Genomic DNA, 47240 nt, shown 5'->3' with positions numbered 1-47240 from the left:
GAGATTAACTTTATCAAGGAAGAAAGCGGCAAAATGCTGCTTAGCAACGCCGTTGAGATCGGAGGTTGTCTGACGGAAGCCAAAGAGCTGGTACCCCATGGGGAGTGGCTCAAATGGCTGACTGAATCAGTGAGTTACTCCCGAAGCACAGCCAGCAGACTGATGAAAACCTTCCGGGAGTACGGGCCTATCCTCTCCTCCCCCGACGGGGGAGAGAGCTCAAATGGTGCACCGGTGCAACATTTGAACTACACCCAAGGGCTCCTACTGTAGTATAATGTGGTTAATATGGAAATGTTTCCCTGTAAGTAATAAAGCCTGCTTATCTTCTAGAGCTTTTTTACTAACCTCAAGTTCTAAATTCGATTGTGCCAATAACAACATAAGCCGTTTGTTATCTACTAAATTAACTATTTGTCTGATGCTTATTAAAACTTGCATGCTGAGGAGACAAAAGCTATGGTAGAAATTTTCCGGAAAATAGTTGACATAAATCAAAAAATTATATATATTAAAATATAATATGATATTTTAGTATTCAAAGGAAAAGATCAAAGAAATACAATTTAACAAATTCTTTGTCGACCGTAGCGGTACTTGTCCAAGGGGGATAGTGCACGCAGTATTAATACGACGGTCTTTTTTGTTGTTATATCTGGTAAGTTTGCTGGTCCAAAAACTGATAGAGGAGCCTTCTTTAAACAGAATGAAACTTAGCTTCACCCATGCAAATTACCGTGAATTTTCATCTGGTCTGCGCATTGGCAAAGCTTGAGGGGCGAACTTATAAGACGCTACATGGGGCAAACATTTAGATTACAGAGCTGTCTGCAACAAGAACAGATACATCCTGAGTAAAGTTAATCACACCTTGTCCCGTTGAACTCAGATTTTAAGACCGATTCAGATGCCGTTGTGGCCCCTCATGAAAATACTTATATTGGGTCGTAAGGTGAGGTGACGATATATTCAACATTTATACCATGCTTGGGAAGATTTTGTTATAAAGGGGATTACTAATAGTACGATAGCCCAGGTAAATCCTATAATCAAGTTGTCTTGGCAACGTTGCCTGGCGAGAAATTTAAACCCGGAAATGGTTCAAACCGCACGAATTTCCGAACACGGGATAGAGATTCGGAGAAAATATAATCGAAAGCTTATTGAAGTGGCTAAACCTTTTTTGGAGAGACTCTATCAGTTGGTAAAAGGCTCGGGCTTCGTTGTTATTTTACTTGACCATGAGGCCTGTATACTTGAGCTTTTAGGGGACCAATATATCTTAGATCAAAACAGTAATTTTCAAATTGGTGAATTCTGGGACGAAGAGAACAAAGGAACGAATGCTATGGGCCTAGTAAAAATTGAGGAAAAACCACTTCAAGTTTTTGCGACAGAGCATTTTTCCCGAATGAACCATGGGATTACTTGTTCGGGGGCGCCTATCAGGGGAGAAAACGGCGAAATGATAGGAATTCTAGATGTTTCTGGAGATTATCATCATGCTCACGCTCATACATTAGGGATGGTCGTCGCAGCAGCCGAAGCAATCGAGAATTTACTGCGCTTGGAGTCTGCGAATGCGGAAATCGTTCGCGCTTATAATAATGTTAATGCTATCTTGCAGTCTATGTCAGAGGGGCTTATCTCTTTTGATGAAGCAGGAAGGATTACCAGGTTGAATCCGGTTGCGTATAAAATTTTGCATATTAACTCTGAGAGCTACAAAGGTCAATTGATTGGCGATCTTCTAAAAAACTCATATATTTCGACTGTAATGCTTAATGAAGGGCGTACGATTATTGACCGCGAGATTTCCCTCGACACAGGGTACGGGCAGGTGCGCTTTTTGTTTTCAGGGCAACCTATTATTGACAAAAACCTAGAAGTCTGTGGTGGTGTGGCAATCCTTCGGGAAATAAAAAATGTACACCGCTTAGTTAATAGAATAGTTGGGGCAAGAGCACATTTTACGTTCGAAGACATTATTGGACAAAGCGCGTCACTGCTAAAAAGTATCCAAGTGGCTAAGGCTGTTGCAGATAGCATGTCCTCAATCTACTTACAGGGCGAAAGCGGCACGGGTAAAGAAATGTTTGCCCAAGCTTTACACAATGCCAGCCCGGTCAGTCGTGGTCCATTTGTTGCCATTAACTGTGCAGCCATCCCGCGGGAGCTTATGGAGAGTGAACTTTTCGGATATGAAGAAGGTGCATTTACCGGGGCAAAGCGCGGGGGCCGGCCAGGTAAATTTGAGTTGGCCAACGGAGGCACGATTTTTTTGGATGAAGTCGGGGACATGCCATTAGAGACGCAAGTATCTTTATTGCGAGTACTTCAAGAGAAACAAGTTGTTCGTATTGGGGGATTTAAGCCTATTGCGGTTACCATTAGAGTGATTGCGGCAACCAATAGGGATCTGAAGGAAGAAGTTCGGAGGGGTAATTTTCGGGAAGATCTGTACTACCGCCTAAACGTTATTAATATTTCGGTGCCTCCTTTACGTCACCGAAAAGGAGACATCCTACTGTTGGTAGATTATTATATTCATAAATTTTCGCAGCTGCTCCACTTACCACTAAGTGAGCTTGACAGAAAAACTGCTCAAGCGTTAGAGAACTATTTCTGGCCGGGAAATGTGCGCGAACTTTCTAATGCCATTGAACGTGCTGTGAACTTAGCAAAGGGACGAATCATTACGACCGAACATTTACCGGAGTCATTACAAGGCTTAAGCGAACCACCTGCGCAAGCCAAAAGCAATGTCTCCTCCATGGGGGAACTGGAGAAGACGCTAATCATTGAGGCCCTGGACATGGCAGGCTGGAATATTACCCATTGCGCTTCAGCGTTAGGCATCGCCCGTAATACACTTTACCGAAAACTAAGAAAGTACCATATTTCCATCCCAAACGCTTAAATGGGTGTCAGGGCAATGGACAAAATTTGGTAGTTAAAAATACTGACCTTTTAGTCAAAAAGGGCTCTTTCGAAGTCGATCGAAGAGCTCTTTTTTGATTTGTCTGTTAAAACAATGTAACGTTCCAATTTTGAACAATGTATCAATTTTGAGCAATGTTTTATGTGCTCTAATACTCGTACAAGCACAGATCCGTTAATTAAAAACGTATTTTATACTAAATTGCGATAATTAAGATGAATTATAATATTCTAAAGGCAAATTGAGGGCTTGGCATGTTAGTTGCTATATAGGTATATGGGTACAATACAAGGGTACCCAAATAAAAAAATGGGGGGTTTTAAGTTCATGTCAAAAGGACTGTATACCAAAATGATCACGGAAGCCTTAGCAGCTCAAAAAGCAGATTTGAGCGTGATTAAGGCAAAAAGAGGTGGAGCGTTTAAAATTACTGACGCCAAACCGTATGTCGACGCCGTCAACGCGATGACCGTTGGAGAAGGACAAAGTCCTGAAGTGATTCGTCTTCATGTTGATTCTGTGAATGCCCATTATGAAACATTGTTACAACTCACAGATACGGTTCGTCCTGAAGACGATCCCTTCGTCGAGCATTACCAAACTCCACCTATCCTCGAAATCCTTTACGAAGTGGATCCGGCGTTCAGGGGTGCAGTAGAACAGTTCATCGAGGCGATTGCGTCAAATGAGGCTTTGATTGGCAAGGAGTCTTTACGACGCTATGGTGGTTTCTACGGTCCTACATGCGTGGTAGATTTTGCTTTCGTTCCAGGATCAACCAGTAACGTTGTGAACACTATTTTAACCGGCATGAATATGGAGACAAAATATAAGCAAGCCATTTTATCTTCAAAATCCTGGGGAATGAATACCTCTTATGGAATTGGTGCGGCTTTCGCAGCTGCGATCAATGCCGGATCGACGACAGCAAAGGCAGTCGAAGAAGAAATTGCCATGCTGCAACTAGTTTATGATCGCCCGATTGAAGCCCAAACAAAGTTAATGACAGATTTTGGACATTCCTCATTTGACGTCAAGAAATATATGGAAATCTATAAAGAAAGAATGCGCCCGGCGGTTGCAGCCGCGGTTAAGGCGGGAGTACATTACGGTAACATTGTCACCGTACCGGCGTATTGCGTAGGCGATGTAGCCCATCACATTTCGCAATCCATGTTTAACATGTGCAAAGATGACATGACTATGGCTATTATTGAAGCGACAACAGATGTCATGGAGCAAACCTTAAAGTTAGGCTTAGATCAAGGCTACAAGAGTCCTTATGATATTTTGAGCGTTGCAACAGGATCAACGGCTGCTGCCACAACTTACATCCTTGAAAAAGACGCTTTCACCGTACCGATGGTTGTTGATCTTCTTGCTAAACGTTACACAAACTTTGTCCAAAAATTTCCAGATCGCGGGCCTGCGGCTGAACTTCACAATGTAGACTTTATGGACATGATTAACCGTGGTAGTAAAATCTTGAAAACTGGAAAAGTAAAAGGAGTTCAGGTTCAACTAAGTGCTGTTGATGCCAATGAGGTGGTTGCCAATCCTCAGCGCTATACTTACCCTGCGTGCGGAATAACGGTACATTTCTCCTCGCTGATGCGTCTGGCAGATTTCCCTTGTCTTCTGACTAGCGAACCAGTGACAGCAACGTTAATGACCAACATTATCGCCTTAGATCCGACAAAAGCGGGTTCACCTGCAAGAGTTTGCAAAGACTGCGCTGTAGTCAGTTTAGTACAGCGGTGTAACTACTGTAACTGGAACAGTGCTGTTTAACAGCAAAACCGAATGCTCAGAGTAAATGGTAAGGAGAGTTGGAGGCGGCGCCAAAGCTGCCTCCTCTCGTCCCTGAATATTCGTAGCCCTATTGATCATAATCAAAAAAGGGGTGGTTAGAATGGCTTCATTGACTAAGAAATTCATTTCTGAATTAATTGGAACTTGGATGCTTGTTACGGTTGGTGCAGGATCTGCGGCAGTGACCCTGATGTTGGCTGAAGGGGAAAAAAAAGCTTCCACTTTTAATATCGGTATTGGTGCTTTAGGGGGTCTGGGAGATTGGTTAGCCATCGGTTTGGCTTTTGGAATTGTAATCGCGGCCGCCATTTACATCTTCGGACCGGTATCGGGAGCTCACATGAATCCGGCGGTTACAATTGCTCTCTGGATTAGTAAACGGTTTCCTACTGGAGAACTGATTCCCTATCTGGTGGCTCAATTTGTTGGTGCTTCTCTCGGTGCGGTCACAATATTGGCTATGCTCGGCAGCAAAGGGGCAACAGTCGGCGGTTTGGGTGCTCCCGGGCCTTTTCCGGGAATGAGCCTTACCGGCGTCTTCATTGCAGAACTGGTCGGAACGTTTATTCTGATGTTAACCATTATGGGGATTGCGGTCGATAAAAGAGCCCCTCAGGGTTGGGCTGGTTTGATCATCGGACTTATTGTTGCGGGCTTGATTACCACGATGGGAAACATTTCCGGACAAGGAATAAACCCTGCTCGTACTTTTGGACCGGTTTTTGTTGATAGCTTGGTGGGTGGTCCCAACGGTTGGTCAGTTTACTGGATTTATCTTGTAGCTCCCATTATCGGTGCGATCTTGGCGGTCTGGCTTTATGATGGTGTAGTGAAGGAAGATTGAGGGAAAATTGGCTAAATTTGAAAAATGGTTTCTTAGAAGGCAGGCTCCGTCTTTGGGGCTTGCCTTTTAAGAAAGAAGGCTATCGGTAGAAAAATACAGTTAACCGCAACAACAGTTTCCTACTTTGCCAGGGAAAGGTGATGAATGTATGCCGAAATTCTGGGTGAAAACAGGCGCCCGTTTACACCTCGGACAATTGGACTTAAATGGCTCGTTGGGTCGTCTTTATGGAGGTTTGGGCTTAGCTATTGATCAACCCCAGTTGGAGTTAACAGCGGAGAAGAAAAACGGACTTTGCATTGACAGTCCGGATTCTGAGAGAAGCAGGGTTAGGCTCATTGCTCAACAGTATCTCGAACATTATTCCTTACCTGGCGCTAAAATCAACATCATTCAGTCCCTGCCAAGTCACAGTGGTTTGGGTTCCGGGACTCAGCTCGCTTTGGCACTGGGTTTTGCTCTTACCCGTCTATACGGGTTGCAGCCGTCCCTGCTGGAACTGGCAGGGGTGACAGACCGGGAGGGAAGCCGCTCCGGAATCGGGGTAGCGGGATTTGAACAGGGAGGGTTTCTGGTTGACGGGGGAAAACCGACCACGGCCAGGGACAAAATGAATTTAACGGAGACAAAATTTCACGTTCCTCCGCTGCTCACCCGCCTCCCATTTCCTGAGGAATGGGCTGTCATTATAGCTATTCCTAATAAGGAAGAGAAAATGTTTGGTAGTAAGGAAGAAAAGGTCTTTAAGGGTATGTTGCCGATGGAGGAGCATATATCCGGTAAAATTAGCCGGCTTCTTCTTCTGAAGTTGCTGCCCGCATTAATAGAAAAGGACTTGGAACACTTTGGGCAGGCTGTGACTGAAATTCAGGAGTATTTAGGCGACTATTTTACCCCGGTGCAAGGGGGACGGTTTGCTACGGCCCAAGGTGCTCTAGTGGCGGACTACATGTTATCTCAAGGGGCTGCCGGAGTAGGCCAAAGCTCTTGGGGGCCAACGGTATACGGGTTTACGGATCAGAAGAATTTAGCTGCCTTAGTAGAAGGCACTCGCAATTTTATGGATAACCATGGTCAAGTGTGGGTGGCGCGGGCGGTAAATCGTGGCGCAGATTGGGGTTGGCGTTAGTTGTACTAACGGAGTTATTTTTAGATTAGGGGAATCAGGAGAGGAGTATAGGGGCACGATGACTGAACAGGGGAAAAGGATTGAATCAAGGATAGCCTGGGGGATAACAGGAGCCGGACATTTTTTGTCCTCGTGTTTCGATATTCTGCTCGCCATAAAACAGGCCGATGTATTTCTTTCCAAAGCAGCCAGAGAAGTTCTCCCCGACTACGGCTTATTTGAAAAGCTAAAACAGTCCCAATATCGTATCTTTTTAGATACAAGCGCCGGTTCCCGGCCGATTACAAAACTGTATACGGGAGAGTACAAGCTGGTTGTCATCGCCCCGGTGACTTCAAATTCTATTGCCAAGATGGCGAGTGGAATAGCAGATAATTTAATTACGAATCTATTTGCCCATGCCGGTAAGTGTCAAATCCCGACGATATTGCTGCCTTGTGATTCCAAACCGGAAATTAATTCGTTAACACCGCGGGGAGATCAGGTTATGGTCCATGCACGAAAGATCGACCTAGAAAATATAAACCGTTTAGCGGGCTGGCCCGGTGTGACACTGGTTGCCGACCCGGAACAATTAAAATCCCATTTGCATACTTTTCTTGTTTAAACAGAAAATATTATAGACAGCATATGTGCAGCTAAGGCTTCTGCCTGCGCCTAACAGCTGTCTAATCTCTTCCGGAAAAAGGTGTTGTTTCTATGGAGAAATATTTATTGATTACCGGAACTATTGCTTATCGGGCTCTTATAAAATTAATCGAAAAAACAAATCTTGAGATGCTGTTTGAGGTCAAAGCCCTTAAATGCACGGTGGCAGCGCTGATGACGACGGACTTCATCGCGCGCAAGCTTGGCGAGGAGCTTCTTTTAAGCGGAGAGGAAATTATCGTAATTCCTGGTTTGAGTCAAGGTTCCCTGGAACCTATCGTTCAAGCTACGGGCTGCCAAGTCCGGAGAGGCCCGGCTGATTTAAAGGATCTGCCTCCTTTTCTAAAAGGAGAGCAGTACCCGAACCGTTCCACTCCGGAACCCGAACAAGATCAGATGACTTCACCTATCCAGATTCTCGCTGAAATTGTCAATGCCCCTAGGATGAGCCTATCCCAAATTGTAGAAAGAGCTTACTACTACCGGGAGAGCGGAGCCGAGATCATCGATATCGGAGGGGATGTCGATCAGCCCTTTCCCCATCTGCGGGATGTTATCCGAACCCTTAAAGCGGAAGGCTTTAAGGTAAGTATTGACAGCCTCCAAGAAGAAGATATTCTGGCAGCGAATCGGGCCGGAGTGGATTTAGTGCTCAGCTTGAACTCGAACAATCTGGAGCTGGCTAAAATTCTGGATTGTCCGGTGGTGCTAATTCCTGATGATGGGGAAGACTTAAGTTCTCTGTACCGTAACCTGGAGACATTGACCAAGTGGAATACGCCCTGTATTCTCGACCCTATTCTACCTCCTTTGACGATGGGTTTGGTCGAAGGCATCAGCCGGTACCGCAAGCTCAGACGAGATTTTCCGGAATGCCCTTTGCTTATGGGTTTGGGAAATGTGACAGAACTCATTGATGCAGACAGCACGGGAATTAATGCTCTGATGGTTGGTATGGCCACCGAGCTTAACGTGAATTACATCCTTACGACGGAAGTAAGCCACCGGGCCCGGGGCGCAGTTAGGGAAACAAGTCTGGCCCGAAAGTTGATGTATCGTGCCATCACGGAGGGAAGGATACCCAAGCATCTGGATTATAGCTTATTAACCATTAAAGATCCTTTTGGCAATTCGTATGAGGCAGCAGAATTAAGGGAGATGCAGGCGGAGATTAAGGATAAAAATTATCGTATTTTTGTGGATGACCGCTTTATTTACATTTTTAACGCTTTTATTTTCTTTCAGGGGACTTCTGCGCAAGAACTTTTTTCCCGGCTCAGTATTCAAGATTCCAATCATGCCTTCTATCTTGGCCGAGAGTTAGGGAAAGCGGAGATGGCTTTGCGTTTAGGCAAAAAATATGTGCAGGATGATCCGCTGCGTTGGGGGTTATATCAGTGAAGGGAAAGGCAACGGATGCAGGTGAATTATTATGATTCTTGAAACTATCCTTTCGTCTATCAGTCATGATGGTATTGTGAATTTTGCTCCGATGGGCTTGCACATTTCCGATACAGATCTCGAACGCTCTCCAGTCAAACGGATCGTTTTCCGCCTTTATCCAGGTTCACAAACTTACGAGAATCTGAAAGCGACAGGACAGGGCGTTATCAACTTCACGGACGATGTTTTGGTTTTTGTGGAAACAGCTCTTTACTCTGGCTGCCCGCCATCTGTGCCTTCCCAAAAAGTTCGACCACCGAGTATGGCGCATGCGAGTACAATCTGGGAATTTACGGTTACCCGTTTTGATCCATCCACCGAACCGGCTTTCCTAGAGGGAAAGATTGAGCATCGTGAGCAAAGGGGAGGATTTGCCGGATTCTGCAGGGCTCAAGGGGCCGTTTTGGAAGCGGCTATCGCAGCGACCCGCTGGCAATGGCTGCCAATGGGGAAAATAATCGATCCTTGGCCCGTGTGGTTGGAATTGGTTCAGAAAACGGGCGGAAACCGGGAACGGGAGGCATTTAACAAAGTAGGCAGCTTTTTGGTCGGTAAGGGAATTCAGGTGCCGATAGTTTCCGGGGACGGAAGAAAAGCAAGCTTGTGATGAAGCCAAGGGTTAGGGATAGGCGGCAGTTAGGCGCCAGATATATTTAACAGGGAGGGTTTAGTATGAAAAAAATCTTAATTCATCTCGAATCAGATTCTAAAGCGAGTGTCTTTGATCAGATTACGGCCTACGATGCCGGAGCGGATCAGGTGTTGGCCTATGGAGGGGTTCAGCTGGAGGAAGTTGCGAATCTTGTGTACGGGGCAATCTTTACCCGGGGCGGAGAAGGATTGCGCAATACGGCCGTATTTATAGGCGGCACCCAGGTGCCGACGGCGGAAAAGCTGATGAGAAAAGTCCTTGACACGTTTTTTGCGGATTTCCGGGTCTCGGTGATGTTTGATGCCAATGGCTGTAATACGACGGCGGCCGCTTTAGTGCATAAAATTGCTCGGGGGCGGGATCTTAAGGGCAAGAAAGCTCTGATCCTGGCCGGTACGGGTCCGGTGGGGATCCGGGCGGCTACGCTGCTGGCGCAGGAGGGATGTGAGGTATTCCTTTCTTCGCGTCAACTTGCGCGTTCTCAGGAAGTTTGCAAGCACATGGAGGAAAATAACGGTGTAAAAGTAAAACCTGTAGAAGCAGCCAGTCCTGAGGATGTGGAAAAAATCTTAGCCCAAGGAATTAACATTGTGGCCAGTTGCGGTGCCGCGGGTGTGCAACTGCTGGAGCAGGCGGCGTGGGCTTCTGCCCGTTCGCTGGAAATCATTGCGGACATTAATGCGGTAGAACCGTTAGGCGTGGAAGGAATGAAAGTTACGGACAATGGCAAGGAACGGGAAGGGAAAATTCTGTACGGTGCGATTGCGATCGGCAACTTGAAAATGAAAGTGCACCGCGCTGCCGTTCAGGCTTTGTTTGAGCGCAATGACCAGGTTTTAGATTTTTCACTTATTTATGCCTTGGCTAAGAAAATGGAGGCCTAAAAATGTTCCTTCTTGTCGGGGCAAGCATCAGAGCACTGATGGAGTCCGCTGTGGAGTCAGGCTACCCGGTCAGGGGGATTGATTTCTTTGGAGATTTAGACACCCGGCGGTGTGGAAAAACCGTGGGCATCGTGAATGACCTTGGTTTGGCTCCGACCGTGAAAAATTTGCTGCAGGTTGCCCGAGGCTTGACTTGTCAAGGACTGGTCTATGTTTCCGGACCGGAAAACCACCCCGAGGAATTAACTTTCTGGGAGGAGCGTGGCTTGTTGTGCGGGAACGGGGTTTCTGCATTACAGCAGGTGCGGGATCCGTGGCAACTCAGGCAGGCCCTTTCTGAAATTGGGATCGCGATGCCCGAATTTTATCGCGTGGAACAGTGGAGCCCGGATGAGATAGGGAAAAAATGGCTTCTGAAACCCCTGAACAGGGGCGGGGGACACGGGATTGTCGAATTGCCCCAGGAAAAGGTGGATGCTCGGGCGCGGATCTCCGGCTTAGGGGATCCGTCCCGGTATATTGTCCAGGAATATATTTCCGGTATTCCGGCTTCAGTCACCTTCTTGGCGGACGGACGACAGGCGGTTGTGTTGGGGACCAGCCGTCAGTTGACTGGAATACAGGGGTCTCAGCCTTTTATCTATGCCGGAAATATTGTGCCATTCGATAGCTCATTCCTACCGGGGCTGAGGACTTTTGAAGAGGATTTGATCCGCATCAGTCAACACCTTGCCTCAGCTTTTGGCTTAAGAGGGGTTAACACCCTGGATTTTATAGTTAACTCGAGCGGGATTTGGGTTCTGGAATTGAATCCTCGTTGGTCAGCTTCAGTGGAACTGATTGAGAAGTGGAGGGGAGAACGTTTGTTTTCCCCTCATATTGCCGCTTGTAAAGCAAAGGGACAGAATTCGTTCCCCCCCAGCGGAGACAACCGTAAGCCAGTTCACAAGCAGGGCTGGCAAGGTTTTTGGGGAAAAAGTATCGTCTATGCCCAATCCTCTTTCCAAGTCACGGCAGATTTGGATATCCAGTCTCTATACGAGCAGGGAGTGCGCGATATTCCGCCCGCCGGAACCAGGCTGGAGAGCGGCCAGCCCATCTGTACCGTTTTAAGCGGCGCTGCGAGTGATGCCGCTTGTTGGCAAAGCTTGCAAGTAAAGTCAGAATGGGCCCGCCAGGTTTTTGGTGATATCAAGTCATCCGCTGCCCGCTAAACCGCATAAGCAGCAAGTTAGTTTGGACAACTATTGATTAAAGGAGGGGTGCGTCATGGGCATTATTTCCGGTTTACTAATTACCGTGCGAACCGGCCGGCAAGGTGCCACGATGGAGAACGGGAAATTAACCCCGGAATACCTCGAAGAAACCTCGACGCTGGCGATTAATCCCGAGGATTTCGCTGCCCTGGGAATGGCTCCGGGCCAAAGAGCTCGGTTAAAAAGCCCTGATGGTGAAGTCATCGTCACCTGCCGGCCCACGGAAGGGCCGCGCGGATTATTCTTTCTGCCGCTGGGCCCGACAGCTAGTCAATTAATCAGTGGAGAAACACATGGAACAGGAGTTCCGGATTTTAAGGGATTACTCGTAACGTTAGAACCAGAACTTGAATTTTCTCAGCAGACTAATCTAGGGGGTGAGATACGTAAATGAGTATCTATCAGGATGTCGTATGTACTTTCTGCGGGAGTCTTTGTGACGACCTTGAAGTCGAAGTGGCAAACAACAAAATTGTAAAAGTGAAACGGGCTTGCCTAATTGGTCGAAACAAACTTATGCACGCCCAATCAGATTTGGCTTCGGTCCGTATCAACGGTCAACCCGCTACCCTGGATGGAGCATTGAATGAAGCGGCACGGATATTATCAAAAGCCAAATCCCCGCTTGTCTACGGTTTATGTAGTACGACAACCGAAGCGCAGCGTGAGGCTGTCGTCTTGACCGAACTGATCGGGGGAATCGTGGATAACCCTTCGTCCTACTGACACGGTCCGGGCGTTGTTGCCCGCCAGTCAGTTGGACTGGCTTCATGTACGTTAGGCGAAGTAAAGAATCGGGCAGACCTCTTAATTTACTGGGGTTGCAATCCTATGGAAGCCCATATGCGCCATCTTAGCCGCTATTCTGCGTTATCAAAAGGGCTTTTCGTTCCGGAAGGCCGCAAAGGTCGGAAAGTGGTCGTGATTGATGTACGACCGACAGCAACATCAAAACAGGCCGATATATTTTTACAGGTCACTCCTGGACAAGACTTTGAGATTGCCACAGTCTTACGCGCCTTAATCAAAGGTTTACCTTTAGAGGGGCTTAGTGAATCCAGTACCGTCGCTGGTGTACCTTTGTCCAAGTGGCGGGAATTGGTTGCCTTAATGAAGGAGTGCCATTACGGGGTTGTCATGTTTGGAATTGGTCTTACGCAGAGCCGGGGGAAAGAGTTAAATTTGGAACAAATTAATACACTGGTCGGGGAAATGAATGAGTTCACTCGCTTCTATGCTATTCCAATGCGTGGTCACGGTAATGTCAATGGCAGCAATCAGGTTTTGACCTGGCAAACTGGGTATCCCTTTGCTGTGAATTTGAGCCGTGGGTATCCGCGTTACAATCCGGGAGAATTCAGTGTTATGGATCTGTTGGTTCGACGGGAGGTAGATGCCGCCCTAATCATTGCTACAGACCCTGGGGCTCATCTTCCTAAAGCTGCAGTTGAGCATCTTAAAAATATTCCCATCATTGTCTTGGAACCCCATGAAAATTGGACTACCTCATGGGCCAACGTAGTGATCCCTGTAGCACCTGCAGGGGTAGGGGCTGCAGGTACGTTTTACCGGATGGATAGCGTGGCTTTGCATGTTAAGAAGTTGGTGGATTTCCCGTTTCCTTCCGATCTAGAGGTGGTAAAATCCATAAAGGAGAGAATAACGGATGTTAAAGATTATCAACGGGCAAGTTTATGATCCAGCAAACGGGGTCAGAGGAGAGCTAAAAGACATCTGCATTGAGGGCGGTAAAATTATCGCAGAGCCTCACTTTCCTCAAAACCACAAGGGCGATATTGAGGTGATCGATGCCGCTGGATGTGCCGTGATGCCGGGTGGCGTCGAGATTCATAGCCACTTAGCGGGCCCGAAGGTAAATACCGCACGCATGATGTGTCCGGAAGACCACTATGATCATGTTCATTCCAAGACGCTCGCCACGCGCTCGGGAACGGGATACACAATTCCAAGTACATTTTTAACGGGCCAGTTATACTCGAGGCTTGGTTATACGACAGTCTTCGAAGCGGCTGTTCCGGCCTTGCTGGCCCGTCATGCGCACGAAGAACTTCAAGATACACCCTTACTTGACGCGGGTTTTTTTACGCTCATGGGCAATAACTACATGATGATGAAAGTCCTTGGTGAACCTGAGTCTGAGAAACGAAAAGAGCGACTAAGGGATCTTGTAGCTTGGCTTTTACGGAGCAGCAAAGGATATGCTGTGAAAATTGTGAACCCGGGTGGCATCGAAAGCTGGAAATGGAGCCAGGGTTCGGTCAATCTCGATACCCCCGTTCCTCCGTTTGGCGTGACGCCGCGACGGATGCTCTTGGAATTGGTTGACGTGGTGGAGGAGTTGCATCTGCCCCACCCCATACACCTTCATTCCAATCACCTCGGCGAAGCCGGAAATGTGCAGACGACGTTGGAAACCATGCGTACGCTTGAAGGCCGCCGCGTACATTTGACCCATATGCAGTTTCACTCGTATGGCGCAACAAAAAAAGGGGGCATTGCATCAGGAGCGCCCCAGATAGCGGAGTACCTAAACCAACACCCTGAATTTACGTGTGACGCTGGGCAGATTGTTTTCGGTCCAGTGACCACGATGACTGCGGATTCTCCCATGCAATTCCACCTTCACCAGTTAACCGGCAACAAGTGGGCGAATGCAGACGTTGAGATGGAGTCGGGGGCAGGCATCGTTCCCTTAATCTATCGCCCGAGCAATCTGGTAAATGCCATCCAATGGTCCATTGGCTTAGAACTTCTCCTGTTGGTCAAGAATCCGTGGCAGATTTTCCTGACGACTGATCATCCCAATGCGGGACCGTTTACAGCTTATCCACAAATCATCCGCTTACTTATGGATGCAGACTATCGCAGGGCACGGATGGCAGAACTAAACCCGAAAGCTGTTCGTTATACTTGCTTGGCGGAATTAGACCGAGAATACACGCTCGATGAAATCGCCATCATTACCCGTGCCGGTCCGGCAAAAGCTCTGGGACTTTACCGTAAAGGGCACTTGGGGGTTGACGCTGATGCGGACGTGGCCATTTATCGGCTTCAACAAGATAAGGAAGCGATGTTTTCTCGCCCAGCCTATGTCTTAAAAGATGGAGAGGTTATCGTTCGCGAGGGACAGGTGATCAAGAATGTTAGGGGCCGGACACTATTTGTCCAGCCTGAGGGCTCACAGAAATTGCCTCCAGATCTGGCTGATGATTTTGCGAAATTCTACTCGATTGCGCTCTCGAATTTCGCCGTCGAAGAAGAGTATGTTGAGCGCCCGGAGGTGATCCCATGTATTTAAATGGTGTAGAAATCGAAGAAACGTTCGCCGAGGCGTTTACGATGCGTGGCACAAGAGTGACAGTTACTGCGGTAAACGAACGATGGGCTCGCTACGCCGCCTTGGCAGCCACCGGCTTTGCGACGTCAGTTATCGGATGTGGGGTCGAAGCTGGGATTGAGGGACCTACAGCGAGTACGCCGGATGGCCGGTTCGGCTTGGATTGCCTCTTTTTTGCCTTCTCGAAAGAAGACATGGAAAAACACCTTATCAAACGTATCGGTCAGGCGATTATGACCACCCCGACTTCAGCCTGCTTCGACGGAGAATTACCGGAATTTCAGGGGCAAGGGGATACCTTGAACAAAGTCAATATCGGAGGAAAGCTGCGTTTTTTTGGAGATAGTTATCAAGCGAGTAAAGTTATTGGAAATCAGCGCTATTGGCGGATTCCAGTTATGGATGGCGAATTTTTAGTCCAAGAGGAGTTCACCGTAGCCAAAGCGATTGGCGGCGGGAATTTCCTTATCTTGGCTGAAAGCGCGGAGGCAGCCCTTCTGGCCGCGGAAGCTGCGGTAGAGGAGATGCGTACCATTCGTGGTGTTATCCTTCCCTTCCCGGGCGGTGTGGTCCGCAGTGGGAGTCAGGTTGGGTCAAACTACAAATTTCTTTCCGCCTCGACGAATACAGCCTATTGTCCAACGATTCGAGGACGCCTTGATAGCCTGCTTCCCGATGGAGTCAATGCCGTGCTGGAGATTGTCATCGATGGACTTACCTTCGAGGCTGTGAGCCGGGCGATGCAGGTGGGGATCAACGCAGCGACTCAAGTGCCGGGCGTCCAGAGGATTACCGCAGGCAATTACGGAGGACGTTTGGGTAAACATCATTTTCATCTCCAAGAGATCTTGATTTAAGAGTTAAAAGGGATAGGGGGTAAGGCATGAAAACGCAAGTGACACTGGTTCTGAAAAAAATCCCCTCTGTGCCGGTGGAAGCAGAAAGTATCAACCCCGAGAATGTCACCGAAAAAGGAATTCAGGAGATCGAAAGTATGCTCCTGTGGTGTGGAAATCGCCAAGCAAGGGTCGGCGACTACTTTGATGTCGAGATTGCATCGCTCGAAGAGACTAAGAACGGTGTTGCTGATCCTGTGTTTAATTCGTCTAACAAAGGCCAAAAGAATTTGGCAAAGCTTGTGTTACAGGGAGACCTTTCCAAATTCAAGCGGCTTGGGCAAGGCATGGCCGCAGGGGAAATGGTGATTCAGGGGTCGGTGGGTTTCCACGCCGGAGCGCTTATGCGTGGAGGAACCCTTGTGATTCAGGAAAATGCCGCTGATTGGCTGGGTGCCCATATGGAAGGCGGGCACATTCGGGTGAAAGGTTCAGTGGGTCATTTTGTCGGATCCGCTTATCGAGGTAAAACGAAAGGAATGACAGGTGGCACGATTCTGATTGGGGGTAATGCTGGGCAAATGCTTGGAGCGCGCATGGCCCGAGGGCTCATCGCGGTCGAAGGAGATTGCGGAGACGTGCCGGGATTTGGCATGATGGCGGGCACGATTCTCATTCAAGGAACTCCAGGGATTCGGGTCGGTGCGAAAATGCACCGCGGCACCGTGATTCTTTTTCAGCCGAAAGTTCTTCTGCCCACGTTTTATTACAATTGTACCTATAAGGTTCCCTTTTGGAGTTTATTGTATAATCAACTTATCCGGGAAGGCTTCTCGCTGCCAGCTTCATCTCAAGACGTGTCCTTTCGCCGCTACAGTGGTGACGCTAATGAAGGGGGAAAGGGGGAAATTTTAATATGTCTTTGTCATTAAAAACAGTGCCTGAACTTAGCCCCAATCAACAAGCGCTTCCGATCGTCCAAGACCTCATCGCTCGCCGTGAACAGCTTCAGGTGGCAGTCCACCTAGTCAGTGGGACCACGGTGATTGACTGCGGGATCAATGCTCCAGGGGGGTGGGAAGCAGGGGTCGCCTTCGCTTCGATATGCCTGGGGGGCCTCGCACAGGTGAAGATGCACTGGGCAGATTTTGGCGGGTTGCGCTGGCCTGCGGTCGAAGTAGTAACCGATCATCCCATCCGTGCTTGCCTGGCCTCCCAATATGCCGGCTGGTTTATTAAAAAAGACAAGTTTTCGGCTATGGGATCCGGGCCTGGGCGAGCTGTGGCTCATACAGAAGAGCTGTTTGCCAAGTTAGGCTATGAAGATCCCTCCCCGGTTGCCATCCTTTGCTTAGAAAACCGCAAACTTCCTACTGAAGCGGCTGTGGAGATGATCGTTGAGAAGTGCGGGTGCGAACCGTCTAATCTCTATATTTTAGTCGCGCCTACAGCGTCGCCGGTTGGTTCGGTCCAAATCGCGGCTCGTGCGGTGGAAACCGGTTTGCATAAGCTCATGGCGCTGGGGTATGACCTGGGAGCTATTGAAAGCGGATGGGGCATTTGCCCGATTCCGCCGGTTGCTGCCGATGATCTCAAAGCTTTGGGTCGAACAAACGATGCCGTGCTTTATGGCGCTACCGTTCATTATCATCTGCGCGATGACGACGAGAAGCTGGCCTCTCTAATTGGGCAGATCCCGTCACTGGCCTCGCGTGATTACGGCGAACTGTTTGGGAAACTGTTCGAGCGGTATGGCTCGTTCTATGACATCGATCCGCTCTTATTTAGTCCGGCGGAAGTGTGGTTGAGTAATCTGCAAAGCGGTCGTTCCTTCCATGCCGGTTCTGTCCGTTCAGACCTGCTAACCTCGTCTTTTGGGCTTGAAGCGCAGGACAAAGATAGTTAAAGCAAGAGGGGACAAAAATATGCGTCAAAGAGTGCGGATGGGGATCATGGGAACAGCAAAAGGACCTCACATACAAGCTTTAGCCACAGCCCTGCAAAACAGAGGTGCAGAAGTTAGCTTCGTTTCCCCTCAGCGCCTGACATCGTTTATCCCGGAGCCCGCAACCATCATCACGGGCTCGGATGGGTCTCGAAAAAACCTCGGGGATCTGGATGCCTTGCTTGTCCGTTCGCTGCCTGGCGGATCCCTGGAACAAGTGATTTACCGGGTCGATGTACTGCATCGGTTGGAAAAACTCGGCTTAAAAGTCATTAATCGGGCTGCAGTCTTGGAAAAAACAGTTGACAAGTTCTATACGTCTGCTTTGTTAGCCGATGCGGGCTTGCCGGTACCCAAAACCGTCGTGACCGAAAGCTTCGATCAGGGGATGGAAGCTGTGAGGAAGATGGGGGCAGTGGTTGTGAAACCCCTTTTTGGCTCCCTCGGAACAGGCATGGTCATGGTCGAGGATCCGGAGGTGGCTTACCGCGTTTTTCGAGCCCTGGAGATGGGGCGCTATGTATATTATTTACAAGAATTTCTACCGCATAATAATGAAGATTACCGACTCTTTGTTGTCGGTGGGGAAGTAATCAGTGCGATGCGTCGCCGTGGAGAAAATTGGAAGACTAATATCGCCTGCGGTGCGATTGCGGAATACGTAGAACCGGATCCCGTCCTGAGCCAGTTAGCCCTTAAAACGGCAGAGCTTTTAGGAGCAGATTACGTTGGTGTAGATATACTAATCAGTCACGGGCAACCCTATATTATTGAAGCCAATGGGATTCCAGGCTGGACTGGCCTGCAATCGGTGACTAATGTCGACATTGCCGGGGTTCTGGCAGAGTATGCCATTCGTCAGGTGCAATTGGTGATTAATAAAGATTAGAAGGCGAGAAAGAATGCCAAAGGATGATTTTTGTTGGGATATTGCTTGGGCTGCGCAAGCGGCCTGCATCTTAGAAGCCAATGCGCCTAAAGTGGGGAATGTAAACCGTTTGAATGATTTTGCGGACTGTTCCCTGGAAGATTTCCAGATGAGTGCGGTGGCTATTGCCGAGCCGTTGGGTCGGGTTAAAGCGCTTGGGGTTGGACAAACCATCCGAGCGGCGATCCAGGCAACGCGCCAGGCGGTTCCGACGAATACAAATTTAGGGATGGTCTTACTTCTGGTTCCTTTGGCGATGGCCTGGAGCCTGATGGAACAAAGTTGCGAGGAAAAGAATGGCGCTGGGGAGAAAAAAGAGCCGCAGCGTGAGGGCTGGGCGAAGGAGATAGCCAATGTCCTCACGGGGCTTACGGCGGAAGATACCCGCTGCGTCTATGAAGCCATTCGCCTAGCTACCCCTTCAGGCATGGGGCACTCGGAAAGCCAGGATGTTTACCAGGAAAATTCCCCGGATATTACATTATTGGAAGCCATGCGTTTAGCTGCTGGCTGGGACATGGTTGCCCTAGAATATGTGAACCAGTTTCATACGGTCTTAGAGGTGGGGCTTCCGGCCTTGGAACGGGCTCTGAACGCCGGTCTATCTTTACCCCATGCGACTGCCCATACACACCTCTTCCTTTTGAGCCAATTCCCGGATACACTAATTGCCCGCAAAGTGGGTTTAAGCTTAAGTGAGACAGTTCAAGCGAGGGCTCAAATGATTTGGGAAGAAGGAGGGTGGCGGACAGATGCCGGACGGGCGCAGGCCGCAGAGTTTGATGCCTGGTTAAGAGAAGATGGGCATCACCTGAATCCTGGCTCGACAGCGGACCTAATTGCAGCCATCCTTTTTGTTTTATTTCTAGAAAATGGGCTCGGGCTTTGGAAGAAAAACCGCCGGGGCAAGGTGAACTTGCAAACGAGTGAATAAATAACAAGGAGTGGGTTCCTATGGGCATATTTTTAGACTCTCCTTTTTTGGCATCGGCCCCTTTGCTCTTGGTCAGTGTGGTTAATCTGGCGGAGGCGAAGGTTGCGTTCGAGGGAGGTACGGATGTCCTTGATATCAAGAATCCGGCAGAAGGAGCTTTGGGTGCTCCACGTCCCGGGGTTATTGCAGACATATGTCGAGTATACAAAGGTAAAAAGCCAATTAGTGTAGCCCTAGGCGAATTTCCGGGAAAACCCAGTGCAGCGGCTTTGGTCGCTATGGGAGCCGCCCAGTTCCAACCGGATTACCTGAAAATAGCATTTCTCGCTGATGCAACGCGCGCGGAGATCGTTACAACCCTTCAGGAAATAAGGCTGGGGGTGGCGTATGTTCAGCCGGAAGAGATACCCGTGGTTGCCGTGGCTTATGCGGACACCCTGCCTTCCGCGTCTTGGACTTTAGAGGAATTTACTACTTTCGCTCAAGATGGCGGTGCTCAGGGCTGTCTTGTGGATACCTGGGAGAAAAACGGAACGTCTCTGCCGAATTTTTTATCCAGGCAACAAAGCGCAGAATTTATCGCTAACTGTCACGATCGCCAGCTTTTCTGCGGTTTGGCCGGATCTTTAAAGCCTGAAGAAATAGGTTCTTTGCTCACCTTAGGTCCGGATATTATTGGGGTGCGTTCGGCTGCGTGTGGAGGAGATCGCTTGCGGGGGGAGGTTACTTCTCAACGGGTGACTGGACTAAAGGCACTTTTTTCCCAAAAGAAGTAGGGGTCTTTGGCCCCAGATAGACGCCCTGCGTGTGACCGGTCTCTAAAAGTTCAGCAAGTCGTTCCGGATAAAGACCATTCAGAAACCAAACCGGAAGATTGGGCGAGAGAGCTTCATGAAAATAAGCGTCGACGTCCGGTTCTTTGACCTCTGGATCAATATCAACGCTCTTTAACAAGACGAGGAGCGCAGCATCCAGCCGTTTGGCAAGATAGGCCGCGATGGAATCTGAGGTGACGCTCCATGACCGGGGTAGGTCCTCCGGTGGTACGAGGCTTATGTAACGGGAGCACAGGAGGATCTGGGGGCTAGAGGGGAAGCTCGATTGCTGAAAAGACACTGGAGCGGCGAGGTCAGTTAATCTGCTGCCGGGAATAAACGACTGAAGGAGGTAAGCAAACTGATCCATGGCTAACAAGGCCATAAAATGACAGGTCGGCTCACTGAGGTTTAATCGTTCTCCATAGTCGCGGACACTGTCTGCAAAGGGTCCTCCGCCGGGTACGATGAGCAAAGGGTGTTTTGCGGAAAAACATTGCAGGATGTTTCCGAGTGGCTTGAGGGCTTGGCCGTCTTCCTGGTAAACCAAACTTCCCCCCAGTTTGATGATGATGGGTTTTTGCAATAAAATCATCCTCCTGTCATTTTTTTTAAGAGATGCGTTATTATTAAATATGTTTAAATCTTTTACTTATTGTAAAGGAATTCGTGTGTTTTGCCAAAGCCAAGAGTTTTTGAGGAGGTAGGGATTTTTGCGAGTCTTAATCTATGAGTTTTTTTCTGCTGGTGCAATGGACGATAACGAAGATTTGTTTTTATTGGGATTTTCTATGCTCAATGCGGTTCTGAGCGATTTTATTGAGCTCCCTGGCTTGGAAATTTCCACGGTCCTTCAGTCTCGCGTCAAGGATCTCATGGTCCAAGTCCCTTATGCCAGTCGGATACACATTTCTTGGACTGGGGAGGGGACTGGAACATGGCTTGATCAATATGAGGAAATGTTGGAATGGTGTGATATTGTTTTAGTGATTGCTCCTGAGACCGACGGGCTTTTGGCCAGGCTCATCGGTGCAGCCGAAAGGAAAGGAAAGAAGGTGCTGGGTTCAACCGCCAAAGCGGTGGCCCTGGTCAGTGATAAAGCGGAAACCATAAAATTATTGGCAAGCCAGGGCTTACCCGTTCCGTACACTGAGAGGTTGACATGGCCTTTGCCTTCTCACTGGCAGGCCAGGATTGTCGAACGTTTTCCCATGCCGATCGTGCTTAAACCAGTGACCGGGGCCGGAGGGCAGGGGGTTATGGTTATCAAAGATCCTGTTCGCCTAGACCGAGCCGTGAAACAATTTGAAGGGGTATCAGGCCCCACACCTTTTCTGGTACAAGAGTATATCTCAGGAGAGGCGGTGAGCGTCAGTTGCTTCGTCACGGCCGGCCAGGTGCTGCCATTAAGCTTGAATCGTCAACACATAGCTCAGGATGAAGAGCTTTATTTCCAAGGGATTACGATTCCCTATCAGCATCCACAGGCCCAGGATGCCCTTGACATTGCCAAGCGTGCCTGCGAGGCGGTAGATGGACTTGCGGGATTTGTTGGGGTTGACCTTGTCCTCGGCGTAACGGGGCCTGTGATCATGGAGATCAATTCCCGAATTTCTGTGGCCTATGTCGCGTTGAGAGAAGTTGTTAAACGGAATTTAGCCCAGGATCTTTGGCTTACCTGTCTGGAGCAGCGCTTACCGGCTCCACCTGAGCTAAGCGGAACATTTACATATCGAGTGGGTTCATAAGGCGAAACGTACGCAAATCTGAAAACCCATTGTGAAGGTGAGGGGTAAAGAGTGTCTATTTTTATGGGTTTGGACATTGGCGGAGCCAATACCAAGGTGTGTTGGTTGGAGATGGAGAGTGGTCGGGTTGTGCGAGCCAAAGGCGATTCTGTTTACCATGAGGTGTGGAGAGACCCAGAAGGATTGCGAGGCGTATTAGAGGACTTCAAGTACAACTGGAAAATGGGAGATGGCCAGACGCTTCAGGGCGTTGCTCTAACTATGACGGCAGAACTGTGTGATATTTTCAAGTCCAAAGCGGAAGGCGTTATCACAATTCTTCGTTTGGTTGAGCAAGTTTTTACCGATGTACCCATCTACGTTTGGACAACACGCGGGGTTTTTGTTAGCCCGTCTCAAACGAGAGAGAAACCACTGGAGGTGGCGGCAGCGAATTGGCTGGCCAGTGCAACCGCCTTGGCCCGAAGCCCACTGGTCAACGATGAAGCTACGTTACTTGTCGATATGGGCAGCACGACGACAGATATTCTGCCGCTGGTTCGAGGGGAGGTTGTGGCCAAAGGGCGTACAGATCTCGAACGTTTATTATATGGGGAACTGGTCTACACAGGGGTGCTGCGAACCCAAGTCCAAGCGATCGTTGATTATGTACATGTAAATGGCATGCCATGCAAAGTGACTAGTGAATATTTTTCGATTACCGCGGATGTGTATCGATTGTTGGGCTTGATTAGGGAGGAGGATTATGATGTCGCTACCCCAGATGGCGGGGGACGGGATCTTACAGCCTGTGCCCAACGTCTTGCGCGTGTGGTTGCTGCCGACCCCGAGGAATTCGGTCGAAATGGCGTTTATGCGCTGGCTCGATTTATTCAAGAAAAACAGATCCAGCAAGTGCTGGATGGGATCTGGCAACTCCTTTCACGAATGGAGCAACCATGGCCAAAACGGTTAATCATGGCCAGTCAGGGCGCATTTCTTCTGAAAGAAGTAGCCAGACGTTTAGAGTGGGAAGCGATTCCCTGGTGGGAGTGTATCCCGGGTGCACAGGAAAGCTATGCGTTGACAGCCTTTGCGGTGGCTCGGCTATTGGCTACCCAACTGGCAGCTTAATTCAAAAAAAGGATGTTGAATATGAATAAAAAGCCATTCCGAATCATTCCCGCTTTGGACCTCAAGGCTGGAGTGGTTGTGCACGGGGTTCGGGGCGAGCGGGAAAAATATCAACCAATAGAGAGTGTTTTGAGCAGATCGTCGGAGTTCTCTCCCCTTGTGGACGCATTTGTTCAGCAGTTGGGGCTTCGAGAGTTTTACGTTGCAGATCTTGACGCAATCATGTCTTCCCTGAAGAAGGATCATTTGCATTTTGTGGCGCGGAAAAATGCTGAAAGGGTAAATCCTCTCGAACAGCTTTCGTTTATGGTGGATGCGGGAGTTTATGACGTTGACGGGGTTGGAAAAGTATTAGAAGCCGGAGTTGACTATGTCATTATTGGCACGGAGACTTTGCCTTCGCTTGAGATATTACATGAGATCATTAACCGCTATGGAGCAGAGCGACTTGTGGTTAGCCTGGATATTAAGGATACCAAAATTATGAGTGCTGCCTTGGAAATTACCCGTCTTACCCCTCCACAAGCTTTAAGGGAACTTAGGGAGTTAGGCATTCAAAATTTTATATTATTAGAACTAAGTAAGGTGGGCACGGGTACGGGGCTAAACAAAAGGCTAATTAAAGAATGCTTAACCGTCTTGGGTGCACAGCCCCATAAAACGATAGGTTCTTTAATCCTGGGCGGAGGAGTTTCCGGATCTGAGGATTTGCGCTGGTTAGCACAGGTGGGCGTTGCGGGAGCGATTGTGGCGACCGCTCTGCATGATGGCCGACTTACAAGAGAAAAACTAAACCAACTAATTAATTAATTGTAAACATAACCCAAAAGTATTAATGAAACTGTCCGGGTTTAAAGGGGAAACAACGATGATATTTTTGCTGGACAATCATGATTCTTTTACCTATAACCTCTACCAATACTTCGGGGAACTTGGAGAGGATATCATTGTCAAACGCCAAGACGCAATTACGATAACAAATATCGAAGCTATGCATCCTGATTTGATTGTGATCTCGCCTGGGCCCTGTACTCCGAGTGAATCCCCACTTTCCTTAGCCATCATCGAACACTTCAGGGGGCAAATTCCTATTTTGGGAGTATGTCTCGGTCATCAAGCTATCGGACAATTTTTCGGAGGAAAAGTGGTTCAGGCCAAAAGGCCTATCCACGGAAAAACTGCACCCATCCTTCATGATCAGCAGGGGGTCTTCACTGACCTTGTTAATCCATTGGAAGTGACCCGCTATCACTCACTGGTCATAGAGCGATCTACCCTTCCGGAGGAATTACTAATTACTGCCGAGTCAGCTGATGGAGAGATCATGGGCATACGTCATAAAACCCTCCCCATTGAAGGAATTCAATTTCATCCGGAAGCGATCTTAACCCAATCCGGACATCATCTGTTAAAAAACGCCCTCCAAAATGCCAAAATGTGGCGACTGCAGCATGCTGCAGCTCCATGGATTGTCAAGCCACTCTTCGTTTCAATTCCCCCTTATCTCTTATTTTCAGTCTTTAAAGAAAAATCATCTCCATTTTTTTTGGATAGTGGAAACGATTACAAAGAGCTTGGCCGTTATTCCTATCTGGGATCATCCCCTTTTTTAGAAGCGACAGCCTATCCCGATCAGCTTGAGCTATTTTGGACGAACCGCTCACACCGGGAAATAATTCCACTTCATAAATTCGAAAGTTTGAACTTTCTTAACGATGCACAGAGTAAATACCACGTGCGTCGTTCCCCTTTTCCCTTCTCCGGTGGCGCCGTAGGTTTTTTAAGCTACGATCTTAAAGACGAGCTTGAATCGCTTCCCAATGATACCGCCGATGACCTAACCCTACCCCTTTGGCGTTTTGCCTGGTATGATGGAATTGTGATTTATGATCACTTTCAGGATAAATATTGGATCACAGCCTGCGGTATTGACGAAGACGGGACATGTCATGCCGATTTAGCGCAGGAACGTGTCGAAAGCTTAGAACAGCTCCTCTACCCATTTGTTCCAGAGCAACTTGGCGAACCAGAGGACCTCATGAAGATGACAAACTCTTCCCTCTCACCCTTTTCCCCCATTACCCCCAGCGTCTCCCATGCCCAGTATCTAAATGATTTGAAACGCCTCATTGACTACATCTATGCTGGGGATATTTATCAAGCCAATCTAACCCAACGTTTTTCCATGACTTGGACAGGGGATCCTTGGGATCTTTATTCCCAACTTCATAGACAAAACCCCGCTCCCTTTGCTGCATTTCTGCCTTACTCGGATTTTCAAATACTTTGCAGTTCTCCCGAGCGCTTTATCCGAATTCAACCGGACGGACAAATCGAAACGCGCCCGATTAAAGGGACTCGCCCCCGCGGAAAATCAGAGGCAGACGATCAGGCTCAAGCCTTTGAGCTTCAAAATAGTCCAAAGGATCGTGCGGAGCTGACCATGATTATTGATCTGGAACGAAACGACCTCGGGCGAATTTGCGAATTCGGAACCGTTAAAGTTCCCGATTTAATAAAACTTGAAAAATATCCGACCGTCTGGCATCTAGCCTCGACCATTACCGGGCAACTAAGGCGTGGTCTCGAGCCCAGTGATATTATCCAGGCTGTTTTCCCCGGTGGGTCGATCACCGGAGCTCCCAAAATTAGGGCGATGGAGATTATTGAAGAATTAGAGTTATACAAACGGGGGCTGTATACAGGAAGCATCGGTTATATGGGCTTTGATGGCGCGTGGGACTTTAATATTGTCATCCGAACGATTTTGTTAAAAAACGGCAAGGCTTATATTCAGGTTGGGGGAGGGATTGTGGCAGACTCGATCCCCGAAAGTGAGTATAACGAAACGCTTGATAAAGCTAAAGCCCTGTTCAGGGTTCTGAAAGGACGATTAGATAGTTAAAGTTAAAAGGGGGAAATATAAGTTGTGAAAATAACAGTAGAAAGGCGGTTAATGCTGTTTGTGGCTTTAATTGCAGTATTAAACGTCGGAATCACGAGTGTAATTTTTTACTATAAATCCAATGAACTTTTTCTGTTAATACTGATCGTGTTTTCCTGTCTCTTGGGGTTTGTCTTTGCCAAAATGATTTCTAGGCCTTTAAACTCTTTAACAAATCTTGTTATTCAAACGGCCAGTTTGGATTTTACGACAGAAGAAAGTTTGTTTAAAAAATTAAATAAAAGAAAAGACGAAATAGGCTCAATGTCCAGCGCCTTATATGAAATGGGCGGTGTATTACTGGACATGATTGATCAATTGTTAACATCATCCAATAGCATTAATGAAAATGCCCGGTTATTGCATGTTTCGGCAGAACAAGTAGTAGAGCATGCCAATGAAAATTCTGCGACGACGCAGGAACTCTCAGCCGGATTGGAGCAGTCGGCTGCATCTGCAGAAGAGATTTCGGCCGCTTCAGAGGACGTTAAACAAAAAATGGATTCCATCACGGATAAGGCTAAAAATGGAGCCGACATTTCGAAAGAAATAACCATTAAAGCATCTATACTGAAACAAGATGCTTTAAATTCCAACGAAACAGCTCAAACCTTGTACCAAGATGTTAAAACAAAAATGGAGGCTGCTCTCCAACAAGCTCAGACAGTTTCTAAAATCAATCTTCTTACTGAGACAATTCTGAGAATTGCGGAGCAGACGAATTTGCTTTCGCTTAATGCGGCTATTGAAGCTGCACGGGCAGGGGAGGCCGGACGAGGTTTTTCGGTAGTCGCTGATGAAATCAGGAAATTAGCCGGACAATCATCGCAAACGGTTGTGGATATTCAGAAAATGATTGAATTGGTTACGACTTCTATAGATAGTATGACGCTTGGTTCCCAAAAACTACTCGAATTTGTTGACAAGAATGTAAAAAGCGATTACCAAAAGTTCATTGATGTTAGTGAACAATATAATCACGATGCGGTAGTTATTAACGACCTCATGGCAGATATCAATGTAACTGCTGAACAATTGGATCTTATTGTTACCGGAATTACGATGACAATCGCCGAAGTCGCCCGGACCATCAATGAGGGAGCGAGCGGTGTGCAGGAAATTGCCGGAAAAACGGGCGAAATTGTTTACCAAATTAATGATGTAAAAACAGCCGCGAATAAAAATCTTGAAAATGCTATGATCCTAAAGGGAATTCTAAACAAATTTAAGATTTAATAACCTCGGAGGTGTTACATCTTGTTTCGATTGGTCTGTCTCGATGTCGACGGTACATTAGTTGATACAAATATGAGGATTCCTCCTCAGGTTGTTAAAACATTAATACGTCTTCAAACGCGTGGAACTATAATAACCCTTGCTTCAGGAAGACATATTCCTTCTCTACAAGAATATGCCCGTCTCATTGGGACAAAAGCGCCGCTCATCGCGTTCAATGGAGCCTGGATCCAATGTTATAAGCAAGATGGACAAAAGAATAGGCGATACTGGCCACTCAACAGGTATCGTATTCTATCCATTATTGAATGCGCAGAACAAATGGGAATGGAGGTAACTCTCTACTATGCCAATGGCATAGTCTTAAAAAGGAATCGTAAAAGCAAAGAACAAAACCTATGGGCAGAGTTCCTCCGACGGATGGAAAAAGTTCCTGTTCAGGTAGTACAATCGTGGCCATTGATTTCTTCAATCTCTAGCAACGAAACAGACGGGTTGGGATCCCTCATGAAAATACTAATTGCGGGTCAGCCAGAAAGTGTTATTGAGTTATTGGGATACTATAAAGAGCATTATCCGGCAGATTATCAATTTGTTCTAAGCGGGGATCGATATCTTGAAGTCGTCGACAAGCATGCCACCAAAGGACTGGCATTGCAAACCGTTGCCCAGCATCTCGGAATTTCAAGGAGTGACATTATGGCCGTCGGTGACCATTATAATGATGTGTCCATGCTGGAGTATGCCGGCTTTGGGGTTGCTATGGGCAATGCGCCAGTGGTTGTTCAGCAGAAGGCTGATTGGGTTACTGCCAAGAACACAGAGATGGGTATTCTTAATGCATTGGCCTGTGCCTTTGGTCAGATCTGAAGCATAACTTTTCATCCGCTTAACATCAGGGTGTAAAGTTTCTTTAAAAAACTTTTACTCAACTCCGATCATCTGTGAATTAAAGGTTTTAGGACCGATCCATTTAGAAATTGCGAGAGCGGGTATAGACCTAAAGCACTGGAGACGATATGTTAGCGAGTATCACATGTTCGGCGATAAACAAGTCTTTGGTTCTCGCTTAGCCTATTTTATCTCATACTAAAAAACAGAAATTCGTTACTGGAGGACCATAGTAAAGGAGAAAGAGATTATGGGGATGGATTTAGAAAAGATTGAGCAAGCAGTTTACATGATTTTGGAGGCTATAGGAGAAGACCCTGACCGCGAAGGGTTAAGGGATACACCGAAAAGAGTAGCCAGAATGTATGCCGAAGTTTTTAGTGGGTTACAAGAAGACCCTAGTCGGCATTTGAAAGTGCAATTTTCAGAAGTACATGAAGAGATGGTCATTGTTAAGGATATACCGGTTTATTCCATGTGTGAACATCATCTGGTACCATTTTATGGCAAGGCACATGTCGCCTATATCCCGCGCAAAGGAAAAATAACCGGCTTGTCAAAATTCGCTCGTGTCGTTGAAGGGTTTGCGCGTAGACCACAGCTGCAGGAACGCTTGACGTCACAAATCGCGGATGCAATTATGGGCGAACTTGTTCCACTAGGGGTTTTGGTGGTTATTGAAGCAGAGCATATGTGTATGACCATGCGTGGGGTCAAGAAAGCGGGATCACAAACATTAACCTCAGCAGTACGGGGGGTATTTAATACTAATCCCATTACAAGATCAGAAGCTTTTTCACTGATTCAAGGTCATAGACGCTAAGAAAGAGGAGATCATGGTGGATGATGATTAAAGCCGTCGGTGTCATAAAGCCAAATACTATCTGCATAGTTTATCCCTTCTACGAGAGTTCAGCTTGTCTAAACAATTCGGGGCTCCTGGCTTGATCCAATTTTACATAACTCTCAGTCAGTAGCGCGAGGGCTTGATAATACATGCTCTGAGCGTGGGTTCTGACATCTTGACAAAAGGCCGGAACCCAATGCGCCAAATGTTCCTCAAGCAAGCGCTGTTCGAATTGCTGAGCGGCTAATACAGAAGATTTGTTTTCCTTCCCCCAGGCCTCAACTTCCATACTGGTAAAAAGAGCCATGCCTTCCGGTTCTGCACTAATATGATCCGGCATTTGGTAATTCCAGACCCCGAAGTCGTATTTTTAGATAGCAAGTGTCTTAGCCAGTGTATTGTACTTTCCAATGCTCATCTTCTCAGGTGCTACTTTGCCTTACGAGGTTATGCCTGGGGCTCTTCAAAAAGCAGCCGATATATTACCGCTGACCCAGGGCATTAAACTGCTGAAAGCCGCTTCACTTGGCTTGCCGATCGATAGTGTTTTACTGCCCGTCATTGTGATGATTGCACTTGTAGTGACATGTATTGGTGTTTCCATTCACTTTTTCAGATGGGAGTAATCCAAGCGCGCAGATCTTCGCTACCAGCATTGCCCCCTATTCCCTGAGAGCAAGGAACGGGGCCGGGGTGTCCATGCCCATCGCCTCGGCTGAACTGGACACGGTGGCTCCCGACGTGTTGAATCCAAACATATTAGCCTCATTTGGGCATACTATATTGAACAACCAAATGGAGGGTGGTATAATATGGACAAGAAGATCAGTCGTGATAAAGAATGTACGAAGGGGGAGAAAGATATGTCTCCTATTGTATTAAATAAACTTGAAAATAAAGGTTTAAATGAATCTAAAAAAGCCATATTAAAACAACTTATGGGTTCCTATTCGGGAAAAGTTGATTTTAATAAGGTGCGTGACGAGTGGAAAAAGGATGAAAAGCGTTAATTTTAATGATCACTTTTTAGGTTTCGAAGAAGATGAGGATATCTTATTAGATACCAATATTATTTATGCGTTTCTAAACCCATTTGATGCTTGGCACACTACAATCAAAAACTTGTTTAATACCCATATCCTTACAAGTAATGTTAAATTATATCTTTATACTCATTCGAGTATTGTAAATGAAGTGACTTATTTATCTAGAGATCCTCTTAATAATTATTCTAAACATTACGGGACGATTTTTTCTGAACAAGATATTACTCAATCTGTGAATGATATTTTAGATAAAACGAAACAATTGATTGAACAGGATGTAGTTTTACTTTTAGAGAGCAATAAGGAAAGTATATATCAACAAGTAGATTATGCTATGTATTTTGGCGCGATGGATTCTCTTATTATATCTTTGGTAAATGAATATGGAATAAGTTTGCTAACAACTGACACTAGGTTGCTCAATAATCTTACGAGTAAACAAAATGAGTTTCCAAACATACGAAATGTTTATTACACAAATGGTTATCATAGGTCTTACTGAGGCTTCCCTTTTTGGAGGCCTTTTATTTTATAGTGTTTTATTTAGCCGTAATTAAACTGAAACCTAACGTTAAAATGATGCTAGAAGTTTTCATAGTGATTTGGCAAATATTTCTGTATAATGAAATAGAAAGTTCTAGAACTGAAAGTCAACCTTTCAGTTCTTTTATTATAGGGGGTCAACATTGACGAAGGCCAAACAGATTAAAATGTATAGCTTTGGAAGCGATAAAAGTCTATTTGCGCAGAGCATGGGACAAACCTTTTAAATGGATGAAAGATATGGATTAGATATTTATCGGACAGTTGACAGAGAAAAAATGCAGGTCGTAATGGATCTATGCATACCGATTAAATAGAGCAAGAATTCAGAAGTAAATAAACAGACTTCTTACTATAATGAGAACTGTTCCAGGGATATAGTTCGATTTGAAAGGAGTCTGTTTTGTGTTTTTAGAAGTAATAGAAAAAATGGAGGGTGTTAAAATGTTTGATATAAGAAAAATTCAGGAGCAGGTAATCTATGGAGCTGTCAAAAGGGCGAGCAATGCTGAAACAGCAAGAGAAATAGTCTATGGAAAAGATGAGTTGGCTAGAACAGAGAATAATCCGACTTGGGTGAACTCTACAATGAAGAGATTAGAAAACCATTTTGATAAGTCGGCTGTTAATCAGATTAGAATGAACTGTCAGTGTGGATATGGAATGGATGAGAAATTAGCGCTGTAGCTATCCCCATGGGGTAGTTTTTTTGTTATAATCAAAACAGCTTAGAAATATAAGGTTGAAAATAGTCGCAACAGAGAATATAGTGGAAAATTTTGTACTATATTAACCAGATAAATAATTAGGTTCGTTCTAACAAATCATGGTATGATTTGATTAATCCTTTGTTTAGGAGTGATTATTATGAAGGCAATTAAAATTCAAAATAAAGATGTCCTAGAAGCAGTTAATTCAGGTTTACCATATATCGAAATTGGTAACCGGAAGTTTTTATTATTCGAAGTTGAACAATATCCTGATACTAATGTTTATGAGGTGACTGATACCGAAGAAGAACAATTGTTATTAGAGGCTTTAGAAGGAGATAACCCAATCCTTTCTGATTTAGAAATAGACAAAATTTTGGGTTATACTAGAGAAGCATGAGAATACATTGGAGAAGATCGGCAGTTGATTCACTTATATCCCTTGATAAATGGAGAAGAGAAATAGAACTTAAACCTATAGCATCATTCTTGAGGGAGCACATCAATAATTATTTCCAAGGACAGGACTTTTCCGTATATGTCCCTGGAAAAGCCGTTGTTCTTAAAGGTTACCCCGTTAATTTAAGGATGCTGCTCATATCTGTTGGAAAATCTGATCCATATAAGGTTTTTTATCGTATTACAAAAGATGACATTGAGATATTCCTGGTTCGTCATCCACGGCAAAATCAAATGTTTTAACGCTAAGCGCATATTATAAATATTGGGTATGGATTTAACAATATATAAAAAAGGCAGAACAGGAGGGTTACTCATAGGCTAATCCAAGCTAGAGAAGGGGATTCATGCCCTATGCTTATGCAATGGGAAGCTGTTGGACAGGAGGGAGGCCTTGGTTACAATGAACTGAAATATTTTTGGGAGGAAAAAGCGGTACAATTAAAGTATCCGGCCAATGGGAAAAAAAACACTGCCGGCGTTATTAATAGGGTTAGTAATTTGGAAGGACTCCGTCTTACCTCGGAGGGAATGGCTATGGGATATCATGAGGGCAAAGCCACCTTTGTACCCGGCTTGCTGCATGGGGAAATTGGTCAGGTTAAGACTGTGGAAGTGAAAAAGAACTGGCAAAGAGGAAAACTGCTGGGAATTCTGAAAGCATCTGCAGACCGGGTCAACTCGCCTTGCAGTATATTTCCTGTTTGCGGCGGCTGCCAGCTGCAACACCTGAAATATGAGCAGACCTTGGTTAGGAAAGAAGCAGTGGGTGACAGCCACAGCCCTCGACCCATTGAAGCATCCGACGCGGGGTCCTATGTCAAGTCTCGACACAAGAGTATCTCTCTACCCATAGGCCATTCACGTAGTATGATTCGCTTAATGATGCTCCAGATTTCCATATGACTTTTGTCTAAAATTTGGAGGTCAATTCAAACAGTGGCTCAACCTGGTCCGAATTATTCAATAGAGGCTTAGCTAATATGTATTCGCAAATATCTTTTCGTTCCAGGCCGTTTGGTCTGGCTTTTTTGTTGTTCAGGAAAGTATAAAATTTTTGATTTGTGGATAACTGATTTGAAGCGCGTGCGACAGCACGCTTTTTCTATATACCCGATGGGTACATATGATTATTTCATCAGTCTCAAATTGGTTTTGCGATGGACTAATCTAGATTAGTCCATCGCAAAACCGGCAATTTTTTAATTTTTTTCGCTGGGAACTCATTCCCTTAATCTATAGTGTAATAAACCGTCCATAGTGAATCTGTCTGGAATTATCTGGTTGATGACGTAGTCGTATTATGATATAATATGACTATTAGAAAGTATATTGGAAAGAGGTGATACCATGGAGAAAATAATCCGGCCGTCAGCAGATTTAAGAAATCATTACAGTGAAATATCAAAACAGTGCAAAGAAACGAGAGAAGCTGTTATTATTACGGTAAATGGAAGAGGAGATACGGTAGTTCTTGGATTACAGGATTACTATCAGCTGAAATCAGAGTTAGAGCTGTTGAAAACGTTAGCTGAAGCAGATGATGATGTGAAATCTGGACGAGTGGCACCGATGAAGGATTCGTTTGACGAACTTCGGGCATCTTTATTGGAAAGGAAGAATGTATGAAGTATAAACTACTGAGAACGGATAAGGCAGAGGAGCAACTCCGTGAAATCATATTTTATATAGCAGATGATTCAGGAGACGTCGATATTGCACTGGGATATCTGGACAAAATTAAAACAGCAGTCAATCGTCTGCAAGATTTTCCGGAGTCAGGAAATATACCAAGATATTCAATTTTGAAAAAGCAGGGTTATAGAGTAATTATTGTTGAAAGGCATCTGATATTTTATAAATTCAATAAAGATGAGAAGACAGTTATTATATATGCCATTGTGGATGTAAGAAGAGAATACCGTAATTTAATATAAGGTATTGTTTTGGAGCAACAGTCAAGAAGAGTCTTATGAAAGGCTCCTTGAAGAGAACCAAAGGTTGAAAGCGAAGCTTGGTCTTGAAGGGGACACCTCCCGACGTTCAAGAATACCAGGCTGTTTTTGATTTTGGGTCGTTGGACACCATCGAAGCCAGAATGTTTGAGTCGGAACCGCCGGACGACGTATTGGCAAATTCCACAAGGGACCATTCACAGGTCTGAAATATCATAGTCACAGCAGACAATGAAAGGAAAGGGTTTGAATTTTGAAATGCGTTTGAAGCGATCTTGGATCGCTCTCCTCGTCGGACCATAGGTGCATCGCCGTCATGTTGGCCCGGAGTCGCGCGGTGTCTTCTTCAAGGTCGATAATATGGCCGGCAATTTCCTGAATAAATCTAAAGGGAGTATAGCGAAAATATTCCATTTTACCATTAGTCTTATAGCAACAGGGTGTTCTGTTAATACAGAATACCCAGCAAATGGAGTAACTGATGTTGTTGTAAAGGCTGATAACTCTCAAGAAAAAGGAATTATAAAGGTCTTAGAATTTGATGATTCACAGAAAAAGATTATCAGAGGACTTGGAGCTAATCTAAATGATATTTTTTACTTCCAATACGAGGGTATTCCTCAAGAATACAATTGGTTAGAAGTATGGATTGAATATTATGAGAAAGGCCAAAAAGTTAGTAAACTATTTAGTATTAATGAAGGAGTATCTAGGAAGGGTAATATTCTATGTATGTTTGAAAATATCGATAACAAGACAAGAATTACAATTGATGGTAGCAGCATGCTTAAAGAGAAATCAATCATGGAGCAGAGTGTTACTACAAATAAAAAGAATGTTAAGCCAATCCTTCTTGATACTGACACTGAATTTTTATTGGCAGTTAGAGTCGTTGATGGTGGTAATAGTTCAGCGATAATACCTGACGCAATTTTTACAGTGCAAGACTTTGATGATAAAGAGTTATACCAAAATGATTATGTATATTTGATTAAAGGGAGATTTTACTCGAAGTAATCTACCGAAGCTAGGAAAAGGGCATTATCCCTAATTGGGTTAAATGCTTGAGTCGTGCCAACGTCCCCGGATCACAGGAGACATAGATAATCTGATCCGGCCCCAATTCCTGCAGCCGTTCAAACACTCTCTTGTGTGCTCCGGCCCGGGGTGGGTCGAGGACGATGATATCCGAATGAAAGGAAATCAAATTTGCCTTCGATGACCCAGCCTTTGCAGTGGGGTATTTGGAAATTGATGATCACAAGTATGACCCTGGTTTTAGTTTTTTCAGGTATATAAGGGACTTCACAGAATATAGACAGTTTGATCCAAACATAGACAATCAGGTTGAAGCATTATTTAAAAAATATAATTGGACGATTGACTATCGAGTCAATAGAATGAATGAGACACTCCCGTCTAACCTGAAACACGATGCTGATCAAATCAATAACTGCATCACAGTATAAGTACTTATTAGAAAACCACGAATTAATAAAGATATTTGTATCAACTACAACCCTAATCTTCTTTTTCATACCTCTTTATTCCTATCAGTTTTCTAATGTCTTTTTCAGTAAGTCCCTTTTTTTGCATAGCTTCTTGAGCCATTTGCTTCATTCTAGTCATAGGCGGAAGTTTGATTTGTGATTCATTAATAGTTGAGATTGCCATATTTTCTTCCTCCTCCTTACCGATTTCAGCTTCTTCTTTGTCCATATCTTATCACCTTCCAAACTGTTGTTCAATATAGTATGCCCATTTTCATCCAGCTAGAAGGTGACAAAATATCAGGGGATGTACTGCTTCGAATAGGATCCTGTCAATAGCACCGGACGGCTCAATCTTCCCTTGCTCCCAGTAAGTCAATCTGAAGGTCCAATTGGAGAACGTCAAGACATCCAAAGCGGAACTCGATAAAACGGCCAGGCAGCTGAAGGATTCGCTGGAATCGATCCAACAAAGCTCATCCGCCAAGGGCTATGAGAGGATGAAAACGAACTTCATTAATACCTCGCTCAAGGTCAGGGCCAACCATATCGCCTTCCTCTGTGAAAACCTGGATAAAACCATTAAGGAAATGAAGCTGGGCGTTTTCGTTTTGGTGGTGTTGGTGTCTCTGGGGGAGAAAAGCTGGTGCATATGGCCCCGCCTGCAGATGTTATACCTAAGATGATAAGTGATCTGATTCACTGGGTCAAAACAACTGATACTCATCCTCTCATCAAAAGTAGAAATTGATGGCTAATGTGCGGGAATACTCCAATGGGGAAAGTGCATTCCTCTACTTTACGGAAAAAATTGCTGAAAATGCATTGGGAATGCCCAAAAGACGGTAATACTACTCAATCCGAGATGCAATTGGCGTAATTAAATTATAAGAGAAGATAACATAATTGTGAATGCCAATTAATCATGTTATTATTTTCATAAACTTGCTAAACTAATTAGATATGTGCTAAAGGAGATGTTGTAATGAGTAAAAAGGTGCTCATTGTTGGCGGAGTTGCAGGGGGAGCCAGTGCTGCAGCACGCTTGCGCCGTTTGGATGAAGAGGCGGAAATCATTATCTTTGAACGGGGAGAACATATTTCATATGCTAACTGCGGCTTACCATATTATGTCAGTGGAGTTATTAATGAGCGGGAAGCTCTATTGGTTTCAAAGCCTGAAGCTATGAGAAACCGCTTCCGTATTGATGTAAGAATCTTTAGTGAGGTTACCCGTATTTTTCCCGAGGAAAAAGCCGTCGAAGTCCAAGAACAGAGTGGTAAGGTCTACCGAGAATCTTATGATCAATTGATCCTTTCTCCCGGGGCAGCTCCGCTTCGTCCGCCGATTCCCGGGATCAATGACATCGATGCCCTGGTTGTACGTAATGTTACAGATATTGATCAGATTAAACGATTTATCGATGAGCAGCAACCTAAAACGGCAGCAGTCGTAGGAGGGGGCTTTATTGGCTTGGAAATGGCCGAAAATCTCCATGCCAGAGGAGTAGATATAACGATTATAGAAATGAGCAATCAGGTCATGGCTCCTCTGGATTTTGAAATGGCCGCAATTCTTCATGATCACATTTTCAATAAAGGAATCAACCTTATTTTGGAAGATGGGGTAAAATCCTTTGCTAAAAAGGATAAGGGGACTCTTATTACACTCCAAAGCGGCCAGGAAGTACAAGCTGATTTAACGATCATGGCTATTGGTGTAAAACCGGAAATTAAATTAGCGAAGGAAGCCGGGCTAACTATCGGAGAGTTAGGCGGCATCAAAGTTAATGAGCGACTCCAGACCTCAGACCCTAATATTTACGCTGTTGGCGATGTCATTGAGGTAAAACACTTAGTAACAGGACAAGCTGCGCTCTTGCCGCTTGCAGGTCCTGCTAATAAACAAGGCCGCATTGTTGCCGATGTTATCGCAGGTCGGGATAGTCAGTATAAGGGTACCCAAGGTACTGCAATTGCCAAGGTTTTTGATTTAGTGGCAGCGTCCACCGGGGCGAATGAAAAAATGCTTAAGAAATTAGGGATTCCTCATGAAGTGTTGTTTACTCACTCCAATTCCCACGCCGGGTATTATCCTGGAGCAACAAGATTATCCATAAAACTTGTCTTTGATAAAAATAATGGCCGAGTCCTGGGTGCCCAAGCTGTCGGAGCTCAGGGTGTCGATAAACGGATTGATGACATCGCCGGGGTAATCCGTAACAAAGGGACTATTTATGATTTGCAGGAACTCGAACTGGCCTACGCCCCGCCCTTTTCATCGGCTAAAGATCCTGTGAACATGGCCGGCTATGTGGCGGAAAACATCATTAATGGTGATGTTCAAATGATTCATTGGCAGGAACTTAGTAAACTTAAAGCAAAAGATATATGTATCATTGATGTACGGGATGAAGAAGAACGTAGAGCTAAGTTTATCCCCGGCTCACTGCATATACCTGTCAATGACCTGCGCGGCAAATTATCGGAACTTCCAAAAGATAAGGAAATCGTAGTTTACTGCGAGATTGGGCTGAGAGGTTACGTTGCTTATCGAATCTTGGCTCAACACGGATTTACCAAAGTTAGGAACTTGTGCGGAGGTTGGGTTACTTATTACCCGGCTGTTTTTGGATAAGTTTCCCCAAATTACGGAGAAAGAATCTAGCCCCCATGGGGTATAGAGGGTATTTTGAGAGCGACCTGTTGTTAATGGATGAGGCAGTATGGATAGTTCAGGACTATTATAAAAAGAAATCTAAAGTAGTTCCAGGAGTCATAGCAGGATTACATACATTCGGGGCACGGATGAATTTCAATCCGCATGTTCATATGCTAGTAACCATGGGCGGAATGAAGAAAAATGGAGAGTGGAAGGTCTATGACTATATTCCATTCGAAATGCTCCGAAAACAATGGCAAACAGTTGTGTTGAAATCGATTCGCAGAGCTCTTAATGAGCAAGAAAAAAAAGAAGTACAACCCTTATTACAAAAGGCTTATAAAGCCAATGGGGATGGGTTTTACGTTTATGCCCCAAAACAGAAGGGGAATGTAAAGGCACAAATAGGGTATATTGGTCGGTATATTTGTCGACCCGCGATAGCGTTGAGCCGGATTGAGGAGTATGACGGTCAATATGTAACGTTCCGGTATCATGACAAAAAGGACGGACAAGAAAAACGCGAAAAACTAACGGTAGAAGAATTTATTGCACGGTTGATCGTGCATATACCAGAGAAGCAATTCAAAATGATTCGTTACTATGGAGTATACTCGCGGAGGATCAAGTCCATTTGCAAAAAGGTCATATCAGCTTGTCAAAAAGAAACGAGGAAGTGGATTGTAAAAATAAAGAAGACCTTGAGGCGTAGAAATTGGGAGCAGCGGATCAAAGATCAGACAGGGAAAGATCCCATGAAATGTCCACACTGTGGAAATTACTATGAGTACAAGGGAGAAGTATACCTAAAAGAGGGAAAACTGGCAATCAAACATGCGAGGGACCCAGTAGCAATGGCATGTCTAGAAAGGATGATTTACAATTTCACCAGTATCAAAGCAGAGAAAACCCATCAAAAAGAAGAAAAAACTCCAAAACAGCAGGAACTTAGACGGGACCCAGAGTATAGTCAAGTATATTTGTTTGGCGTGTAACCAAATTGAGGAGATCCCGTTAAATGTAGTAACATCATTTGATGCGATGGATGATGGCGATCCAACCGTTCCTCCCCAGTTCAGTTGTGAGAAATGTGGAGGAGATATGTATCCAGCGTACTATATGGGGCTCCATGGTTATGAATACAAAATTTCAGATATCCAAGAACAATAAAAGGACCGAGGCGCAGCCTCGGTTTTTCTTGATAATATTCAAGGGTTGAGGTGAGAGAGATACTTGGATAATCTTATTTAGTTGACAATTATTTGGACTGGATATAGAATTATTGTAAACCGACTACATCATAACTGGTTTACAATAATAATTGATAAATGTATATATCAAGGGATTAGAAGTTAGGTATCAATAAAAGGGGCAGAGTAGATGAATAATTTTTACACAAATCTGGAAAATGAGTTGCATAAATTAGATGAACAGCATCTTTTCCGAGAGATGAAAATTGTACATGGGGCATTGACCGAATGGGTGGAGATCAAGGAAAAAAAGCTACTTAATCTTAGTAGCAATAATTATCTGGGCATTGCTGATCATCCTATGCTGAAAAGAGCAGCCATTCAAGCGATTCAACAATCAGGCTGTAGTGCTACTTCGGCACGCCTGATAGTGGGAAACTACGAGTTGTATGATCAGGTGGAAAGAGACTTAGCCCGGTTTAAAAACACTGAAGCAGCTCTGATCTTCAACTCTGGATATGCGGCTAATGTGGGAATAGTTACGGCTCTGGTAGGCAGAGGAGATATAATCATCAGTGATAAAATCAACCATGCCAGTATAATTGACGGTGCCCGCCTGAGTGGGGCAGAATTTTTGCGCTATAAGCATAAAGATATGGCAGACTTGGAGCGGTGTCTGCAAAAGGCGGAGGGTTACAGTTGTAAATTGATTGTCACTGACAGTGTTTTTAGTATGGACGGAGACCTTGCTCCCCTTCCTGCAATAGTAGAATTGAAGGAAAAGTACGGAGCGGTTTTAATGATCGATGAAGCCCATGGGAGTGGCGTCTTTGGAGAAAACGGTCGGGGATTAGCGGATTTCTATGGGGTTTCTGATCGGGTAGAAATTAACATGGGTACATTGGGCAAAGCTTTCGGCTGTTCCGGTGCCTATGTAGCTGGGCGGAAAGTACTGATAGATTATCTGAGTAATAAAGCTCGCAGCTTTATTTTTACCACGGGTCTCCCACCAGCCGTCGTGGCCAGTGTTCAAGCGGCCATTCAGGTAATGCAACTGGAGAATTGGCGGCAAAAAGATGTTTTGGCTAAAGCTTCTTGGGTGAGGGAAGAACTCGACAAGGCGGGATTCAATTTGTTAAACAGTGAAAGCCAGATTATTCCTATCTTGGTAGGGGATATTGAAGCAACTCTGGAGTTTAGTAGCCGTCTTTTTGATGTAAATATATTAGCAGTGGCTATCAGGCCGCCAACGGTACCACCCAAGGCAGCCCGCTTACGTTTGTCTATTATGGCCACTCACAGCAGCGAAGATTTGGCCTGGGCGGTTGAACAGATAAAACTTATCGGTCGGGAACTGGGGATAATATAAGAGGGAAGTGAACGGGGATAAAAAATATCGTACTTATTCATGGCTGGGCCTGTGATGAAAGTATCTGGCAGGAGACCAAAAACTACCTAGAACAAAAATACCGCTTGTATACTATCAACTTGCCTATAATGAAAAATAGGCATAGTTATCGAGATGCTGTGATTGAGTTGATTGAGCAAAAGGGTCTAACTAGAGTAGTATTGGTAGGTTGGTCTATGGGGTCCATTGTTGCCATCCAGGTGGCAAGTTACCTTCTACATAAAGTACAGGGATTGGTATTAGTCAGTGGAACGAGTAAATTTCTAGCTGAAACGCAGACACAGGTTCTGGGTAGTGAAGCCTCTCTCGAGGATACAGATTTTGAAAATAACGGGGATTCCATCCAGAATGCTTATTCTATAAAGAACGCTATAAAGTATGGAGAATATGTTAAGTACCAGTGGGTACCTTTGATGGAGCTTTATCAGGGAGGTATTCCTTCAGTATTGGTAACAAAAATGAAAAAACGACTGAGCAAAAATCCGGAGAGAACATTAAATGATTTTTACAAGCTGATGTTTAGTTCTAAGGAGCAGGCACTGGGATTGGATGACAAAATTATGGACAATTACCTCAGCTGTGAACGAATATGGGATCTTCTCGAAGCCCAGTCTGGTTTAGATTTTCTGATGGAAGCTGATGTCCGGGCGTATTTGCATAATATTACTTGTCCTACTTTGTTGCTTCATGGTGAAGAGGACAGCCTTTGCCCCTTAGAGGGCGCTAATTTTATTAAACGACAGTTACCCTGTGCCCAATTAGTCAGTTACCCCGGAGTTGGACACATCCCATTCCTAACTGAATTTAGAAATTTTCATTATGCTTTAGAGGAGTGGTTATCTGATCTATGATGGTAAATAAAGTGCAGGTGCAAAAAAACTTTGGTCAAAGTGCAGCTACTTATGACGATTATGCTATAGTTCAGAAGGAGATGGCCAGGATACTTCTTGCTAAGATCAAGAGCACAGGGCGTTGCTTTCAGACCATATTAGAGATTGGCTGTGGTACCGGTTTTTTTACAGAACTCCTTGCTAGAGAATACCCAAAAGCCCTAATTACAGCGATTGACATTGCTCCGGAAATGATCGATTTAGCTAAAGAAAAGTTATCGGGTTCTGCCAATATTAGATATTTAATAGCTGATGGGGAAAAGCTGCCAGTAGGTAGCAAATCACTAGGCGACCCATCCTTTGACTTAATTGTATCAAATGTGGTTTTTCAGTGGTTTACCGACTATGCCAAGGCCTTTGCTCAGTACTATGCATTGTTAAATACCGATGGGTATCTGATTTTTAGCACGCTTGGCGCCGGAACCTTTAAGGAATTATATGTTTGCTTGAATAATAGTTCAAGGGCTAATACCCAACCTGAGCTAATTTGCCGTGAAGGTCACACAAAAAGGGAACCATTTATTGAAAATAAATGCCTTCAGGACTACTTAATTAGAACTGGATTTAAGTTTGTTGGTGTAGAAGAGGTTACAAAACAAGAATATTTTAATTCTTGCCGCGAATTTTTAAGAGCTTTAAAAAAGATTGGGGCTAATAATTACCTTGCTGGGGAACTGGTTGTACAGGGGATGGGCTCTGGCATTTTTTTTCTCATTAAGAGCTATGATGCGATGTTTTCTAATGAGCAGGGGGTTTTTGCCACTTATCAGTGTCTATTTGGCTGGGGTCAGAAAGATAGATAAAAGTGATTAAGAAATAAATGATTATCTAAATAAGTAATTTTAAGGAAATATAGGCGGTGATTGTAGATGTCTTATATAAAAAGACTAAAAAATAATATTATTAATGGCTACAGAATAACCAAGGAAGAGGCACTATTACTTTATGACTGGCCTCTTGAGGAACTGTTAGCTTCGGCAAATGAGATTAGACAAGTTTTATGTAAAGACTCTTTCGATTTATGCACAATAATTAATGGGAAATGTGGGAACTGTTCAGAGGACTGTAAATATTGCGCCCAGTCAGCACATAATAAAGCTTGTGTCGATGACTATTCACTACTTTGTGGAGAAGAGATTTTAAACTCTGCTTTAGCCAATTATCACAAGGGAGTACTTCGTTTTTCAGTTGTTACATCGGGACGCAGTCTGGATAATAATGGAATTATGGATATTTGCGGTACATACCAGTCTATTAAAGAAAAATGCAACATATCGTTATGTGCTTCTCATGGCTTATTAACCTATGAGCAGTTCATACTGCTTAAAAAAGCAGGGGTTACAAGATATCATTGTAATCTTGAGACATCAAGAAAATTTTTCCCCAATATCTGCACTACGCATACTTATGATGACAAAATAACGGCAATTAAAAATGCTCAACAGGTAGGATTAGAAATATGTAGCGGCGGTATTTTGGGGCTTGGAGAAGAATTTGAGGATAGAGTAGATATGGTGCTGGATTTAAGAGAGCTTGGCATAAGGTCCATACCTGTTAATATCCTAAACCCTGTTAAAGGTACTCCTTTGGAGCATAACCCAAAGCTTTCCGACGAAGAGGTCCTAAGAACAATTGCTGTTTTCAGGTTTATCATTCCTGATGGCGCAATTCGCCTTGCAGGAGGCAGGGAGTTGCTTGCTGACAAAGGTAAGAGAGCCTTCTTATCTGGAGCTAATGCTGCGATCTCGGGGGATATGCTTACTACAAGTGGTATATCTATTAAAGAGGATAAAGAAATAATAAGTGACTGTGGATATAAGGTACAAATGCTATGAGTAAAGGAATATTTATAACTGCAACAGGTACAGATGTTGGTAAAACCTATATTACAGCCTTAATAACAAAAACTTTATGTGAAAATGGAATAAATGCAGGGTATTATAAAGCGGTACTTAGTGGAGCAGAAATGATCAACGAGAAGATTATTGCTGGGGATGCAAAACTAGTATTTGATTGTGCGAAAATAGAAAAAGAACCTAATGATTATGTTTCTTACATTTTAAAAACTCCTGTCTCACCACATTTAGCGGCAGAACTTGAAAACGTCACTATTGAACTTAATAATATCTATAGTCATTTTAATCGGATAAAATCAGAATTTGAGTATATAACGGTTGAGGGAAGCGGTGGCATTATCTGTCCAATAAGGTTAGATGGTGAAGAGATAATGCTGACTGATATTATTAAAAAACTAGGGCTTGAAGTACTTATAGTTGCTTCATCAGAACTGGGGACAATAAATCATACAGTTTTGACAGTTGAATACGTAAAACAACATGGTATTTGTATTAGAGGAATTATCCTTAATAAATATGATGACAAAAGCTATCTGCACAGGGATAACAAACAGGTTATCGAAAGATTGACTGGCATCGAGGTTATTGCTGTGGTACAGAAAGGTGCAGAAAGGCTGAATATGCAAATTGATAAGCTGTGTAGCTTGTATAAGGAGACATGAGTATATGAACCTCGTGGAAAAGGACCTTAAATATATTTGGCATCCATGCTCACAAATGAAGGACTATCAAGAACTTAAACCAATAGTAATAAAAAACGGAAAGGGTGCTTATATATTCGATATCAACGGGAAGAGATATCTTGATGCGGTTTCCTCTTGGTGGGTAAATCTTTTTGGTCATTCAAACGACAGGATAAATAGAGCAATTAACGAACAAGTGGAAAAGCTGGAACACGTTATTTTTGCGAATTTTACTCATGAACCTGCTATTCAGCTTGCAGAAAAAATAGTAAATATTACTCCTGATGGATTAGATAAAGTTTTCTTTTCAGATAATGGTTCGGCTGCTATCGAAGTTGCCTTAAAAATGAGCTTTCAGTATCATCAGCAAACAGGAAAAATTAATAAACAAAGGTTTGCTGCGTTGCAAAACGCCTATCATGGGGAGACTTTAGGTGCTTTGTCAGTAGGAGATCTTGATTTATATAGCAAGGTTTTTAATCCACTTTTGCTCAATACATTACGTCTTGAAAGTCCTGATTGCTACCGGTGTATATATGGTAAATGCAGAGATAATTGCAATCTTGAGTGTTTTGCAAACCTAGAAAAGGATATTATCTTGCATCATGAAGAACTGTGTGCTGTTATTATAGAACCATTGATCCAGTGTGCTGCCGGTATGAAAATGTATCCACCTCCTTATCTGAAAAGGTTAAGAAAATTATGTGATGAATATGATATACATCTGATTGCGGATGAAATAGCTGTTGGTTTTGGGAGAACGGGTAAAATGTTTGCATGTGAGCATGCTGGAATTTCACCTGACATTATGTGCCTATCAAAGGGAATTACAGCAGGGTATCTTCCACTTGCCCTAACCTTAACTTCAGATAAAATATATGATGCCTTTTATGGCGATTATTCTGAGCACAAGGCATTCATGCACAGCCATAGTTATACTGGTAATCCGATATCTTGTGCAGTTGCCAATGAGTCACTTAGTATTTTCGAAACTGAGGATATAGTTGCAAAGAATAAAATTACCGCAAAGTACATGTCGGAGTGTGCAAATACCTATTTCTCTGAGAGTAAAAATATCGGTGAGTATAGACAGACTGGAATGGTTGGAGCTATTGAGCTAGTTATGGATAAAAGCACAAAACAGAGTTTTGAACCGCAAAAACGCATAGGTTATGAAGTGTACAAAAAAGGCCTAAACAAAGGTATTGTAATTAGACCTTTAGGTAATGTGATTTATTTTATGCCACCTTATGTTGTTAATCAAAATGATATCGACTTTTTATATTCTCGAACAATTGAAGCTATAACTGAGGTTTTAGATCAGTAAGGTGTTCGCATAAAACAAGTCGCATCTTGAGCTTAACACCCTAACAGAAATTCTGATTTATTCCCGGGAAATTCATAAGCTGGATAATTTGATTGAAGTAGAAGGACAAGATAATTTGGAAGAGGCCTTGAAACTGGGGCGGGGAGGGATTTCTAAATAATGTTTTTCAAAGAAACATCAATACTGTCAAAAATAGGATTGGTTATGCCGATCCCTTTGTAACTGAACCCAAGATGATACGCCTTGTTCGGGGAGAAAATGTTCCTGGTGTCAATGATTAAGGGTGTTTTCATCATCATATATACCATTTCAAGGTTTAATTCCTTAAATTCCGGCCATTCTGTCATCACTATTAGACAATCAGCATCCATAATAGTATCCATAATGTTTGTGGAAAATGTAACTCTTGAATGAAGCGGTTCTTCCAGATTCTTTACTACGGGATCATAGACGTGGATACTTGTTTTCGTATCTGCTATTTTCTCAAGCAAATGGATCGCAGGAGAGTTCCTTGTGTCATTGGTACCCGCTTTGAAGCTTAAGCCTAAAACGGCTATTTTCTTACTTCCTATATCCTTAAGTTCACTCATAACATAATCGATAATGTTTTTGATCTGCAATCCATTTCGTTCCAGTACCGCTTTTAACAGGGGCAGTCCGGCATTTGCCTTACCCGCAAAGCAAATTAAGGATTTTAAATCCTTGGCTAGGCATGGACCGCCAAAGCCGGGGCCGGGGTTAAGGTAATGACTTCCTATGCGTTTATCGAGCTTCATGCCTTGAAGTATGGCATGGATATCGGCGTTAACCTTCTCGCTGATTTCCGAGATCTCGTTGATAAAGGAGATTCTGGTAGCCAGGTAGGCATTGCAGGCATACTTAACCATTTCAGAGCTCCTGGTATCGGTAAAAACCATGGGAGCATCGAATGTTCTGTATAACTCCTTCATCACAACTTCGGATTCGGGTGTATCTACTCCAACAACGATACGATCTGGATTAAGGAAATCACTGACAGCATTTCCTTCCCTAAGAAATTCCGGATTTGAAACCACGTCGAATGGTATCATAGGGTTTTTCAGGTTATCCTTGATAATCATTCTGGCCATAGCGCAAGTACCTACTGGTATAGTGCTTTTGATAACAATGGTCTTGTAATTGTTTATATAACCTGCTACGAGCTTAAGCGCCAGAATCAGCTGGGACATGTCCGTTTCTCCGTTTTTGCTTTCAGGGGTACCGACCGCAATCATGATGATGTCAGATTCCCTTACGGCAGTTTTTATGTTGTTCGTGAATACTACTTTATTCCTGTCAGTGGCTTCTTTGAGCAGTTCATGAAGGCTTTCTTCGAAGATCGGGAGTTCACCGTTATTCAATTTATTGAGTTTACTAGAGTCACCGTCCATGCAGATTACATCATGACCGTGTACGGCCAGACCTAGGCCGGTAATCAGACCTACATATCCTGTGCCACCGATAATAGATATTTTCACCCGAAACTCCTCCTTATGCTGTTTGTGACAGTTTAGTTTGGCTATTTTCCAGGACTGAGCTATAATCGCTAACCAATTGATCGAATATGTAACTCCAGGATTTTGTAGCAGCGTGCTCTCGTGCGTTGGCTGCCAGTGATTCAATAAACTGTTTGTCTTCAGCCAGCTTGATGATGGCCCCGGCCAAGCTTGTAGCATCGCGGGGTGGGCACATCAAACCATTGTAGCCATTTTTTACATTGTCTTTAACTCCCCCGGAGTTTACCGCGATCACCGGTAATCCCGAAGCCATAGCTTCCAGCACGACGTTGCCGAAGGTTT

The 47240-nt window shown here is 44.7% G+C and carries 46 protein-coding genes and 6 pseudogenes; 46 read left to right on the top strand and 6 right to left on the bottom strand.

The genetic code is table 11. The features are described 5' to 3' along the window. The 20 genes and pseudogenes from JL57_RS03625 to JL57_RS03535 all read left to right on the top strand — a co-directional run. Positions 1-270 (top strand): annotated as a pseudogene (locus tag JL57_RS03625) (DUF3102 domain-containing protein); the annotation flags it as partial. A 784-nt stretch (positions 271-1054) separates the two neighbouring features. Further along, positions 1055-2920 carry a sigma-54-dependent Fis family transcriptional regulator gene (locus JL57_RS03620; RefSeq protein ID WP_291299656.1) on the top strand — a complete coding sequence of 622 codons (1866 nt, stop codon included), beginning with the start codon at positions 1055-1057 and terminating at the stop codon, positions 2918-2920. A 348-nt stretch (positions 2921-3268) separates the two neighbouring features. Next, complete coding sequence (locus tag JL57_RS03615) at positions 3269-4732, top strand: DUF2193 domain-containing protein (protein ID WP_291299655.1); 1464 nt, start codon at positions 3269-3271, stop codon at positions 4730-4732. A 121-nt stretch (positions 4733-4853) separates the two neighbouring features. Beyond that, complete coding sequence (locus JL57_RS03610) at positions 4854-5597, top strand: MIP/aquaporin family protein (protein ID WP_034140688.1); 744 nt, start codon at positions 4854-4856, stop codon at positions 5595-5597. A gap of 148 nt (positions 5598-5745) precedes the next feature. Continuing rightward, positions 5746-6726, top strand: coding sequence for a beta-ribofuranosylaminobenzene 5'-phosphate synthase family protein (locus tag JL57_RS03605; RefSeq protein ID WP_034140687.1), 981 nt, complete (start codon positions 5746-5748; stop codon positions 6724-6726). Next, positions 6701-7333 (top strand): flavoprotein, encoded by a 633-nt coding sequence (locus tag JL57_RS03600; protein ID WP_291299654.1) that lies wholly within the window; start codon positions 6701-6703, stop codon positions 7331-7333. Before JL57_RS03605 ends, JL57_RS03600 begins: the two co-directional genes overlap by 26 nt. 92 nt (positions 7334-7425) lie before the next feature. Next, a complete protein-coding gene (locus tag JL57_RS03595) occupies positions 7426-8775 on the top strand; it encodes a DUF6513 domain-containing protein (protein ID WP_034140685.1) in 1350 nt (449 codons plus the stop codon). A 31-nt stretch (positions 8776-8806) separates the two neighbouring features. Continuing rightward, entirely contained in the window at positions 8807-9424 is a 618-nt protein-coding gene (locus JL57_RS33380; protein WP_291299653.1) for a DUF447 domain-containing protein, read from the top strand. 65 nt (positions 9425-9489) lie between these two features. Beyond that, on the top strand, positions 9490-10353 hold the full coding sequence (locus JL57_RS03585; protein ID WP_034140684.1) for an NADP-dependent methylenetetrahydromethanopterin/methylenetetrahydrofolate dehydrogenase: 864 nt from the start codon (positions 9490-9492) through the stop codon (positions 10351-10353). A 2-nt stretch (positions 10354-10355) separates the two neighbouring features. After that, positions 10356-11567 carry an ATP-grasp domain-containing protein gene (locus tag JL57_RS03580; protein WP_034140683.1) on the top strand — a complete coding sequence of 404 codons (1212 nt, stop codon included), beginning with the start codon at positions 10356-10358 and terminating at the stop codon, positions 11565-11567. 55 nt (positions 11568-11622) lie between these two features. Beyond that, positions 11623-12003 carry a molybdopterin dinucleotide binding domain-containing protein gene (locus JL57_RS03575; protein ID WP_291299652.1) on the top strand — a complete coding sequence of 127 codons (381 nt, stop codon included), beginning with the start codon at positions 11623-11625 and terminating at the stop codon, positions 12001-12003. Then, complete coding sequence (locus tag JL57_RS33375) at positions 12000-12335, top strand: hypothetical protein (protein ID WP_291299651.1); 336 nt, start codon at positions 12000-12002, stop codon at positions 12333-12335. Before JL57_RS03575 ends, JL57_RS33375 begins: the two co-directional genes overlap by 4 nt. 12 nt (positions 12336-12347) lie before the next feature. Beyond that, positions 12348-13307 (top strand): annotated as a pseudogene (locus tag JL57_RS03570) (formylmethanofuran dehydrogenase subunit B); the annotation flags it as partial. Further along, positions 13276-14928: a formylmethanofuran dehydrogenase subunit A gene (locus JL57_RS03565; protein WP_034140682.1), complete on the top strand. Its 1653-nt coding sequence runs from the start codon at positions 13276-13278 to the stop codon at positions 14926-14928. The pseudogene JL57_RS03570 and the gene JL57_RS03565, both read left to right, overlap by 32 nt. Beyond that, on the top strand, positions 14919-15824 hold the full coding sequence (gene fhcD / locus JL57_RS03560; protein WP_034140681.1) for a formylmethanofuran--tetrahydromethanopterin N-formyltransferase: 906 nt from the start codon (positions 14919-14921) through the stop codon (positions 15822-15824). The genes JL57_RS03565 and fhcD overlap by 10 nt, the downstream gene beginning before the upstream one ends. A gap of 26 nt (positions 15825-15850) precedes the next feature. Beyond that, a complete protein-coding gene (locus JL57_RS03555) occupies positions 15851-16735 on the top strand; it encodes a formylmethanofuran dehydrogenase subunit C (RefSeq protein ID WP_045691472.1) in 885 nt (294 codons plus the stop codon). Next, a complete protein-coding gene (mch, locus tag JL57_RS03550) occupies positions 16720-17709 on the top strand; it encodes a methenyltetrahydromethanopterin cyclohydrolase (RefSeq protein WP_034140680.1) in 990 nt (329 codons plus the stop codon). The genes JL57_RS03555 and mch overlap by 16 nt, the downstream gene beginning before the upstream one ends. A gap of 19 nt (positions 17710-17728) precedes the next feature. Beyond that, on the top strand, positions 17729-18637 hold the full coding sequence (locus JL57_RS03545; protein ID WP_291299650.1) for a RimK family alpha-L-glutamate ligase: 909 nt from the start codon (positions 17729-17731) through the stop codon (positions 18635-18637). 13 nt (positions 18638-18650) lie between these two features. Further along, positions 18651-19610: a triphosphoribosyl-dephospho-CoA synthase gene (locus JL57_RS03540; RefSeq protein WP_045691473.1), complete on the top strand. Its 960-nt coding sequence runs from the start codon at positions 18651-18653 to the stop codon at positions 19608-19610. 20 nt (positions 19611-19630) lie between these two features. After that, positions 19631-20386 (top strand): (5-formylfuran-3-yl)methyl phosphate synthase, encoded by a 756-nt coding sequence (locus JL57_RS03535; protein WP_045691474.1) that lies wholly within the window; start codon positions 19631-19633, stop codon positions 20384-20386. Here JL57_RS03535 and JL57_RS03530 read toward each other — a convergent pair. Continuing rightward, positions 20334-21011 (bottom strand): hypothetical protein, encoded by a 678-nt coding sequence (locus tag JL57_RS03530; RefSeq protein WP_291299649.1) that lies wholly within the window; start codon positions 21009-21011, stop codon positions 20334-20336. The genes JL57_RS03535 and JL57_RS03530 overlap by 53 nt on opposite strands. A 127-nt stretch (positions 21012-21138) precedes the next feature. Between JL57_RS03530 and JL57_RS03525 the strand changes: the two genes are divergently transcribed. From JL57_RS03525 to folE, 7 genes are all read left to right on the top strand, one after another. Beyond that, a complete protein-coding gene (locus tag JL57_RS03525; protein ID WP_034140679.1) occupies positions 21139-22173 on the top strand; it encodes an ATP-grasp domain-containing protein in 1035 nt (344 codons plus the stop codon). Between the two features lie 51 nt (positions 22174-22224). Then, the gene (locus tag JL57_RS03520) at positions 22225-23286 is read left to right on the top strand and encodes a hydantoinase/oxoprolinase family protein (RefSeq protein ID WP_291299648.1); all 1062 of its coding nucleotides are present in this window, start codon (positions 22225-22227) and stop codon (positions 23284-23286) included. 21 nt (positions 23287-23307) lie between these two features. Then, on the top strand, positions 23308-24096 hold the full coding sequence (locus tag JL57_RS03515; RefSeq protein WP_034140678.1) for a HisA/HisF-related TIM barrel protein: 789 nt from the start codon (positions 23308-23310) through the stop codon (positions 24094-24096). Positions 24097-24154: 58 nt separating this feature from the next. Continuing rightward, positions 24155-26191, top strand: a complete 2037-nt coding sequence (gene pabB, locus JL57_RS03510; RefSeq protein ID WP_034140677.1) for an aminodeoxychorismate synthase component I — start codon at positions 24155-24157, stop codon at positions 26189-26191. Positions 26192-26215: 24 nt separating this feature from the next. Beyond that, positions 26216-27466, top strand: coding sequence for a methyl-accepting chemotaxis protein (locus tag JL57_RS03505; RefSeq protein ID WP_291299647.1), 1251 nt, complete (start codon positions 26216-26218; stop codon positions 27464-27466). 21 nt (positions 27467-27487) lie between these two features. Beyond that, on the top strand, positions 27488-28336 hold the full coding sequence (locus tag JL57_RS03500; protein WP_034140676.1) for a Cof-type HAD-IIB family hydrolase: 849 nt from the start codon (positions 27488-27490) through the stop codon (positions 28334-28336). A 271-nt stretch (positions 28337-28607) separates the two neighbouring features. After that, a complete protein-coding gene (gene folE, locus JL57_RS03495) occupies positions 28608-29180 on the top strand; it encodes a GTP cyclohydrolase I FolE (RefSeq protein WP_291299646.1) in 573 nt (190 codons plus the stop codon). 79 nt (positions 29181-29259) lie between these two features. On the opposite strand, the gene JL57_RS03490 is transcribed toward folE, so the two are convergent. Then, the gene (locus tag JL57_RS03490) at positions 29260-29544 is read right to left on the bottom strand and encodes a molecular chaperone TorD family protein (protein ID WP_034140675.1); all 285 of its coding nucleotides are present in this window, start codon (positions 29542-29544) and stop codon (positions 29260-29262) included. Positions 29545-29578: 34 nt separating this feature from the next. Here JL57_RS03490 and JL57_RS03485 point away from each other — a divergent pair. From JL57_RS03485 to JL57_RS03440, 10 genes and pseudogenes are all read left to right on the top strand, one after another. Then, positions 29579-29830 (top strand): annotated as a pseudogene (locus JL57_RS03485) (ABC transporter permease); the annotation flags it as partial. After that, positions 29799-30086, top strand: a complete 288-nt coding sequence (locus JL57_RS36200; protein ID WP_366556974.1) for a hypothetical protein — start codon at positions 29799-29801, stop codon at positions 30084-30086. The pseudogene JL57_RS03485 and the gene JL57_RS36200, both read left to right, overlap by 32 nt. Next, on the top strand, positions 30017-30214 hold the full coding sequence (locus JL57_RS03480) for a hypothetical protein (protein WP_034140673.1): 198 nt from the start codon (positions 30017-30019) through the stop codon (positions 30212-30214). The genes JL57_RS36200 and JL57_RS03480 overlap by 70 nt, the downstream gene beginning before the upstream one ends. Beyond that, entirely contained in the window at positions 30201-30752 is a 552-nt protein-coding gene (locus tag JL57_RS03475; RefSeq protein WP_034140672.1) for a type II toxin-antitoxin system VapC family toxin, read from the top strand. The genes JL57_RS03480 and JL57_RS03475 overlap by 14 nt, the downstream gene beginning before the upstream one ends. A gap of 485 nt (positions 30753-31237) precedes the next feature. Next, positions 31238-31477, top strand: a pseudogene (locus tag JL57_RS03470) (DUF6144 family protein); the annotation flags it as partial. A 183-nt stretch (positions 31478-31660) separates the two neighbouring features. Beyond that, a complete protein-coding gene (locus tag JL57_RS03465; RefSeq protein WP_034140671.1) occupies positions 31661-31903 on the top strand; it encodes a hypothetical protein in 243 nt (80 codons plus the stop codon). A 413-nt stretch (positions 31904-32316) separates the two neighbouring features. Beyond that, complete coding sequence (locus JL57_RS03455; RefSeq protein WP_034140669.1) at positions 32317-32868, top strand: TRAM domain-containing protein; 552 nt, start codon at positions 32317-32319, stop codon at positions 32866-32868. A 444-nt stretch (positions 32869-33312) separates the two neighbouring features. Further along, complete coding sequence (locus tag JL57_RS03450) at positions 33313-33591, top strand: type II toxin-antitoxin system Phd/YefM family antitoxin (protein WP_034140668.1); 279 nt, start codon at positions 33313-33315, stop codon at positions 33589-33591. Then, positions 33588-33899: a type II toxin-antitoxin system RelE/ParE family toxin gene (locus JL57_RS03445; protein ID WP_034140667.1), complete on the top strand. Its 312-nt coding sequence runs from the start codon at positions 33588-33590 to the stop codon at positions 33897-33899. Before JL57_RS03450 ends, JL57_RS03445 begins: the two co-directional genes overlap by 4 nt. Positions 33900-34277: 378 nt before the next feature. Further along, entirely contained in the window at positions 34278-34934 is a 657-nt protein-coding gene (locus JL57_RS03440) for a hypothetical protein (protein WP_034140666.1), read from the top strand. Positions 34935-34986: 52 nt separating this feature from the next. Here JL57_RS03440 and JL57_RS33370 read toward each other — a convergent pair. Then, positions 34987-35169: pseudogene (locus JL57_RS33370) on the bottom strand (hypothetical protein); the annotation flags it as partial. 269 nt (positions 35170-35438) lie between these two features. Next, a complete protein-coding gene (locus JL57_RS03430) occupies positions 35439-35636 on the bottom strand; it encodes a hypothetical protein (RefSeq protein ID WP_034140664.1) in 198 nt (65 codons plus the stop codon). A 148-nt stretch (positions 35637-35784) separates the two neighbouring features. On the opposite strand from JL57_RS03430, the pseudogene JL57_RS03425 reads away from it, so the two are divergent. From JL57_RS03425 to bioA, 9 genes and pseudogenes are all read left to right on the top strand, one after another. After that, positions 35785-36003: pseudogene (locus JL57_RS03425) on the top strand (preprotein translocase subunit SecA); the annotation flags it as partial. A 389-nt stretch (positions 36004-36392) separates the two neighbouring features. Continuing rightward, positions 36393-38045 (top strand): FAD-dependent oxidoreductase, encoded by a 1653-nt coding sequence (locus JL57_RS03420; protein WP_034140662.1) that lies wholly within the window; start codon positions 36393-36395, stop codon positions 38043-38045. 74 nt (positions 38046-38119) lie between these two features. Further along, on the top strand, positions 38120-39064 hold the full coding sequence (locus JL57_RS03415) for a transposase (protein ID WP_291299658.1): 945 nt from the start codon (positions 38120-38122) through the stop codon (positions 39062-39064). A 385-nt stretch (positions 39065-39449) separates the two neighbouring features. Next, positions 39450-40628, top strand: a complete 1179-nt coding sequence (bioF, locus tag JL57_RS03405; protein WP_034140660.1) for an 8-amino-7-oxononanoate synthase — start codon at positions 39450-39452, stop codon at positions 40626-40628. Between the two features lie 17 nt (positions 40629-40645). After that, positions 40646-41518, top strand: a complete 873-nt coding sequence (locus JL57_RS03400) for an alpha/beta hydrolase (RefSeq protein ID WP_366556973.1) — start codon at positions 40646-40648, stop codon at positions 41516-41518. Then, complete coding sequence (bioC, locus tag JL57_RS03395; RefSeq protein WP_291299645.1) at positions 41515-42360, top strand: malonyl-ACP O-methyltransferase BioC; 846 nt, start codon at positions 41515-41517, stop codon at positions 42358-42360. The genes JL57_RS03400 and bioC overlap by 4 nt, the downstream gene beginning before the upstream one ends. A gap of 66 nt (positions 42361-42426) precedes the next feature. Then, entirely contained in the window at positions 42427-43392 is a 966-nt protein-coding gene (bioB, locus tag JL57_RS03390) for a biotin synthase BioB (RefSeq protein ID WP_034140658.1), read from the top strand. Beyond that, entirely contained in the window at positions 43389-44075 is a 687-nt protein-coding gene (bioD, locus tag JL57_RS03385; RefSeq protein WP_034140657.1) for a dethiobiotin synthase, read from the top strand. The genes bioB and bioD overlap by 4 nt, the downstream gene beginning before the upstream one ends. Before the next feature lie 4 nt (positions 44076-44079). Then, positions 44080-45423 carry an adenosylmethionine--8-amino-7-oxononanoate transaminase gene (bioA, locus tag JL57_RS03380; protein ID WP_034140656.1) on the top strand — a complete coding sequence of 448 codons (1344 nt, stop codon included), beginning with the start codon at positions 44080-44082 and terminating at the stop codon, positions 45421-45423. Between the two features lie 152 nt (positions 45424-45575). Here the strand turns inward: bioA and JL57_RS03375 are convergent, their stop codons facing one another. Both JL57_RS03375 and JL57_RS03370 read right to left on the bottom strand, forming a co-directional pair. Next, the gene (locus JL57_RS03375) at positions 45576-46919 is read right to left on the bottom strand and encodes a UDP-glucose/GDP-mannose dehydrogenase family protein (protein WP_291299644.1); all 1344 of its coding nucleotides are present in this window, start codon (positions 46917-46919) and stop codon (positions 45576-45578) included. Positions 46920-46932: 13 nt separating this feature from the next. Further along, positions 46933-47240, bottom strand: a 308-nt coding sequence (locus JL57_RS03370; protein WP_034140655.1) for a glycosyltransferase, incomplete at its 5' end; no start/stop codon positions are given.

The organism is Desulfosporosinus sp. BICA1-9, assembly GCF_000802135.1.
Note: the sequence above shows the minus strand (reverse complement) of the source record. Positions and strands in the feature narration are given on the sequence as shown.

Excerpts from the sequence above, each read along its gene's own strand:
- JL57_RS03475 (WP_034140672.1), top strand. The coding sequence starts at position 30,201 with ATGAAAAGCGTTAATTTTAATGATCACTTTTTAGGTTTCGAAGAAGAT.
- bioB (WP_034140658.1), top strand. The coding sequence starts at position 42,427 with ATGTCTTATATAAAAAGACTAAAAAATAATATTATTAATGGCTACAGA.
- JL57_RS03515 (WP_034140678.1), top strand. The coding sequence starts at position 23,308 with ATGAATAAAAAGCCATTCCGAATCATTCCCGCTTTGGACCTCAAGGCT.
- JL57_RS03585 (WP_034140684.1), top strand. The coding sequence starts at position 9,490 with ATGAAAAAAATCTTAATTCATCTCGAATCAGATTCTAAAGCGAGTGTC.
- JL57_RS03580 (WP_034140683.1), top strand. The coding sequence starts at position 10,356 with ATGTTCCTTCTTGTCGGGGCAAGCATCAGAGCACTGATGGAGTCCGCT.
- JL57_RS03575 (WP_291299652.1), top strand. The coding sequence starts at position 11,623 with ATGGGCATTATTTCCGGTTTACTAATTACCGTGCGAACCGGCCGGCAA.
- JL57_RS03450 (WP_034140668.1), top strand. The coding sequence starts at position 33,313 with ATGGAGAAAATAATCCGGCCGTCAGCAGATTTAAGAAATCATTACAGT.
- JL57_RS03445 (WP_034140667.1), top strand. The coding sequence starts at position 33,588 with ATGAAGTATAAACTACTGAGAACGGATAAGGCAGAGGAGCAACTCCGT.
- JL57_RS03555 (WP_045691472.1), top strand. The coding sequence starts at position 15,851 with ATGAAAACGCAAGTGACACTGGTTCTGAAAAAAATCCCCTCTGTGCCG.
- fhcD (WP_034140681.1), top strand. The coding sequence starts at position 14,919 with ATGTATTTAAATGGTGTAGAAATCGAAGAAACGTTCGCCGAGGCGTTT.
- JL57_RS03545 (WP_291299650.1), top strand. The coding sequence starts at position 17,729 with ATGCGTCAAAGAGTGCGGATGGGGATCATGGGAACAGCAAAAGGACCT.
- JL57_RS03455 (WP_034140669.1), top strand. The coding sequence starts at position 32,317 with ATGCTTATGCAATGGGAAGCTGTTGGACAGGAGGGAGGCCTTGGTTAC.
- JL57_RS03490 (WP_034140675.1), bottom strand. The coding sequence starts at position 29,544 with ATGCCGGATCATATTAGTGCAGAACCGGAAGGCATGGCTCTTTTTACC.
- pabB (WP_034140677.1), top strand. The coding sequence starts at position 24,155 with ATGATATTTTTGCTGGACAATCATGATTCTTTTACCTATAACCTCTAC.
- JL57_RS03605 (WP_034140687.1), top strand. The coding sequence starts at position 5,746 with ATGCCGAAATTCTGGGTGAAAACAGGCGCCCGTTTACACCTCGGACAA.
- JL57_RS03440 (WP_034140666.1), top strand. The coding sequence starts at position 34,278 with ATGGCCGGCAATTTCCTGAATAAATCTAAAGGGAGTATAGCGAAAATA.
- bioC (WP_291299645.1), top strand. The coding sequence starts at position 41,515 with ATGATGGTAAATAAAGTGCAGGTGCAAAAAAACTTTGGTCAAAGTGCA.
- bioA (WP_034140656.1), top strand. The coding sequence starts at position 44,080 with ATGAACCTCGTGGAAAAGGACCTTAAATATATTTGGCATCCATGCTCA.
- JL57_RS03415 (WP_291299658.1), top strand. The coding sequence starts at position 38,120 with ATGGATGAGGCAGTATGGATAGTTCAGGACTATTATAAAAAGAAATCT.
- JL57_RS03565 (WP_034140682.1), top strand. The coding sequence starts at position 13,276 with ATGTTAAAGATTATCAACGGGCAAGTTTATGATCCAGCAAACGGGGTC.
- folE (WP_291299646.1), top strand. The coding sequence starts at position 28,608 with ATGGGGATGGATTTAGAAAAGATTGAGCAAGCAGTTTACATGATTTTG.
- JL57_RS03480 (WP_034140673.1), top strand. The coding sequence starts at position 30,017 with ATGGACAAGAAGATCAGTCGTGATAAAGAATGTACGAAGGGGGAGAAA.
- JL57_RS03595 (WP_034140685.1), top strand. The coding sequence starts at position 7,426 with ATGGAGAAATATTTATTGATTACCGGAACTATTGCTTATCGGGCTCTT.
- mch (WP_034140680.1), top strand. The coding sequence starts at position 16,720 with ATGTCTTTGTCATTAAAAACAGTGCCTGAACTTAGCCCCAATCAACAA.
- bioD (WP_034140657.1), top strand. The coding sequence starts at position 43,389 with ATGAGTAAAGGAATATTTATAACTGCAACAGGTACAGATGTTGGTAAA.
- JL57_RS33375 (WP_291299651.1), top strand. The coding sequence starts at position 12,000 with ATGAGTATCTATCAGGATGTCGTATGTACTTTCTGCGGGAGTCTTTGT.
- JL57_RS03430 (WP_034140664.1), bottom strand. The coding sequence starts at position 35,636 with ATGGACAAAGAAGAAGCTGAAATCGGTAAGGAGGAGGAAGAAAATATG.
- JL57_RS03535 (WP_045691474.1), top strand. The coding sequence starts at position 19,631 with ATGGGCATATTTTTAGACTCTCCTTTTTTGGCATCGGCCCCTTTGCTC.
- JL57_RS03610 (WP_034140688.1), top strand. The coding sequence starts at position 4,854 with ATGGCTTCATTGACTAAGAAATTCATTTCTGAATTAATTGGAACTTGG.
- JL57_RS03420 (WP_034140662.1), top strand. The coding sequence starts at position 36,393 with ATGAGTAAAAAGGTGCTCATTGTTGGCGGAGTTGCAGGGGGAGCCAGT.
- bioF (WP_034140660.1), top strand. The coding sequence starts at position 39,450 with ATGAATAATTTTTACACAAATCTGGAAAATGAGTTGCATAAATTAGAT.
- JL57_RS03465 (WP_034140671.1), top strand. The coding sequence starts at position 31,661 with ATGAAGGCAATTAAAATTCAAAATAAAGATGTCCTAGAAGCAGTTAAT.
- JL57_RS33380 (WP_291299653.1), top strand. The coding sequence starts at position 8,807 with ATGATTCTTGAAACTATCCTTTCGTCTATCAGTCATGATGGTATTGTG.
- JL57_RS03540 (WP_045691473.1), top strand. The coding sequence starts at position 18,651 with ATGCCAAAGGATGATTTTTGTTGGGATATTGCTTGGGCTGCGCAAGCG.
- JL57_RS03615 (WP_291299655.1), top strand. The coding sequence starts at position 3,269 with ATGTCAAAAGGACTGTATACCAAAATGATCACGGAAGCCTTAGCAGCT.